This window comes from Candidatus Acetatifactor stercoripullorum (genome assembly GCF_944382095.1).
GTDB lineage: Bacteria > Bacillota > Clostridia > Lachnospirales > Lachnospiraceae > Acetatifactor > Acetatifactor stercoripullorum.
Genome location: NZ_CALWMU010000022.1, coordinates 1 through 54,057 on the forward strand (window position 1 = coordinate 1; position 54,057 = coordinate 54,057).

A 54,057-nucleotide genomic window follows, 5' to 3' on the forward strand; every position below is an offset into this window, starting at 1 on the left:
ATCTCTCAAAAATCGGCAGATTGGCACTTTAGGAGGACATATCTATCTTTTCACTGCAGTTTGCGGAAACTCAAGAATTTCTATTTCAAACCATAAAAAACTTTCCATTAATCCATTCACAAATAGAGCCAAAGTAGAGCCATTTTGTAAAACAAATGCCGGAAACCCGCATATATACAGGCTTTCGGCATTTTAGTCCGTTACTCAAACTCAATCGTCCCAGGCGGCTTGCTGGTGCAGTCATACACCACCCGGTTGACCCCCTTCACCTCATTCACGATCCGGTTCGTCACCTTCCCAAGCACCTCCCATGGCAGCTGCGCCGCCTCAGCAGTCATGAAATCCGAGGTAGTCACCGCACGTAAGGCAACCGCATAATCATAGGTTCTCTCGTCGCCCATGCAGCCCACGCTTCTCATATTGGTGAGCGCTGCAAAGTACTGTCCGAGCCCCTTATCCACACCGGCCTTTGCAATTTCCTCCCGGTAGATGGCGTCGGCCTCCTGTACCATCTTGACCTTCTCAGCCGTCACCTCGCCGATGATACGGATGCCCAGTCCCGGCCCCGGGAAGGGCTGCCTGTAGACAAGGTACTCCGGAATGCCTAGCTCAAGTCCCGCCTTCCGCACCTCATCCTTGAACAAAAGCCGCAAAGGCTCAATGATCTCCTTAAAATCCACGCAGTCAGGAAGCCCTCCCACATTGTGGTGGGACTTGATCACTGCGGATTTTCCAAGACCGCTTTCGATCACATCGGGGTAAATGGTTCCCTGCACCAGATAATCCACAGAACCAATTTTCTTTGCTTCCTCTTCAAACACCCGGATAAATTCCTCGCCTATGATCTTGCGTTTCTCCTCCGGCTCCGTTACTCCCGCCAGTCTTTCATAAAAACGCTCCTGGGCGTTTACCCGGATAAAATTCAAATCGTAAGGGCCTTCGGGGCCGAATACAGCTTCCACCTCGTCGCCCTCGTTTTTGCGCAATAGGCCATGATCCACAAACACGCAGGTGAGCTGTTTTCCCACCGCCTTTGCCAAAAGCACCGCCGCCACAGAGGAGTCCACTCCGCCTGACAGCGCGCACAGCACCTTGCCGTCTCCTACCTTCTCTCTCAGCTCCCGGATGCTGGTTTCCACAAAGGAATCCATCTTCCACTGACCGCTGCACCCGCATATGTTGATCACAAAATTGTGCAGCATTTTCATTCCCTCCTGGGTGTGCATTACCTCAGGATGAAACTGCACCGCATAGAGCTTTCTTTCCTCATTTTCCATAGCCGCCACAGGGCAGACAGGGGTTTTTGCGGTCACGCAGAAGTCCTCCGGCGCCCTCTCAATATAATCCGTATGGCTCATCCAGCAGATCGTAGTTTCTGAAACTCCCTGGAACAAAGCCTTATGGGGGTCCACAGTCACCTCGGTCTTGCCGTATTCGCTCACAGGGGCCGTTGCCACCTTCCCCCCCAGCATGTGCGCCATAAGCTGGGAACCGTAACAGATTCCCAGAATGGGAATCCCAATCTCAAACACCGCCCGATCGCACAGCGGGGAATCCTCACCGTAGACGCTGTTTGGCCCGCCGGTGAAAATAATCCCCTTGGGATTCATTTCCTTCAGCTTCCCCAGGGGAAGATTATAGGGATGTACCTCGCAGTAAACATTGCATTCTCTCACTCTCCTGGCAATCAGCTGGTTGTACTGCCCACCAAAGTCGAGAACTATGATCATTTCTTTCTCCATCTAGCACCTCTTTCATCTGCCGTCCCCGGCAGGTGTCTGGTTGTATCTTCTGCTCCCTATTATAAAGACAATGCTGCTGCTTGTCAAAGCCTTATGGCTTTTCGTCCGAAATATCGTAACTGTTCAGCCCGCGCCATTCGCAAAGCCGCGCCAAGGCGCTTTTTCGCTGCTATGCAGCTGCCTTTGCTCATTATCAGGCGCTCCCCCCGGCTTCCTCCTTTACAAAATCAGAAAGAGGACGGAAGGTATAGCCCATCTCCTCCCATTTTGTCAAGAGCTCATCTATAATTTCCCCGTTTGTCTTGGAGGTATTGTGCAGAAGCACGATTGCCCCCGGGTGAATCCGTGTAAGCAGCTTGGAAAAGGCTTCCTCGTGGGTGGGCTGGTCATCCTGATACCAATCCACATAGGCCAGACTCCAGAAAAAGGTGGTATAGCCCAGCTCCTTTGCCATCTGCAGATTGGAAAGATTATATTTTCCCTGGGGCGGTCTGTAATACATGGAAAGCTCCTGTCCCGTAATCTCCTGAAACAAAGCCTCCACATCCCCTATCTCCTTTTCAAAGGACGCCCGGTCCGACAAAGAGGACATATCGGGATGGTGATATGTATGATTGCCTACGGTGTGCCCCTCCTCCACCATCCGCTTTACCAGCTCCGGTGCCGATTCCAGATAATGGCCTACCACAAAAAAGGTGGCTGGAGCCTGATGCTTTTTCAAGGCGTCCAGGATAGGCTCTGTATTGCCGTTTTCAAATCCGCAGTCAAAGGTCAGGTAAATCACCTTCTCTTCGCCCTGGCCGATATAATAGGTATCGTATTTTGCAAGCTCTGCGGCAGCTGCGTTGCCTGTGGGCTTTTCTCCTTCCTTCCCGAATCCGAGTCCCCAGTTTTCCGAGCTTAAAGCGTTTCCGGAAGTCTCCTTTGTGTCATATACTGCCGCTGCAATGGTTCTTCCCAAAAAGAACATGGCGCACAAAAAAAGCAAGGTGGGTAGAAATTTTTTCATAATTGCAACCATCTATTCTTAGTTTAAAACAATATATGATTGGCTTCTGCCCTTCATACCTGCCCTTTGAGCTCCCCAGCCCATAGAGCAGTTCCCATGGGCCGGGGAACAGGCGCCTTTATTTTATCAGTCAGCACTTTTTGTCTCCTTGGAGACAGCCGGCGCTTGAGAAGCAACAGTCTCCTGAGCTGCCGCCTCCTGAGGCACAGCCGGCTCTAAGCTGGTAACCGTCCCCTGAAGCGCGTTCGTGCCGCCGCCCTCCTTCTGCTCCAGCTTATAAACCTGCAGATAAATCCACCCCTTCAGCCCGTATTCACTGGTGTGCTTCAGACGGCAGGTAAGCTCACAGCTCTTTTTATCCGTCTCCCGCAGCTCTTTTAAGGCGCTTATGATATGGGTTCTGTCATCCTCCTGCAGGGATTCGTAAAATTCCTCCGGAGACACTGTGAATTCCTTCTCCACATCAAAGCCTCCCGTCTTGTAGATGGTGCACAGATGAATATCCGTCCGGTATCTCCACTGCAGAACCTGGGAATTTTCTCTCTGCCAGTACAAAAGTCCTGCATTTGCAAAGGTGGAATTCTTCATCATGCGCAGCTCCGTGGCCTCCACAAAGGTCATAATGATGCCCTCCACCGCATTGTAGTCCGTCCGGTAGGGCCGGATGCGCACCAGCCAGAACCTCCCGCCCGGTTCGGAAATCTCCCTGTCCAGAGGCTTTCTGGTACGGAATACCTCCTGAATGTCCTCCTTCCAGTTGGGATAGGTGTCCATCAGGGACAGATGGGAGATGGGACGTCCCACATCCACGTCCATAATATGGGTAATTCGGGGAATCATTGGGGTTATCTTGCGGATTCTGAACTGATCGTCCAGATACAGGGCGCCTACCTCCACATTATTCAACAGATTATCCATGTCCATATTCACATGGGTCATCTCATCCAGCTTGGACTGGTATTCGGAATTGACCGTGTACAGCTCTTCATTCACGGACTGCAGCTCCTCATTGGTGCTCTGCAGCTCCTCGTTAGCCGCCACCAGCTCCTCGTTGGTGCTCTGCAGCTCCTCGTTGGCCGTCTCCAGCTCCTCAATGGTAGCCTGCAGATTTTCCCTGGTGATTCGAAGCTCCTCCTCCAGGTCCGTGATCCGCTCTCCCGACAAAAGCCGTTCCTCATCGTCCACGCCGGACTCCAGGTCGGACAAATCCTTGATCTCAAAGGTTAACAGATAGAAAACCGCCTTGGCCGTCTCCAGCCGGTAGCCGGATATGATCACATTCTGATTGGGGAATTTGGGGAAGCCTGCGGCGCACACCGCCGACGCCTCCTGCTCACCGCTCTTTAGCTTGCGCAGTATGCCGTTTACGAAAATACCCAGCCCATGAGGCAGGTTGGCAAAAATGTTCTGGGTAAACACGCCCTGGCCGATCTGCAGCACCCGGCTGATATCCTTGCCTGTATACACAATATTGTCCCCTTCATTTACGATGACAAAGAGAGGCATGACCATGGAAAAGGCCTGCTCCACAATTTTCTCGATTCCCAGGCCCCGTTCATCGTTCTTCTCCCGGATGCGGTAGTTATGCACAAAGAAATTCCCGTAATCCCTGCTTAACCGCATGCCCATCAGAGCACTGCTCCCGGGCACCTCCTTTTTCTGGTAAATTTTATATTTCCGGCTTTGGGAGAGAAACACGTCGCTCATTTCCCCAATGGATTCGCTGTTTCCCATAAACAGGTATCCGTTGGGGTTTAAGGAATAATAAAACCGCTGCAAAAGCCCCTGCTGCACCGTGGGCTTTAAGTAGATAAACAAATTCCGGCACACCAAAAGATCCAGCTTGGAAAAGGGCGGATCCACCAAGACATCGTGCACGGAGAAAATAATCCTCTTCCTGATCTGCGAATTTACCTTATAGCCTCCCTCGATTTTGGTAAAATATTTCTGCAGATATTCCGCCGGCACGGCAGAAGCCACACTGTCCGCGTATACGGCAGCGCTGGCCACATTCAAGGCGTCCCTGTCAATATCTGTGGCAAAGATTTTAAAATCTCTGTCAATGTGGTTTTTCTCCATATAATCCGTAAGGAGTATAGCCAGTGTGTACGCCTCCTCCCCTGTGGAGCAGGCCACAGACCAGATCCGGTAGCCTCCCTTTGGGGGCTCAATATCCGGAAATACATGGGTTCTCAAATATTCAAAGGCGTCCTTGTCCCGGAAAAAGCCGGTGACGCCAATGAGAAATTCCTTTAGCAGGCACTCTCTTTCCTCTCTGGAATTTTTGAAAAAATTATAGTAATCGCTTAAGGAACGGAATTGCTTGATGCTTACCCTGCGCTCAAGCCTTCTTCTGATGGTCTGCTCCTTGTAATCAGAAAAATCAATTCCATACTTTTCCTTCAGGGAAACCAGAATGTTTCGGAACAGCTCATTATCCTCCTGAACCTCCTTCTTATTCAGCTCGGGATGAAAGAGATTCTCCATATAAGACACAATAGCCGCTCCCATGGCCGCCGGCTCCAGCACATAATCCGCATGCCCCGTCTGAATGGCGTTCACCGGCATACTGTTGAAGGTGGCGCTGCTGGGCTCCTGCACCATTACCATGCCGCCGTATTCCTTTATATACCTGCTTCCCTGGGTGCCGTCGCTGCCCGCTCCCGAAAGCACTACCCCGATGGCATATTTTCCGCAGTCCTCCGCAAGGGATTTAAAAAAGATATCAATCGCCAGATTCACATGGTTTACCCGCCCCTGGTCGGTGAGCATCAGACTGTTGCCACGGATGGTCATTTCCTTTTTGGGAGGAATCAAGTACACATGATCCGGCAAAACCTCCATCCCGTCCTCCACAACCATTACCGGCATACTGGTGCACTTGCGCAAAAGCTCATCCATAATGCTCTTATAATCAGGAGAGAGATGCTGTATCACTACATAGGCCGCTCCTGAATTTTCGGGCAGCTCCTTGAAAAAATCCTGCAGCGCCTCCAGCCCCCCGGCGCTGGCTCCGATTCCTACGACACAAAAACTATTATTTTCCCTGCTTTCTTCTCTGCTTTCTTCCTTCATTCCTCTGCTCTCCTTTTTTTCTCTACAGTCTGAATCAGTATCACGTATCCAAATGGCTTTTTGTCCTCAAAACCATAGGGCAGAATCTGTACAATAAACCGACTGCCTCCCTTTCCGTCCACAACCCGCATCACCTTCTGCCCTTCTCTGGCAGCTTTTACATCATCCCGCCACCCAAGGTAGCCCTCCATCAGATTGACAGCCGCTATATTCTGGTCCATGTCATATTCCCTGATATTGGTAATCTCCGGTATGCCCTCGGACATCTTCTTAATGCAAAAATCACGATCCAGAAAAACCGTCTGCAGTCCCATCAGCTCAAAAAAGTCTAGTCCTTCCCCGGAAAAATCCGGCATTTCATTGATCTTTCTCTGGTATTCCAGATTCACACGGGTAAGCTTTCTATTGGAGGCCGCAAGCTCCTGATTCGCCATCTGCAGCTCATCGTTCATCAGCGTCAGCTCCTCGTTGGTGCTCTGCAGCTTTTCATTGATCAGCTCGTACTTATCCCTGGTATCATCCAGCTCCTTTAATGCCTGATAAAGGTTCTCCTGGGAAATATCCAGCTCCCGCTCCAGCTTTTCCTCCTTACGGCTGAAAAGCTCATACTCATTGTTTTTCTTTTCTTTATCCTCCTGGGCCTCAAACCAGATCAGATAATAGCAGCGCTCTCTGATCACTCTGCCCAGCACATGAATATTGATGTTTCCGGCGCCCTCTTCTCCTTCCTTCACCACCATAATCTCCCGGCGTTCCCCGGAAGGCTCCAGATATTTTAACGCCATATCGATCAAAACCCGTGTCTTTCTGTCCACATTGTCAAAAAGATTTTTGGAGAATTCCCCGGCCTTGAACTGGAGATACTTTCCGGCTTCCTGTCCGGTATACAAAATCTCATGTCTTTCGTCCACAATAATGCAGGCCGGCATGCTGGCCGTAAGCAGCTCCTCCACTACCTTCCCCACAGACAGTGATTCCTTTACAGATGTCCGTACATTCAGGGAAATAGGGGCATCCTTCTGTTTTTTCCATATTCTCCCCTTATATTTTTCCTCACAGGCAAACCAGCTGCACAGCTCGTCAATATCCTCTCCCCTCCCCAGCACCAGATAGCCGTTTTGATTCAGCGCATAGGCAAAACGGGCGATCATGGTCTTTCTGCTGCGGATTCGGAATTTTTTCATCACATCTCTGCAGATCAGCAAATCCAGCCTGGAAAAAGGGGGATTCGTCAAAATATCATGCACGGAAAAAATAATCATATTTCGGATCACCTGGCTGACCTGAAAACCAGAATCCCTCTTTTGAAAATATTTGCGCTTCCATTTGTCCGGCAGCTCCATTATGTCATCTGGTTCGAAAAATCCTTTGATGGCTGCGGACACCATATCCTCCTCCACGTCTGTGGCAAAAATCTTTACCTTGTCATACCACCTGTGTTCCTCCATATAGTCAGACAGCATCATAGCCACCACATAGGCGTCCAGCCCGCTGCCGCTGCCTGCAACCCATATGCGGATACCGTTAAATTCCGGTTTTATCTCCTCTATAATATCTGAAATCTCTAAAAGATCGCTCCAATTTTTCTTATCTCCCCATACATTTCTCTCAATGCAGCCTGCCAGCTTTTTCTGCTCCTCCACAGAGCTCTCCAGAATCCGTCCATAATAATCCGGGGAGGCCACCCCGTTCTCCTCAAAACGCTCCAGAACGGATCTGATAAAAAATTCCTCCTTAAAGTCCGCGTAGGAGTGCAGCCCCACCTTCTTCAGACATTCCTGCACCCTGTGGTAAAATCTCTCCGATAGAAAGCCCTGGTATTTTTCCGTCCCTTCAAAATATTTTTTTCTCACATGATTGGCAATCCAATAGCCCATGTTCACCGGCTCCAGCACATAATCAAAAAGGCTGCTGTCCGAGGCGTCCCAATATCTTGCCCCCTTCTGCTTTTTCTCGGGCTCGCACAAAACGCAGAGACCCCCTGCTTTTTTCACCTGTCCGGCTCCATCCCTGCCGCTTTTTTCAAAATCAGAAAAGAGAACCGCCACTGCGTTTTCCCCGTACCTTCGCGCCAGCGCTTCAAAAAAATGGTCAAAGCTCCCACCGTAATTTTTCCTGTCCGCCAGATAAATTTCGCCGGAGTCCAGACTTTCCCCCGCCAGTACCGTTTTACAGCGGTGTCCAGTGTATACCTCCACCGTCTCTTCCAGCATCCTTCTTTCCTCTTGATTTTGTCCGCAGGTAAGCACAATGCTGGCTCCGCAGCAATCTATGATATCCAACGGCATTTCCTGAAAAAAGTATTTCAGCTTTCCCAGGTCAAAACGGGTCACGGCCACGCCGATCACCGAGAAATCCTGGGTTTCCTTTGTCTGTGCAGTATCAGTCATAAGCTCCGAAAGCTCACACTGAAAAATCATCGAAAGCTGCGTAAGATTTTTGGTGGAAGGCTCCGACAGGCCAGTCTCCCACTTGGAGATGGATTGTCTGCTGATATCCAGCCGTTCAGCCAGCTCCTCCTGTGAAATATTCTGTTCTGTCCTTTTGCGCCGGATATTCTCTCCTAATGTAATGCTGTTTCTCCTCGCTTTTTTGCCGGCTTCTCCTGTGAATCCATTCCCCATAATATTTCTCCGTAAAAATAACCGCACGCAGAAACTGCAGGTGCATTTCTAAATTCGCAATACTATTATACATCCTATAGTTAAAAATAGAAATAATTTATTCAGAAAATGATGAAAAGATTGTAAAAAAAGGAAACCGGCCCTTAAAACCGGTTTCCTTACATTTAATTTTCCCTGGAGCCTTAAGCCTGGCGCAGCTTGAACTGCTGCACCATCCCCTTCAAAAGCATTGCCTGAGCGGCCAGCTGCTGGCTGGTTGCCGAATTCTCCTGAGCAGCAGCGGAATTGTTTTGAATCACGCTGGTAATCTGCTCTACTCCCTCTTCGATCTCCTTCATGGTCTTTTCCTGGCTGGAGGAGCCTGCCTTGATCTGTTCTGCAGCTACCAGCAGCTCGCCAAGCTCCTGCAGCACCAGCTGCATAGCCTGCGCCGTCTCCTGTGCGATATCGTTTCCCCTCTGGATATCTTCTATGGATCTGGTGAGAAGCTTTCTGGTCATCACTGCGGACGCCGCACTGTTTTCCGCCAGCTTTCTGATCTGGTCGGCCACCACTGCAAAGCCCTTCCCCGCTTCTCCCGCTCTGGCCGCCTCAATGGCGGCGTTTAAGGACAGCAGGTTGGTCTGGGAGGCAATGTCCTCAATATTCCCTATGATTTCCTCGATTTCACTGGACGCATCCTTGATGCTGCCCATTGCGTCCGTCAGCTCATCCATCTTCCGGCAGCTGGCCTCCGCCTGCTCGTTGATTACCTTCACATTATCATTGGCCTGGTTGACAGCTGCAGTATTTTCGCTTACGCTTTCCGTAATCGTGATTACGCTCGCCAGCAGCTGCTCCACTGCTGCTGCCTGATCGGCAGCGCCCCTGGCCAGATCCTGGGAACAGCCCGACAAATCATCCGAGCCCACAGACACCTGCTCCGCCGCCTCATCAATTCCTGCCATCGTGGTGCTGAAGGAAATCGCCAGCGCTCTCAGTTCATCAAGAATAATGGCAAAGCTGCCCTTATATTCCGCCTCACAGGAGGTTCTCTGGTCAAAGTTGCCTTCATTAAACTGCCGTATAATGTGGGTCATATCATTTATGATCAAATTCTCCCCTGCAATCAGGCCCCGGAAGCTGTCCGCCAGATATCCCACCTCATCCTTCGATTCATGGTTGATATCGATGTTCAGATTTCCCGCCGCCAGCTCCATCGCCGCACCATCCATCTCAATCAAAGGAGCCAGCAGCTTCTTTGACAGGACGGTATAGCCAGCCCACACTGCAGTCACATTAATGACCAAAATCACAAGCTGACTGATAATATTCCCTGTCACTGAGCCCAATCCCATAATTTCAATAATGGATAATGTCTGTGACAGGATCAGGAGCAGCGTAATTGTGCCAAATATGACCTTTAAATTCCTTTTAAAGCTCTTCCTTTCTTTCATCATGACACCTCCGCATCTTTCTCGAAGATATGCAAATGGTTGTTGTTGAAGCATTTTGCTGTTTTAATTTATATTCTATTAATTAAAACAGTTGCATTCTATCAACTTCTCGCAACTTTTGGTTGCATTTGCCTCATAATTTGCTGCATATCCTCAAATCAGCTCCTCCATCTCTTTCCTTACCTTTTCAAACACCCTTAAAAGTTTTGGAGAAAAAACCCCGCATTCTCCCGCCATAATCATCATAAAAGCCTGCTCCGGCTCAACAGCCCCCTTGTAAGTGCGCTTCGACAGCAGTGCGTCATAGACGTCCGCCAGGGCTACCGTCTGTGCTCCTATACTAATCTCTTCTCCCTTAAGACCATCCGGGTAGCCTCCACCGTCATACCTTTCGTGATGATGCCTTGCAATATCGCAGCAGACATCATGAATCCCCTCGTCATCCAGGTACATCAGGTTGCGTATCATCTCATCGCCCTGTATTGTGTGCAGCTTTATGATCTCCCACTCCTGCCCCGAAAGCTTCCCCGGCTTTTGTAAGATTTCCTCAGGCACAGCAAGCTTACCGATATCGTGTATGGCAGAAGCATGCACAATAGCTTCCAGCGCTGGAGCAGTCAGACCATATTCCGGACACATCTGCATAATCCCCTTTCCCAGACATTCGGTAAATTTCCGAATCCTGTCCGCATGATGGTCCGGTTCCGGAATACAGAATTCCACCACGTTACTGACCGTATCAATGGTATTCTCATCCGCTTTCCTTTTTCTGCGCTTCACCTGTCTCACCTCTTTTCCAAGACAGCGCCTCATGGCATAGGATTTTGCTGCTTTTTCGGCAGCTTTTATGATAATTGTATTTTAACAGGGCATAAGGTTGCATACTATCAACTATTCAGCAACTTTCGATTGCATTTTTAGATATTTTAGGATGGTATTTTGAGTTGACTGTTTTTTTAACCATAAAACGCAACTTACATAAAAATAGGAGGACAGTCTCCCGTCCTCCCGTGTACTTGTCTAATTGTCAGCCCCCGCTGTCTGGGCCTGTACTTCCACAGGCGCAGACATATGGGCGGTTCTTTCACCCGTTCCTCCCGTTTCCTTGGGACAGCTCACCACTGCCGCAACCTTGTAATAATAGGCCGCTCCCGCTTCTACCGTGGTGTCCCGGTAAATATATTTCAGTTCTGCGTCACTGTCGGAAGCGCTTCCGTAAACAGGCGTAAGCTTTGTGATCACAAGCGCGTTTAAAATGGCCAGCTGGCCGCTGTTTTGGGCCGTTACCACAATATTTCCCGGCTCTTCCAGGGTAACCTGTGCCGTCTTTACCATATCCGCAATCAGCGGGCTCTGGCTTACGGTTCCCAGATTCTGTCCGTTCACGGTAATGCTGTTTCCATTATAGGCGCTGTTGCTGTATCCCGCGCCGGCATAAACCTCCACCTGATAGGTGCCCGCAGGCAGATACACCTCAAAGGTCAGCTCATCGGAGGCTCTGCACAAATCGGAGCATGCGGTTTCCAAAGCGGTTGCGGTCTCTCCGGCAGGTGTGATTCCTACGCCCACCCGGTTATAGTTGATCTCACCTGCGCTGGTAAAGCCATAGCCCGCAGATGCGCTGTAGGCGCCGTTGGTGACAGTAGTAAAGCCGGAGGCTGTGGTTTTGTTTCCAAAATCAAACTGTCCTGCAACATCGCCTTCCTCCCAGCCGATGATCTCCTGAGCATCTTCATCCTCGGCCACATCCAGCTCCTCTATATCCACCGTATCAAGCAGCGTATACCCGCCGTCTCCCTTGGCTCTGTAAATCTCATAGCCGGTGATCTCATGGCCGTACAAATCTCCGTCGCTTCCCGGAGTGAAGGTAAACTCCACATAGCCGTTTCCTGCCTCCACATCCCCAAGTTTTGGCGTTACCAGGCCCTGGGATAACAGATAGCTTACATTTGCAGGCTGATTGTAGCCTACGTTCTGCCATGCCACACCCTCTCTGTAGGCAAGATTTTCCAACAGACAGGGCACCACATAATCTGTCTGGATGGTGGTCATATAAATTCTTACCTTATTCTTATCTGCGGCGGTTCTGGTAATGATTTCCTCACGCCAGTCGCCCAGAATATCCGCAGCCAGGCCCATATTGCCCTTGGTTCCGTTGTTGGACAAAATTTCCGTGGAGGACAGCAGTGTCTCCTGCTCTCCCTCTTCGTAATTCCACTTGGAAAGCACCGTTCCCGTGGATACATAGGCTGTTTCGTTAAAAGTATGGTCCTGAATCTCACTTAACAAATCCCCATCCCAGAAAAGCGTAAAGTTCGACGCGGGAGTGGAATCCGACAAGGTGATCAGGCTGCTTAAGGACGACCAGGTGGAATATACCTCCCCCTCAGTAGAATTCCATGCAGGCTCATAGCTGCCGTCAAAGTCAGCGCCTACAATGGACCACCATTCAGCCCCTTCCCAGGTGGGATCGATGTCTGCGGCCACCCCTCGTCCGGTGTCCTGTCCGGTGTGATAGCCCATGAGAATTTCGCCCGTCTGTGCATCACGAATCTCCACCTGATACTGGGCGTCGCTGTGCTCATGTACGCTCATAATTTCCAGTCCGTCGTTCCAGGATACCCAGTCCGACACGTGCATGGCGTCGCCATGTCCAAGACTGGTGGTATACTTTAAGGAACCGTCATGGTCGATAACCAGGGCCCCATAAATAATCTCATCCTTGCCGTCCTCGTCAACATCGTTTACGCTCAGGCCATGGTTGCCCTGGGCCTCGTACTCCGTTCCCTCAGGGGGAAGCCCAAGAGCGTCCGTGTCAAAGGTCCAATAGGTGTCGATGGTATCCCCGATTCCGTCCTCATCGGTATCCTTCAGATAATAGGCCGTAAGGCAGGTTCTGGTGTAGTAGCCTCTGCAGAACACGGCAAAGGGCGTTTCTCCGTTTAAGTATGCGGTTGCAGACAAGAAGCGGTCCACCCGGTTGCCGTATGCGTCCCCCCATGCGCTCACAGTGCCTCTTCCCGGAAGATAGTCCACCGCGTCGATGAGACTGCCGTCATGGTCAAAAATGGCAAAATACTCCGGTCCCTCCAGTATATAGCCTCCAGAATTTCGGTAGTCGTTTGCGGCGCTGATGGTATTTACAGGCAGTTCCTGGCTGCTGCAGGCTCCCACATAGTCCTCCTGGGTAAGCCCCTGGGCTGTTCCGTCACTGCTTACATAGGAGGTGGTTCCATCTGCTGCCTTCAGGGCGATTTCCGCCTTGCCGTCGCCGTCATAATCCCACACCTGGAATTGTGTGTAATGAGCGCCGGAGCGGATGTTCACGCCCATGTCAATACGCCATAAAAGACTTGCAGCTCCGGTATTAAAATTCACATCATAGGCGTCGATATAGGTCTTTCCGGTATATCCTCCGGAGGAATTATCCTGGGCGTTGCTTGGATACCATTTTACCAAAAGCTCCAGCTTTCCGTCCCCGTCCAGGTCGCCCACGGACATATCGTTTGCGGAATAGCTGCAGGTGCTGCCGTCGGGCATGGTATCGTCCGCCGGACAGTACAGCGTAAGCTCCAGATATTTATTCTGCCATACGGAAACAGCCTCCGAGGCCAGTCCCAATGCGCTGTCGTTGCTTCCCTCCACACGATAGGTATCGGAAGCGCCGCCCCCTTCATCCACCAGGTTTGTCACCTTGATATTCTGGGCGATCAGGGTATTTCCCCTGTACACATTAAAGGTAGTGGTCAGATCATGATCGCTGTCAAAGTCAGCCTCATAGCTTCTCCAGCTTACATAAACACCGCTTGAAAGCTCGTTGCCCTGGGAATCCGTTGCGGATACATAGGTTTCTGCCCCGTCTGCGCCTCCCAGATAGATGGCCGTCACCCCTCTGTCAGAATAGCTCTCTAAGCCCCCTGCAACCAGCGTTCCGGTAACCGGGGTCACGCATACCTCCGACAGCTGTCCCAGACCGGTTCTGGTAAGGGCTGCTACCTTATAATAATAGTGCATATGGGTGGTCACCGTTTCATCCGTATAGGTCACGGCAGCGCTCTCTCCCACCTTCACAAACTCCCGAAAGCCTTTTTCATCCTCCGCCTTATCGGAACGATAGACAATATACTTCACAGCATCCTCTACCGCATCCCACTGTAAGGAAACAAATCTTTGCAGCTGCGTGGTATTTTCCGTGGGAGAGGTGCACACCAGATTCGCAGGCGCCGCAGCCTTTGGCCCTTCCTCCACCAGGGCCACAGTGATGGTCTCGCTGGGTGCGGACTCCGTTCCGTCGGCGGTCACTGCCGTCACATAGTATTCATAGGTCTCCCCCAGGGAGCCTGTCATGGCACGATAATTCAAGTCATTTATGCTTTCCGCAGGAATGGTTTTTACAATGTCAAAGTCCGTATCTGTGCTGTTCTTACAGTAAACATTGTAGGAAACCGCTTCCGCAATCCCATTAAAGCCTATGAGAAAGCTTACCGTTGCATTGGCCTCATTGGTGCTTAATTCCGTGGCCGCCAGACCTGTGGGAGCCAGCAAAATTCCGGTGACGGTCATGCCGTTAATATAAGCATTGGTTCCGCCCACTGTGAGATTCAGCTGTCCGTCCGTCACCCGCACGGTGTTGGTGCAGCTTCCCAGAGCAAGCTTTGTTGAAATGCTCCCCAGGGCATATCCCTCTGCAGTGTAGGAGGGCTTGATGGTGCTTGTGCCCGGCAGAAGGTCCCCCGCATACACAGTGACCTCATAGTCGCCGTTTGGCAGGTCCACTGCAAATTCTCCCGCTCCCAGACAGAAATCATCTGCCATGTCGGAGGAATCCTCATTACCGTTATCTGCACGGTAACGGCCATTGCCAGGAGCCGTAATCCAGCCGTACCCGGCAGAGGCGCTGTACATCTGATTCTGGGTTACCCCCGTCCAGCCTTCCATGGTGGGAGATGTGCCATAGTTGAAATCAAAGCGGTAGCCCGCCTCCTTGGTGGTCACCTCCACCTTGTCCGAAAAATCTCCCAATCCTTTTTCATTGAAGCCGCGCACCGCATATACATAGGTTTCCCCCGCCTCGCAGCTGTTGTCCGTATACTTGTTGGAGGAGGAAACAGAATACTTGGCCGCGTTTGCAAAGCTTACATCTGCCGCCGTCTCATTTTCCCCCAGCTGTTGTCTGTAAATATAATACAGCTCCGCGTCCGAAGCCACATCCCAGATCATGGTTACGCTGGTTGCGCCCACGGACGTAATCTCCAGGTTGTCCACATCCCCGGGAACATTTTCCGGAATGCTGATTACCACCCTGCTTTTTAAATCCGCAAGAGCCGTATCCGTGCTCTCTTGAATTCCCTTCGCCACACACTGGGCAAACTTATATGCCCCATAGTACTGCAGATGGGTGGAATCCGAAGCGCCTCCCGCATAAGCCCCGTCCGGGTATTCTCCTGCTGCCACCCACAAAAACAGGGATTTCGCCCCTTCAATGCCAAAGCTGTTGCACAGGGCAATGGAACGCTGTGTCAGGTCAATCAGGGGAATTGCCTGTTCAGCAGCCATAGACAGCATCACCTGGCGGTATGCCTCAAAATCACTGTGAAAGCTTGTGAGACTGCCGTCGCTGTCCGTGCTGTAGCTGTATCTGGCCACAGGCGTCACAAGCACCGGCGTCGCTCCCCTTTGCAAGGCTCCGTCTATGTAATACTGAAGCCAGTCCCCAAAATCCGAGGAGGCTACATAACGGTTGGGCCTGCTGTAGGTGGCATCATTGTGGCCCCACTGCACAAAGAGATAATCCCCCGGCTTAATATCCTCCAAAAGGTCATCCAGCTTTCCCTCCTCCACAAAGGACTTGGAGGAGCGTCCCCCAATGGCCCTGTTCTCCACAATCACATTCTGGGCCTCATAGACCTGGGCCTGACTGTAATCACAGTCCGCACATTCCCGCTCCGTTACCTCACCGCCAAAAAATAACGCCAAGGTCTCGCCCCAGCCGGTCTGGGGCTCATAGTCCGACTCATAGGTCTGCACCGTGGAATCCGACGCCAGATAAATAGTCGGCTTTGTGCCCGCCTGCTGGGTGGCAAGTCTGGTGACCTTTACCTTTGACACATAAACCGTCTTTGTCTGGGCATCCGTCACATCCGCCGCGCTGCTCTCCGCCAGAAATTTCAGGTCCAGCACACCGTCGATGAGCACCGCCGTAAAGGTAAGGGTTTTGCTCTCTCCCGCCGGAATTTCCGTACTGCTTACCTTTGTAATATCCTCCGCCTCAATATACGCATTGTATGCCGCAGAGGTTGGATTGGTCAACACCACCTCCACGCTGTAGTCCGCATTGGGAAGCTCCATGCCAAAGGCCGAGGTATTCTCATAGGTATACACCCCATAGCCCGTGCTTTCCGTTTCCGTCCAGACCTTGCTTGAGACAGCCAGACAGCCCTCTGCGTTCGTCACATAGGAAGCTCCCGCCTCCTGTTTACTCAGTTCCCGGGGATAATATACATTGTTTACCCAGCCCTGGGCCGTATTGTTGTACTCCACGTCAAGAAAGCCTAAGTTTGCCGTCTCTCCCGTGGAGGCGTCGACCACCCATTGCCCATAGGTATTGCTTTTGGTAACATCCGTGCCGAAATCAAAGGAATAAATCAGTTCATTCTCAGTAAAATCCGTATAATCCTGCTCCACTGCACTAAGGGACATAATGCCGTTATTCCCCGATACCGTATCTCCTCCCGAAACATTGCCCCCGCTGACAGACTGCTGCCACTGCTCCAGACTCATCAATCCGCCAGCCCTTGTGGTCAGTCCGTCAGACAAAAAGAGGCTTCCCGAAAGCAAAGAAGCGCTCACTGTAAACGCCACGCCTCTTTTCAGGGAAGCCCGTCTCCATTTCCATCCTTTCTTTCTGTACCTCATTTGAATTCCACCTTTCTTAAGCATTGTGCGCTCTACAGCCATATGCCGTACACAACATTTACCGAAACCCTTGTGCAGCATCCCCAAACTGCACAAAAGTTTCTCATATTTTTAATCATATCACCGCCATTTTTCTTATTCTACGCATTCAAAAATAAAAACTATGCAAAAATCACCAAATTTTTCGTTCCCTTTACTCTATTAAGACGGTGGACAGAGAATGGGCCGGCACCTCCAGCGTTTTCCACCAGCCGTCTATGCGAATAATCACCGGCAGATCATAATCCCTTCTGTTTAACAGCATAAGCGCCGTGGAGCCATCCGGCCGCCCAAACGCAATATGCTCCAAATCCTCACTGTACCCAGTGGAGGCTGTCCGCACACTGCCAGTGGGAAGAAAACGGCTGAATTGTCCGATATAGTAGTAGCTTAAACGAACGTCCAATTTTCCGGTTTTAGTATTCATCCGAATGGGTGCGTCGCAAAAATTCCCCACATGGTTTGGTCCGCCCTCTTCATCCAGCAGCAGATTCCAGTCTAAAAAGGCCCGGGTTCCGTTTCGCAGATCTCCAATGATCTCATGGGCATAGCGTTCTGCAGCGGCGCTCTGGCTGGGACAGGTCAAGTCCACACAGCATTCCGTCATCATCAGGCTCTTATCAGGCCAATTTTTCCTGATCAGATCCAGCGCCTCAAAATGGTCGCCGCTGTACCAGTGGAAGGCCGTTCCCCAGATATATTTAGAGGCTTCTTTGTCTGCAAATACTTCTTTTACATGCTCAAAAGCACGCTCCTTGTTGTGATCCCAAACCAAAACCTTTACATCATGAAACTGGGATTTTTCCAGGGCCGGGCCCAGATAATCCCGTACAAACTCCCCCTCCTCTTTGGCAGAATAAAGGCAGGAATCCCAGGTCTGCACAGCATATGGCTCATTTTGCACAGAAAGGTAACTGATCGGCACCCCCTCCTTTTGGTACAGCCGCAGAAACCGGATATAATACTCCGCCCACAAAGCTCTGTACTCAGGCAGTAAGGCTCCCCCGTGGTTCATTTCCCCATTGTCCTTCATCCAGCTGTGGACTCTCCTCCTGGCAGCAGGCGTAATTTCCCAGTGAGAAATCACAACTGTTCATATGGATTCTGCCAAAGGAGTATCCGATTCCCAGCTCCTTGTCAAAATACAGCCTTGCAAAGCGCTGCTTTTCTTCTCCGCTCAGTTTAGAAAAGCAGCGCTTTGGCATGGTCTTTGACAGAAGCGTTCAGCCGGATGCTTCCCTTATTGGGGATATCATAGATTATATTACCCCTCCCCTTGCCTCCTGCATCAACAACATTGCCGCACTGCTGGACTGCAGGACTATTGTTTTGGGCGGTATTGTTTCCGATGTGCTGGGGCCCCGGCTTGCAGACCGTATTCAGCAGGAATTGCAGGGTCTCTCCCGCTTTAAATATGTTTTCAGACGCCAGACATCTCCTGAAACAGGGCTTGTGGGCATTTCCTCCTTGATCACCGAGCAGAAAATTTCAGACCTCCTCACCTCCCAGAGCCGGTGAGCAAAGCACGGGTTACAGCCCGATGAGCGCGTCAAAGGTTCCCACCATGTTCAGGCGGCCGTATCCCCACTCCCTGTTGGGGTAGCTTAAATCACTGCTGCGGGAGGCCCCCCTGATCAGGTAATTTTTGATCTCCCGGCTTTCCACCAGCTCGTTGTTCCCCTCCACAATGGCCCACTGCATAAACTGGGCCACTGCGCCTGCGGTGATGGCGGCCGCCAGGCTGCTGCCGGTCTGCTTTCCGTAAATAGTGGAAATATTCACCCCGGGAGCGGCAAAATCAGGACGGATATCTCCCAGTCTGCTAAAGCCTCTTCCCGACTCCGCATAAAAGCTGTTATTGGCTGCATTGTAGGTGGAAACGCTGATAATATCCGCAGCCATGGACGGCTCCGTAAGAGTGGTATAGGGAGTGGATTCCAAAAAATATACCTGGGAGCTCATAAACGCCGTAATGGGCAGCCACATGTGAAAGGTTCCGTTGTGCACCTCTCCCACAGCCTCCACCCTGAAAGTCCAGATACCAGGCGTTGGGTCCTGTACCCGAAACAGAATCAGCTCCTCACCGGATGCGGGTTCCACCAGCACACTGTCCACCGTAACCCGGGTTCTCTCATACACAAAGCCATAGGTAATGCTCTGTCTGACACCCAGACGGCCTGCGGGAATGGTTTCCCCTCCGGGAGACCGGACGGTCACATGAAACACATCAGGCACGCTTCCCCACAGCTCCAGAAAAAATCCCCTCACATCCTCTGCCACCCTGATCTCCACATTTACACCGCTTGGGGCGGCTGTGGTCCGCTTTTCCAGAGCGCCTTGGTAATGATGGGCCGCATTTCCCTCATTGCCGCCGCAGACCACCACCGCCCGGTTTCTCTTCACTCCCACCCAGCGCAGATACCGGGCAAGGGCGGAGTTTCCCGCATGGTCTCCAAAGCTGGTGCCAAGCCCCAGGCAGATGACCACCGGACGGCGGAACAGTCTGGCAAAGCCGTCCGCATACTTTACCGCCAGCATAATGTCATTCTCCTGAAAAGCAGGCACTCCCTGGGGCACCAAATAGAAATCCCGCAGATACTGCTTGGCTTCCTTTAACTTTACCACCAGAATATCCGCATCGGGGGCGGCGCCCACATAGGCGGAGCTGCTTCCATTGACCAGAATGCTGCCTGCCGCCACTCCAGCCATTGCACTGCCGTGTCCGATTTCATCCCTGCTGGGCACAACGCTGTAAGGGTCCTGGGCCGCCAGGGCCCGGTTGATATCCTCTCTTGTGTATTCGGTTCCATACAAAAATCCCTCCGGAGGACTGCCCTCCTGAATGGTCTGATCCCAGATAGCCAAAATACGGCTCTGCCCATTTGCGTCCCGAAATACCGGGTTGGTATAGTCGATGCCCTCTCCTGTCAAGTGCCTGAAAGCATATTTTTTCATTTTTTTCAAGATTTTTACTCTTTTTTTCTTCAAAACAGATACCCGCTGTTAAGTCATTGTCTGAAAATACAGGCTTCCATGTCAAACAACTGCAAAATCAAGACCGACAGCCGCACACCTTTGAATTTTCTTTCCAGAAGATTTCAATACGCTGTTCATCGCAGACTACAATTTTATCTATATAGCGGTCTATCATATCCTTGGTAAGCCTCTCAAGCTCTCCCTCTGTCTCCAGTTTGTCCTGCATCATAAGCAGAATATACTGCTCTAAGAACATTGCATTGGCCTTATCCACACAATGATCCATTGCATTGGAATAGCGGTTTTTACAGGTAAAATATGGGTTAAGACCTGCTCGGTAACTCAGATTTCTGCTGCAGCAGCCGCAGACCAGCTTCCCGGTAAGCGGATGTGTGGGATGACGCTTGGGATTCCTTTTCTTTCCACGCCCCTCCTGCACCTTGTCAAACACTTTCCTGTCAATAATCGGTTCATGGTGGCCGTAACTGACCAGCCATTCTTCACGGGGCTTTATGTGGTTTTTCCCGCCCACAAAGTCCTTTTCGTATTTCTTCTGCACTATGCTGCCGATATATATTTCATTTCTTAATATCTGGCATATAGTGCTGGCAGTCCACATAAACCGGTTCCCTTTGGGAATCCTGCTGGTTTTTCCTTTTTCCATCTTAAATTCAATGGGCGTCTTTACATGGGTCTCATTAAACAGTCTGGCAATCTCCGATGCCGTATATCCCTCTACGGTTAAAGAGTAAATGCGTCTGACAACCTCTGCTTCGTCCCCGGCAATCAGCAAGGCGTGTCTGTCCTTTGGGTCTTTCTCATAGCCAAAAGGGCTGTTTCCGCTTACATACTGCCCCTGTTCCTTCCGCACAGCAAGGGCGGAACGCACCTTCCCTGATAAATCCTTGCTGTAAAGGTCATATACAAGATTTTTAAAATTCACATCAATGTCCGCAATGCTGCCCTGATAATTGTCACTGTCATATTTGTCATTTAAGGAAATGAAACGGACGCCCAAAAAAGGGAATATTTGTTCAAGGTAAGAACCAAGCTCTATATAATCTCTTGCAAATCTGGAAAAATCTTTCACAATGATACAGTTAATTTCATTATTTCTTACCCGCTCAAGCATATCCTGCACACCTGGGCGCTCAAAGTTTGTTCCCGTATAGCCGTCATCACAAAACTCATGCAGGTCATAATCTGCAAAATGATCCTTCACATACCTTTCCAGAAGACTTCTCTGCATTGTGATGCTGTTGCTTTCTTCCTTGCATCTGTCATCTTCTTTTGACAAACGGATATAGATTGCAATCTGATACCTTTTCATTCTAAATGCCCTCCTTTCCAAACTGCATATCCTGCCTCCTGAAAGCAAATATTATCTTTACCCTGTGATCTGGATAGACTTCGATCCTGTGTATCAGAGTACGGACTGCTTCTGATGTCAGATCTGTTTTTTCACTCCCCTTTACCAAAGTGCGCAGAAAATGGTTCTTCTGTGCCGTTTCAAAGTCTATTTTCTTTAATCTTTCTGCAATGTCTGCACTTTTCTTCTGCAGGAGAAGAGTGGTTTTATCGTTGTCTTCCTTTTCCCGCCGGAAGCTTTCCTCGTCCATTTCCCCCATGCGGTACTTCAGGTACTGCTCGCTTCCGAGCTTTTTTACATTTTCAATCCTTTTTTGAATGTGAAGAAGCTGCCTGTTCCATTCCTCCTTTTGGGCCTCTGCCTCCCGCTTATTGCTTTCCACAAGCTCTTTTGGACGCATTGCAGAAAGGGAAAATTCCTGCCGGACCGCTTCCTTTACAATATCGGTAAGTGATGCCAGGGTAATGCTTTTCGTAACGCATTTTTCCCCGTCAATCCGGTCCTTCTTAGGGCAGTTATAGCTGTATGTCCTCACCCTGTCTTTAGAGCTGAACTGTTTTATGGCAGTGATCCTTGTCATTTTCGAGCCGCAGTCACCGCAGAAAAGGACATCCGCAAATATGTCTTCCTCTACCGGAACCGCTTTGGAATATCCTTTCTTGTTGCAGTAAACAGATGATTTTTCAAACCTTGCGGCGGCTTCAAAAAACATATCCTCACTGATGACTGCTTCATGGGTATGCTCCTTTACGGACCAGTCCCCGGAATCAATATCATGCCTGCTGCGCATCATGTAATCTTTTCCGCAGGTCCGCCCTTGCACAAGGCAGCCCATGTAGACCGGATTTGTCAGAATCATTTTTACGGTCCCCTTGGACCACTGCACAGGCTGCTCCCCTTCTTTAAAGTATATATTTCCTGTTTTGTGATATTCCGCAGGTCTGGCCACCCTGTTCTCATAGAGCCACTGTACAATCTCTTTCCTGTTTTTTCCGGAAAGAAACAGCTGAAATATCTTTTTTACAATATCCGATGTGGTTTCCTCAATAAAAAGACACTTTTTATCACCAATCCACTCTGCACGGTATCCATAAGGAGGCACACCGCCTGTATAGCTGCCCTGCTCCCATTTTTCTTTCCTGCTGGCTTTCACTTTAGCAGCAATGTCCTTTGCGTACATTTCATTGACCAGATTTTTCAGGCTGACACCCCATGTCTCATCCCCGCCGGACAGGTTCATGCTGTCAAAATGGTCTGTAACCGCTATGAAGCGGACCCCCATGAATGGAAAAATCTTTTCGATATAGTTTCCCGTTTCGATGTGGTTTCTCCCAAAACGTGACAAATCCTTTACTATGATGCAGTCAATCCTCCGCATCCTTACATCACGCATCATGCGTTCGAAGCCTTCTCTTTTAAAATCCGTTCCGGTCTTTCCTATATCGGTATAGCAGTCAAATACAGTCATGTCATTCTGCCTGCTGATAAAATCCTCTGCAATTTCAATCTGTGTTTCAATGGATTCATTTTTCCGTGCCCGCAGGCAGGCATCCCTTCCGCCTGCCTTGCTTCCATCTACGGAAAGCCTTGCATAAATACCCACAGAATACATTTTTTTCGGCTTATCTGCTGCATCAGAAAATGCCTTCCGCTTTTTAGAGGTTCTTGCCATCTGCTCCAGCCGGCAGAGCCGGCTTTCCCCCCTTTCCATGCTGCTTATCCGCATCTATATAATCCGCCAGCATAATCACCTTTGAAAACAGCTCCTTAAATCTCATTTCCAGGTACACACGCTTATCTTCATACACAAGAATCCGTTTCACAAAGGTAACCAGTGTGGTACGGTCAAGCTCTGTAACCTGCATTGCCGTTTTCATCCGCTCCAGGTTCATGCCTGCGGATACGCCCGACTGAAAGAGTCTTTTTATCGTCTCTTCCTGGCTGCGGACCGCCTGCTGAAGCTCCTGGTAGCGTTTTTCATAAATTTCCCTGAAATTCTTAAAATCTTCCTCCGTAATGATTCCTTTTTTTAAATCCTCATACAAGCCGGCCCTGAGCGTCAGATATTTATCCTGTTCGCTGTACAGCCTTTCAATCTCCTTGTCAAAAGCTGCTACTTCTTCAAAATGAATCTCCATCTGCCCGATTGCCTCAAGCACCTTGCTTTTATCTAAGAACAATGATACCTGCTGTTTCAGGCCATTCAGTACAAGACGGTTCAAATCTTCCTCTGGGATTTTATGTCCGCTGCATCCCCCGCCCCTGTTCTTTGTGGAGCAGATAAAAGAAACTGTTTCCGTTCCCTTGTAACGGTTTACTCTGCGTGTCATTGGTTCCATGCAGTCCCCGCAGAATAGCAGTCCCGCATAGATGTGCGACTTTTTTTCTCCTCTTCCCGCACGGGTGTCTACCTTTAACAAATCCTGTACGATTTCAAAATCCTCTTTTGAAATAATGGCTTCGTGGGCTTCCTTAACCTTCGTCCACTCTTCCTCCGGCTTCCTGATAGACTTTTTCACTTTATAATTTACTTTTTCATCCTTGCCCTGCACCAGCGTCCCAATGTAGGCTTCATTTGTAAGAATCCTCTTGACCGCAACTGATGACCACCTTGTTTTTACTCCGGTCACAAAGCCGGTATGGTATTTCTCCCCATTCATCTTTTTATATTCCATCGGAGAAAGAATCCCCATTCCATCCAGCAGCTGTGCAATGGCAAAGCTGCTGTAACCGTCAATCTTCCATGCAAAGATTTTCCGTACAATACCAGCAGCATAGTCATCCGGCACAAGAAGATTTTTGTTTTTATCGCTTTTCCGGTATCCGTAGACAGCAAATGCGCCGATAAAGTCTCCCTTTTCCCTTTTTGCCTGCTGATGGCTTCTCACTTTGCCGGATATGTCCCTGGAATAAGAATCATTGACAAAGTTTTTCACGGGAACCACCAGCGACGTCTCATGATAATCCGCTGTGAGTGAATCAAAATGGTCTGTAAGGGCGATAAAACGCACAGAAAAAGCCGGGAAGGTCTTCTGAATCAACCGCCCGGCTTCTATATAATCTCGTCCTAATCTGGATAAGTCCTTTACTATGACACAGTCAACATTCCCCGCCTCTATATCCTGCATCATCCGCTTGAATTCCGGTCTGTCAAAATTGGCTCCGGAAAAACCATCGTCTACATAAATATCGTAGATTTCCATGTTATCCTGTGTGCGGATATAAGAACGGATCATGTCCCTTTGTGAACGGATGCTGTTGCTTTCTGCTTTTCTGCTTCCTGCGTCAATGCTGCCAATATCCCCTCCGCCTGCGGTGGAAAGATCATCACGGCTTAAACGGAGATAAATGGCTACATTATAAAATTCTTTTGCTTTCATCTGCGTTCCTCCTGATTTAATATTGTTAGCAAAACCCGTCCTACGGGGCTGTGTAACCTGCAATCAGGATTCCCACTGAAATAATCCTGCCTTTAGGTTAACATAATTTTATTTGATTGTAAAGCGCTTTCCGTTTTTTCAAACCATAATCTGCGTTTTCCTCTTAGTCAGCAGAATCATGCGGTCATCTATCGTATCATTTGTTCCCTCCATAAAGCCAATCTGCAAAATATATTCCCCCACATTCTGGGCGAATGGATTGCCTGTCTGTTCCATGTAGGACTGAATGCGGCTTTCCACACACCGCCCCGTGTCAATCACGATCTCCTCTGCACTGATAAGCTCCTCCCGCTTTAAGTCCATGATATTCATTGACTGCATACGCTTCAATTCTTCTATTGAAAAATCCATACTGCTCCCTCTTTATGCCTGTTCTTTCCTATTGTATTCGTACGGCAGATTGTCCCATAACATAAATTTCTGCCTGTTCCTTCCATATGCTGCGGCATGAAAGGCACATCCTGCCTTTTTTGGGCAGATATGTAGACGCCGGGCAATCCGCCCGGCTTCGCTGTGGTTCTTTTTTCTTCTATCTGCTTCTTTCCTTTTGCCCATTCCTTCCTGCGGCCTGGTCATGCTCCTGCATATCCGGAGCTTCCTCAGCCGCCTTTCTTTCAGTTTTTTCACAGGCTTTCACATTGGAATGATCCAAAGTAAAATAGCCTGCCATGGCTTTTGCATACTCCTCCCCAGCCATTTTATAATTTGCCCCAACCTTTCTTGCCTCGTCATCACTCAGAGGCTTGTTCAGCTTTTCCAGTATTCTTTCAGTTTCATCTGCCTTCATCTCCGGATCGAAATCCTTCAGGCGGAAATCCAGCTCTGCCGCGATATACTTCTCAATCATGTCAGACGTAACCTTCCGGGCCGCTTCCTCCATCGTGATTACACAGTCTTCCTCGCGCAGGTAATATGACTGTATTTCCTCCAGGACTGCCTGCGGAACATCAGCCGAATACCGGTTCGCAGCGTCAAGCATCCATTGATAAACAGCATTTTTGCTTTCATTGATCTGTGTCTCCCCATCCCTGGTTTCAGACTCATACGCTAAATTTGTCCCATACTTTTCTCTTTCCATGCTTCCTCCTGTCATCCCGGCAGGAAAGCTTCTGTTTCCCGCTGTTGTTTTATCAGTTATATTTATTAAATACTCCTACCTGCACCTGCACCGCCTCGGTAATCCTCGCAAGAGTTTCCCCATCCACCCTTCCCATGTTCTCAATAATTCTGCCATAGTCAAGGGCTGTCACCTGCTCGCATAGGGCGATGCTGTGCTGCTCCAGTCCCTCCGCTCGGTACGCTGACACGAACACATGGGTGGGAAGGTTTTTCTTTTTAAAGATTTTGCTGGAAAGCGGAACCACCGTAATTACGGTGCTGTGCCTGTTCGCCATGTTGTTGCTGACGACCACCACAGGACGCATTCCCCCTTGCATGCTCCCCTGGTACTGGCCGCCGAAATCCACATACAGAATGTCTCCTCTCCGAATCTTCACCAGCAGCCGCCACCCCCGTCCCATATCCAGATGATACTGTCAGCGGCAGGCTTTTCTTTCTGGTACATATAAAAATTCATCGTGGATAATTCCAGAAAACCTGCACCTATATTTCCGACATCTTTCATAAATTCTTCCAGGTCGTCCCCATCCTCTGCCAGATCTGCCAACTTGTCCACTGCCACCAGGTCATACTGCCCGGTCAGCAGAAAGGAAATGATCAGATTGACTGCATCACGGTCAATATCCCTGTCCGGTCCCTTATTTACGACCACGTCATTCCCTAACATAATTCCATGAGAGAGACATTTTTCTCTGGCCTTTGCAGCCTTCTTACGGATATTTTCCTCAGATTTATTGGAATTCAAAAATAAAACAGCCGCAGGAAGATTTTCCCTGGCAGCATCTGGCATAATACCTGTCTTGCACATATCTCTGCACCTGCTCTTTCTTTGATTATTACAGAAAGATACGCCGGCTGTTTTTTTTCCCTTTCATATACAGCCTCCCCTGATAATTTAAAACCCATTTTGATAAACAGCATATTCCTCTTCCCTTCTCACTTTTAGCCCAGGATTCCGATCAACATATGCTTGTGCTTCCTGCTCATTTCCTTCATAGAGGTATTGATAAGCGTAGTTATAATCAAAATTCTCCAATAAACTCCATACTTCTTCATCATCCCTCGCTGACATTGCATCTACCACCTGTTTTGTCAGTGCATTGGAATTTCTATTATAATATAAATCTATCGCTGCATCATAGGCATTCTGATCCAGTTCTTGATTCGTTATATCCAAATATTCATTTAACTGCTTCTTTGACTGATCTAATATAATTCTGAGCAGTCGTTCTCCTTCTTCTTCACTCACCGTACCGTCTGAATTGTAATTTATTTCTATATCAGGATAGAGATACATATCAAATCCATATGCAATTGTTTTTCCGCCATTATATGGTGTTGCACAAAATCCCTCTTTTTGTTTTATGAATTCCACTATTTTATCTGTATAATCTCTGGCAGAAGGTTCTGAAAAAGTATCTTCTTCATCCTTAATTATATTTTCAAACGCTGTTCCATGCACAGCTCCACTGGTTCCCTCTTTAAACCTTGCATGCAGTAAATCATCACAATCTGCTTCTTCCCAGTCTATATCTTCTGAACACTCCCCTTTGACACGATCAAGGGCAGCTTTTTTTTCATCTTCCGTTGCATAGTCAAATTCATCTTCACTTACCTCCCTGTCCTGCCCGGAATTAATGGGCATGATAATGCCTCCGTGTTTACAGACCAGAAAGGAATCCATTGTTAATGTATTGCAGCCTTCTGGATGTTCTGGATCTTTCTCTACTTTTTTTGAATTATCTACAATCCTGGTCTTATCATAAGACTCCAGCCACGTCCCTATAATATGCGGCTTGCACTTTTTCCCATGGCATTCTTTCCCGTCGTCCCCCACCAGCTGTATCTGTTCCGTATCTAAATCTTCCCCGGGAGTGCAGACGCCAAACCATGTGATGTTTTCCTCTTCTCCTTGAATGCAGTCTAACTCATGTACAACGGCATGAACCTTAATATAGACCCCATGGCAAGGACTCAGGTTCATTTTCCGCTTATTGCTTCCCTGGCTGCACATCAGCTCTGCACCCCGTACCAGATATGCTGGTTTTTCCTTATTTGCATTGTGCTGCATCAGATGTTCCTTTATGACTGCCGCCGATTCTTCTTCATCCGTGTCTTCCAATTCTAATTCTTCATGCTTGTCATACGCTTCCTGCTGTTCTTCTTCCCCAAATGCATCCCATTCTTCCTGCTGGCATTGAATCTGATCAATGTCTTTTTTCAGTCCTTTTTCCTGATTGCCTTGCTCACTCATCGTTTTCCTCCTATGTTACCCGCAGCTCTGTTACGCCGATGCCCCGAAACCCTCTTTTTAGCATACTTTCTACAATATCAAGGTTTCCTACAATATACTGCTTTTCTATATTCCCTATCCTGAAAATAGCACAATCCTTTATTTTTTCCCTGTCTAGTACAATTTCTTTCAAAAGGCTGTGGTTCAGATTAAAAACCGTCTCCGGGGCAAGGCAGTCCACTTCTTCAAAAATCGGCAGAAAATACCGGGATACCTTCTCCGCATCCTGATCTAATAATACAGTTTCTTTCCATATTGTCCTGGGTTCATACATAGTTACCACCTTCTTCGCCTCCTGGGACATTAAGAAAAGCGGCGTAGAGATAATATCCGGATAAAAAGTATCCTCATCCCCCTTCACAAACAGCAGCTGCCGGGAAGATATTTTATAGGCACTTTCTAAATGGATATTCCGGATGTCTATTTTTTCATACCAACGGACTAACTGTGGCAGCTGGGAAATTTTTTTATCTGTTTCAAGAAGAAAATACTTCATCTGTTTGCCCTTTCTGATATATCAGGATACCCTTCTCCATATACCTGCCAAGTATAACCTTGACCTTTTCATCCAGCACATTAAACTTCTGACATATCTCCTCAACCGATGCAGGTATTAATTCCCTCAAAAGCAGCATTACCAAGAAATAATGGTTCCAAATATATGTATTGCGTATGCCCTCCAGCTCATACTCTTTTATCCTGGGTATTTTCCTTGCCGCCATCCGCTTAAAAAATTCCATATCTTCTTCTATAAACTCAAAAATAAATGCCGGACTCCAGTATTCACATACAGGCGCATCGTCCAGCTGAAGTCTATCATCATAAAAACCTATCTGGATTTCGTAGCTCTTTGTCAGACTGCTGCTGAATAAAATGGATAGGATAATATAATTTACTTTTTTCCCCATATCACTACATACCGCAGCTCCCCGATATACAGTCTGTGCAAACTCCCGGTGAATACTCTCCCAATTTTTCCAGTAATAATCCTTTATTTTCTCTTTACTCTTTGTATACCTTTCCTCATAGTAATCGCTGATAATGTCATTTATCTGCTCTGTTCTATCCATAATGTACCTTCTATTAAATCAATTCAATCGAACCTTTGTTCCTGTCATCATCATGCTTTCCGATAATACCATGCTGGTATTCCCTTGCTTTAAAGAAATTTTCTTGGGGGATACTAAGTCTATATTTGCTTTTACACTCGTAATTTCAATTGCCTCTTCTGATTGGATGGTAATCTTTTTATCACTGATAATGGAAATCCCATCTTGATCCGCCAACTCGACAGACATGCCATTATTGTTTGTCACCAAAATGGAATCCGGCTTCAGCAGAATTTCTTTTCCTTGTTTGTTCATAATAGATTTGTAATCAGGATTCGTCCTTTGTGCGCTGTTGCTTGAAGGCAGATGTACTGAACTTAGCACATAAGCTTCATTCTCATCCTCGGAAGGAAAATACAGCCTTACGCTATCCCCTGTTTCCGGCATGCAGTACCAGCCGCTTCCATCCGGTGACGAATACACTGTTGCATATGGAAACCATCTGCCAGGACCAGGATATTCATTTTTATGTATCTGGAGTGTTACAGAAGTGCCTTTCACCCCCATCACTGTTGCCTCCAGCGATATCCCGGCTAAGCGGCTGGCATGGAATAGCTGCTGCTCAAGAACCTGGCTGCTGAATGTATATGTATGGTATAGCTCTCCTTTTTGCATTTCTGTTTGTCTTTTTATTATAGACAAGGTATTTCCATGGAAACTTACGCTGTCCCCAAGATCATAAATTTCCCTTAATGTCCCTTCATAAAAAACGCCCATATTTGTCTGCCGGACACCAAACTCTGTCAGCAGTATCTGTCCCCTGTAAGCACCTGCAGGTCTGCCAAAATAAAACTTTATGCCGCTTCCAATGTAATTCGGATAAACAGCTGTTCCGCACAAGTCTGCGATGAACTTTGCAAATTCCCAGTCTGTTTCCTCATATTGGCATAAAAACCGGTTGATGCTTTTCCTATTGCCTGTTTCCATAATGTAGTCATATTCCTGATAGGAACTTCCAAAGGAAGCAAGTATTTGATCATAAGTGCAGCCGGAATCCTGGAATGCTCTGATATGGAAATCTAAATCCATCAAAAAACTGCCGGTCTGGAGTATGACTTCTAATGTTTTTAGGCCGTTTTCAACACCGATAGCTCCATATGTCACGATTCCCGTAAATAAAATTTCACTCTTTTCATTCTCATCATATACTTTTACGGATGACCATACGGGCTCAGTTAATAGTTGAAGATACTCATCTTCTTTACTGCTTTCCATATATCCTTTGACTGCCATAAAACCGTGTTGATTTGCACAAACCGTGCCGCTGCATTGCAACACTTCTAATAATTCAAATGGCTCCAATGTGATTCTCTGCGCTCTCATACCCGTTTTTCCTCCTTCGAAAGATCCAGAATCGAAAACATCATCTGCTTCGCCGGTTCTCTCCATTCCAGTGTGTCTGCGTAATCACAATTAAAAGTACCGTGCAGCATTTTACCTCCTATGATTGTAATAAACATAAGGTTGTATACATCTGTGTCCAATCCATAACTTTTAAATTCAAACCATCCAATTGGAACATTTTTCTTTTCAACCTTGCTTTCATAAAAAACGAAAGCCGGGTTTAATCGTTTCAGCGCTTCCTGCGATTGATCCCTTAATTTTTTGATATTCTCTTCATAAATTTCAACATCGGTCAGGCTCATGCCCAAATTGACAGTGGTATCACGGCTTGTTTTAATAATCTGCGGTCTTTGCTGGGAAGAATATTTAACCTTTGCCATTTTTTGTGGCAGCGTGACAAATGATGTGGGAAGCATAATGCTCAGTTTGTCCTGAAACATTTTTTTCTTTCAAACTGAACCAATTCATTTTTTATATACATTCCAGTTTCCAAGGAATTATATTTCTCCTCCCTGGCTCTTCTCCTGTATTCCAATATTTTTTCATCCAAAAATTCTTCCATTCCCCTTGCCCCCTTCTCTCTCACTCCACAATTATTTTTTTTTCGGCTGTCCGGTTTTTTTCTGGCCCTACCCTGTTGTCTACAATTCGTACAAGCTTTTCATAAAGGCTCTTTTTGCTGTGCTGCCGCATTTGTTCTATCGTTTCTTTCCCGCTTTTTTCACTTAAATACGCCGCAATCACCCTACGCTCCACCATTCCTTGCGCATTCCATATGAGAAAACAAAAATTTATATCTACTATGTCCTTCCCCTCTTTTTCCCACAATTCCTCTGCAAATTTAAGCAGAAGCGCAGGATGCAGTGTAGTTTCCCCCACGCCCGCTACAGCCGCATATATTAGGTTAACCGTATCGTATTCTGTCGCCATATCAGAAAAACTTTTATAGCTGTATCGCAGTGCTGCCCCCTCCCTAAGATAGAACCGGCACATTTCCAACTGATTTTCACTGCACTGGAGAGTTTCATCTAAGAAGAAACGGACATGGTAAGTCTTACTGTCTGGATTGCACTCTTCCTCTGAAAATTCTGCTTTCAACGACCTCCACGCATTTTCCGGCTGGTAAGGCACGATTTCTTCCTCCTGCAGCAGATAGATAAAACCACGAAATTTTAATATTCCCTTTTCAATGGCAAGAGCTCCTTCCTCCGCCCGAATGCCGCATCCACCCAAAATACCATCCGTATAATCAGCATAATAGAGCTGCCATCCTGCATAGGTGTAATCTCTTAGCATCCATAAGCTTTCTTTTTTCAATATGCGCCTTCCCGCAAACAAAGGATAATCATGTTCCATATAACTTTACACTCCTATTTCCTGCCGTCAAAAAAACTGTTGACCCAGTTATCGTTTTCAAAACCAAAAAACTCTTCCTTTCCCAGATAGAGTTCATCTGCGTCACAATAGACAGGGATTACCTGGAACCCCCACTCCTCCTGCTTTGCCCAGACAAAAAACTTTACATCCCCATTTTCAATGCTGTCTGTTTCCTTCTGCAAAATGTGTTCCCCGTAAATAGAAGCTATCTCCTCATAGCTCCTTTTACTGAAGTCTTCCAGCCTGCATATGTATTGAAACCTGCAGTGTTCTTCTCCTGATGCGTCTTTCAAATGGAGCTGCAGTATCAAATCCTCCATATGCCTCAGTACGCTTCCCGACTGATTCCAATCCCGGAATCCATCCACAAGCACCACTTCCCTCCCATTATGCGTATAAGCGGTAATACGGTATGGAAGGACGGCCTTCCCATTATCCAGATGAATATCTGCCAGGCCATATTTCCTATCACGCAGATATTCCAATGCTCCATTCACACAGGTCATTTTCAACTCAAAGTCAGCAGCATCAATGCTTGCACGTTTCCGAAACTGTATCATGCGCCCGGGAACAAATTCTTTTAGGGCATCCTTAAACAGATTAATTTTACAGGACTGCCCAGTAAGCTTAATAAAAGAAAAACCCTGAATCCTTCCCGTCTGATATAATTCTTCCATGAATTTAAGTACAATCCCATAGATTTCTCCTGACAGCAAAAGCTCTATCTCAAAATAATTCAGGGTAACTTCCGGGATTTTCTTTTTTACAGATAGTTCCTGACCATTTCGGAACGACAATTTCCATTTATCCAAATGGATTGTTTTGTTGTCCTTTGTTCCGCCATCCGCTGTTACCCTGACCTCTAAAGTCCCAACTGTCCCATACAACGCTTTTTTAATCTGCTCTGCTGTTTGAAACAGCGTGTAAAAATTATTTTTTACCTGGTAATATTCGTTGCGGTTATGGTGTTCAAAATCCGCAAATCTGGTTGGCAGGATTGCCTCGGCTTTTTTGTACTCCTGTTCCAAATATCCATAAAATTCTTTTACGCCATGTGCATCTACAAAGCGATAGACATCTGTATCCATATGCTCCAAGATTTCTTTTATTCCCTGGACATCCGAAGTACCTTCCGCATATACTAACGCTATTTTCAAAAGCTGCACAATACGGTAGGTCAGATTGTTTCCTCCAAAATCAGTATCGCCATTCTCATAGGTCGTTTCCATATAAATTTTGTAGGCAGCCCTTCGGTTCTGTATGCGGAATCGGTAGGAGCACAGATCCGTTGTCCCTCCTCCACAATCTATAATTAATGCCTCATAGAGCTCGTCATCCTCCAAGGAGTCCTTCTGCTGTGCTATTGTATGGTAAAGTACCGCCATACCCTCATCAAGCATTTCTCCTGTATTAATCTGGTAATCCGGAAGAATTGCCTGAAACATTTTCTGGAAATAGTACTTCTGCTTTACCGGACTTGAAATATGCACCTGCGAAATACGGCACTTAAACCGATTTTCCGTTCTATGAATAATATAAAGAAAAAAACGGCGCAAAAGCTCCGCACGTTTAACGAATCGACGCCTGCCTTGCCTGTCAACAATTTCCTCTTCCTTGTCATATTCCCCTATCCAGCGTTTGATGTCATAAAAGATGCAAAAGCCCTCGTCAATATAGCTGGCATCTGCAAGCCGGAGTGCATCATAGCCATATAGAAGCTTATAGTCGTTTTCTTCTACTGCTGCTACGCTGATGACGCTCGGTAAAAGTATGCTCTCTTTATCTCCATCCTCAAACACCGTATAGCTGATTGCATTTTCCCGGCAGCTTTCCACTGCCGCTTGATTTCCGATACTGTTAAAATAAACAGTGTCTAAATACACCCCAGCCGCAGTATTCACTGAGCCAAAATCAATGGCCAGCGGAAGTGTCAGCGCCACGGGCTGTTTTACCACAAAATCAATTAGAGGAATATTGTATATTTCAATATGCTCTGGCAGTATTGTATTCTCTCCATAATAAAGCTTGTACAGGCACTCGGACAAACGGCGGTCCATACAGAAAATACGGTAATCCTTTCTTTGCGTTTCCTGTGCCCGCATCGCCGCAGGCTTTGTGATATACAGATTTTCCCGATCTCCCTCACGCTCTTTCATATTTAAAATAGTGCAGATTTTCCTGTCGCTTCCTATTAATAATGCGTTAGTTCCCGCTAGCTCCTTGCGGTAGGGAATGGTATATCCGTCATAATACTCTATGGAAAGACTGTCATAAGCCACAATTTTCCCACTACAAGATAAGCCTGTATCTTCCAAGAAAGTAATTCTGCTCTTTGCCAAAAACCCCTCTAACCTGTCCCTTCCTTCTTCCAGGTCTTCGCATATAAAGAAATCCATTCTTTTTCCCTTAGAACGCATAATCGTACGGATTAATTCTTCTCTGTCAAGAGGGTCAATGATTCCGTTTATGATTTTTTCACGGAAACAGATTTCCCTCAACTGATATGTTGTCATTAACTCCAGCTCTGCTTTTTCATAACCTGCCGTTCTATCTGCCATCAGTTCGTACTCTCCTTGCTCGGTTTTCCCGCTATATCAAAAGTAGCCTGTCTAAAATCATAGTTTCCTCTTCGTCCAAAATCCCAAAATGTTCTAAATAAAATATTTCAGTCTGTGTCCCAACTGGCAGAAATGTATCTAGCAAAAATTCCACCCGAGTCTCTTCCTCTTTGGTCTGCTCTTCCCCTACATAAATATAAAGCTCATTTGCCACATCCCGACTCACATAAATGATAGACCGCCCATATATTTCTCTGAACAGCTTCTCAAAAACCGCAGTCTGGTTTCCTGAACGGCTGACATCCAATAGTGCCAGCATAATATATTTCCTCTCGTAATGTGAAAACAGGTCAATTGCCTTTTTTGCCTTAGTGCCAAAACTCCCGCTCTCCATCTCTTTGTTTAAAAATCCAAGATAGTATTCCGTTTTTGTCATTCCCATCCTAAGATCTGTATGCGCCAGGTAATGGAAAACTGCATCCAGAAGAAGCGCTTTCGTATTCTCGCATCCTTGATTGTTGATATTCAGGATGTTTTCAAAAATCTGATAAAATCGGTAAAAAGGATTTACTTCTATGATATTTTGTTCCACGGAAACTGTATTCAAATCATAAAAGGAAACTTCCAGATAAGGGCTGTATTCCCTCGCCTGCCGATACCGTAAATGTTCTTCTTCTATTCCGTTTTCTTTCGCTGACAATACAACTTCCCATACATAATTCATAAATCCTGAACAGCCGCCTCCTATCTATTCCACTAAAATTCCAACGCATTTGTATTCGCAAAATGACATCTGTATCTGTGAAGTAAAAAAACGTACCATATCTTCACAAAAATCAGCATCCGGCCTCTTCCGCCGGAAAGACAATACCAATATTTTTCTTGTTTCCATCAGGAAAACTGTTCCATCGGAAAACGGATTCATATCCCCCTCAAGATAAACCGGCGGCTCCTTGGAGGTCACTGCACAGTCTATCAGCTCCACGTGGGAATTATCTTCAAAACTTTCTACCATCCAAAAAAGCTCTGTCTTACTCCCTGACCTTCTTTCACGATATTCTGTATAATTTTGGAAAAAGCTTTTCTTCCTCGCATTTCCCAAAATCTCATTTCTGTATCCTGGAGAGCTTATATCCACGTTACCTGCAAATCGGTATGCAACCCAATTCTGGAAAGATTCTTTATAGGAAGTCATGATAATCCTATCCTTTTCATGTCGGATTTTCAATATATCTTCATTAAGGCCAATCATATAGCCGCTCTCCGAATCATAATTTCTTAAATTCAGTTCGTGCTCGTAATATTTTGCGTCTATACAGGGGACCATAAATTTCCGGCAGTCGAAGGTAAATTTTTCAATATTCCACAAAGGCAACATTCCCGTTTTAATGTCTGCCTCCCAGCCTTTGAAATCAATCTTCCAATCTCTAATATCACTTTTCTCATCGCAATATACTTCATAAAAGCGATCCAGATATGCAGTATTCACAGTCACCCACCCTATCTGGTTCGTGACAAACATCTGATGCAAATCTTTGATTGCTTTCTGGAAACATTCTGCCTTGCAGATATGAAGTACATGCTCCTTCCCACTGGAATCTATGCCGGACAAAACCCCTGTTTTTTCAAATTCCATCCTCCTGCGAAAGCTCCCGTTAAAATAAACAAGATATGGTGCCAGTTTCTCATCATTCTCTTGGTTTTCTTCCCTTCCTTCCATAAATTCAGGGCAAATGGGAAAAAGAGTGCTGTTAATCGGATCATAGTCATCCTTTTTTATTACTGTCATAAATACGGCATATTTTTCATTGTGAATCTCAATTTCCTGCCAGATACGCTTTTCCAAATCCTCATATCTTTTTTCCAGCAAATCAAAAATCGGTATCAGTCCTTCCAGCAATAACTCCTTTGCAAATCTCCGCTCGTCCAAATTATCTATCTCTGCCAGCCGTTTCCGTACATACTGTTCCAGTTCTATCCTGTTCTCCATACCTGCTCCCATCAGCCTGCTGTCTGCGCAATCTGTACATCTATCTCTGCAAGGATGTCTGTAATTCTCTGTACGTCCTCATCACTGCCCAGTTCCTGATAGATTGATTTTGCCGACATATATTGTGATTTCGCGCCCCACAGATCCCCCGACTGTCTGCCTGCCAGTCCTTGGGCTTCATAAGTCTCCGCCCTTTTTCTCTTATCGTCCTGCTCTGCAAGCTTTTCTTCCACAGCAGAAAGTTTTTCCTCTGCCATGCCACTTAAAACGTTGTCCTCCAATTCCTGATACTTGGTTGCCGCCATTGTGTAATATACCTTTGCCCCGGTATAATCCTGTTCTAAGCAGGCTGAATCTCCAGCCGCCATCATCTCTGCAGCTGCCACTTCTTTCTCCGCCTGGCTGTCCGCCGCCTCCTGTGCCTCGCTTTCCGCGCTTGCTTTTTCCTGATAAAGTTTTTCCAATGCGTCCATTGCATTCTGCTTTCCTTCGACATCATGCACGGAAAGCGCTGCCTGTTTTGCGAGCAGGTATTTCTCCTCAGCTCCCTCGTAGTCCCCCTGTTCCATCAAGGCGTCCCCCAAGGCAATCTCATCCTCCACAGACAGGAATATGCTAATCTTATCCAGCTTTTTTTCCATATAGTCCGTTCCCACATTATCGGCATACCGAGCACGGTCAATCGCCGACAGATAATAACCATTCGCCTCCTCATAGTCCCCGTCGGCATAGCTTTCATCTGCCAGCAGCACAGTTTCAATCACGATCAGATATTCCTGAAGCCTGTTTTTCATAGAATCGTCCCGCAACTTTTGCGCCAGTTCTTGTGCCTGTGTACATTCCTCCTGTGCCCGGACATAGTTGTCTGTATTAATATATTCAATCGTACTAGTAAAATAATAGTTCATGTCCTCTCTCTGCTGCTGTTTCTTTCGGTAAAGAAGCCAAACCACTACACAAATCACGGCAAGGATAACTAGAGCTATCACACTGATAAGAATAATCTTTTTTGATGCGCTTTCTTTTCTGTGGATTTTGATATACCTTATTTATAAAAATAACGGCAAGCGTGTAGTTATCCAAGTTTTCCGGCTGTCTGGAAAGCAGAATATCCTCTATGCTGTCAATGGTTCCCTGTGCTTCGTTGTCCGCTTCCTCAAACACATCGTCCAACTCTGCTTCATGTACATTTTCCCAGATGCCTCTCGTATAAAGGGCGATGATATCCGTTTCTAACAGCTTTATTTTTTTTGAAATTACAGGCCGAAAATTTTTCATGCCTAGATAAGAATAGAGGTTGTTCCTTTCCTCGTGGCGCATGACCTCATCCTTTGGAATTTCCTCCCTCTCCACCATGCCTTGGGAAAGGGACATATCCGTTGTCTGTTCATAAACCGTCCCACCCCGATAGATACGCAACCGGGTATTCCCCGCATAGCCATAACGCATCTTTTGATAATCTGTGACTACAACCGTGACAGATGCCTTTAGCTGCTTGTAACTTTCCTTTCCTAGCAAAACGCGGTTTGCCAGCTTTAAAAGCCTTTTTACAGAATGCCTGGATATGGACGGTGCAGACTGAAAATTCACAATAATTGTTTCGATTGCCAGCTTAGCTCCTTCGTTGTCCGGCAGTTCCGTAATGCCATCTGCTATCACATAACAGGCAAACTCATCCAGCTCCACATATCCAAAGTAATCATTGTTCTTTATTTTGCTTCCTTCTTCAGAAATAAATTTCGCCTCAAAATTGCTGTTCTGTTTTCTCATTTGGGTTCTCCAACTCTGATTAAAATAACGCTGGCATTATCCTTATCTTCTTTTTTCCGGTTAATTGCCTCTACAAGCTCAAAAGCAATCTTTTTACAACTTTTCTTCTGTGCAAGAGCATCCTCTATCTGTTTCCAAGCAAGCCCCCGGTACATTCCCTCACTGAAAAGCACAATGATATCATCTTTTTTTAAACGTATCGGTTCATCATAAAACTCAATCTGCCGAAAACCGTCCCTACCGAGATAGTTATAAGTTCTCTTTTCATGCAGCATGGAAAGCGCATCTTCTCTTGTAATATTTCCCTGGTAATACTTTTCTTCCGCCAGTACATCCACCGTATGCCCGCTTCCGATGGATACCATTTCATTGTTTCGGTAAACGGCTGCCTTTACGTTTCCCACAATTCCATAAAACAAAAAACCGTCCTGAACCATAACCGCACTTGCAGAGGCCATGCCCCTTCCTTCGTCCATCTGCTTTAGGATTTCCCTATTTGCTGTCTGAAAGCCCTTTTGGAAAAAGTAGGAAGGGTGATCCAACATATTATATGTATCAAAGATTTCCCTGAATACCTGTATGACTGTTTTGGCCGCAATCCTGCCCCCGGATTCTTTTCCTCTGCCATCTGCCAGCACCGCAAGGAGGCCGTTTTCATTTTCTTCCACCATAAAATAATCCATTTGGATTTCCCGGCTTCCGATTGTTTTGCAGGTTCCAATTTCATAACCCTTCTTTCCCTTTACAAACATCAAAACAGCACGGTAGAAAAGGCATAAAAGCAAAGCTGTTGTCAAAACACATATTGTTATTTGCGGGGCATTCATTTGGAATCCTCCCACATATAATGCTCCCCACAAAATGGGATAAACAAAAACTGGCTGTCCCCCATTTCAATTAAATCATATGCATTTAAAGGCTGCGGAAGATAAACTGCCTGTCCATTCAAATATACTAACCCATTGCTGTCACCTGGCAGAATCATGTTTTCCCTCTTTTTAGCGTCAAACACAATGACCGCATGGTTTCTCCTGGATATTTTATTGTCCCCAAGTATCTGAATATCCATATCGTCCGCCCTACCCACAAAGTTCTTACCATCCATAATCCGGTAATCTTTTCCTCTTCTCGGGCCTTTTACACACACAATCCAGCCACAGACAGGATGTTCTTCCTCAAGGAATAAAATATCTTCTATCTCCTCCTGACTCCTTTCAACCGCTTTTTTCTCCTTTGTGGCCGTTTCAATGTTGCAATACGGACATACCGTCCCATACCTTCTGCTTGAAAACAAATGCCCGTTTTGACAGCGAATCAAATTACCGCTCATGATCTTCTCTCCTCTACAATGCTTTTAGTCTGGTATTTCCAATATAAAGAATATCTCCTGTATTTACCCTACACAAATGTTCCCCTGATACTTGATACAGTTTTCCATCCTCTTTCTTTTCGATTCTAATTCCATTCCTGCTTCCCAAATCCTCAACGAACCATTGTCCGCCCGCATAATTAAGGACTGCATGCTGACGATCTACCATACCGCCATATGACGGCATTCTCGAATTGCTGCGCGGCCTTAAGAAGGACGGTTATGCCCTTGCGATCGTATCCAATAAGCTGGATTCCGCTGTAAAGGAACTGAACGAGCTATATTTTGAGGGAATCGTGGAAGTTGCCATCGGGGAGAGAACGGGAGTTGCAAGGAAGCCCGCCCCGGACACCGTGTTTGCGGCATTGCGGGAGCTTGGCAGGACGCCGGAGACGGCGGTATATGTCGGTGATTCCGATGTTGATATCATGACGGCAAAGAACGCGGGACTGCCCTGCATTTCCGTGCTCTGGGGCTTTCGGGACCGGCCGTTTTTGGAGGCGCACGGAGCGGAGCATTTTGCCGCGACACCGGACGACGTGAGAAAATTTTTGGAATATATATAAGGGAAAGGAAATCTGAGAGAATGAAAAAGAGAGTGACAGTATGTATGCTTGCGGCGCTGGTGCTTGCCGCGGGCTGCGGAAATAGCGGACAGCCGTCCGAGCCTGTTTCGGAGTCTTCCACGGAGAACGTGCAGGAGACTGAGACGGAGGAGCAGCCTTATCAGGTGGAGATGGTGAATTACGCCAAGAGTGATCTGGTGGATATTAATTATCCGCAGATTACCGGATGGAGCAATGAGGAGAAGCAGCAGGAGTGGAATGAAATATTTGAGGACGCGGCGATCCAGATGGCAGGCGGAATGACCGGAGATACGGAGGAAAGCCCGCTCGGGGAAAACGATTCGGTAAGCATGACCTTTACCGTGGAGGAGCAGAGTGACGAGCTTCTTTCGCTGACCTGCCACGCCTATTATGCCTATGAGGGGGCGGCGTATCCGTCGGCGGCGCTCACTTCCTACAATATTAATATGCAGACCGGAGAGAAGGTTACTTTTGCGGATATGGCCGATCCCGGGCAAACCGCCGCGCTGCTGTTTGACGGGACCAAGGGGTACACGCTGCTGGATGCGGAGGGTTCCCCGTCCAGTGAAATTACCATGCGGGATGTTCTGGAATATAATTTTATCTGGATGGAGCCTACGCAGGAGGCGCTTGCCGCAAGCCTGTCCCATTTTGACGGGAGTGTGGAGGATTACGGCGAAAATGAGACGATGGGATATTCCTATCGCAGGGACGGAACCGTTTGTCTTATTTTTTATGTCAACCATGCCATGGGCGACTATGTGATCGTGGAACTGGAGTAGCGTGCCGTCGGAGGGCGGGTGTTTTCGCCCCGGCATCAGAGCAGGCCGTCGCTCATCTTAGCTTTGACCGAATAAGCATACTGGGACGGCGTCATGCCCGAAAATTTCTTGAATTGCCGGGAAAAATAATGCACAGAGCTATAGCCGAGCGCTTCCGAAATCTGAGTGAAATTCAGGTTATCCGCCCGGATATACTGCTTGGCGGCATCAATTTTGAGCCTGGAAAAATAGTGAATGACGCCGCAGCCGTCATGCGCGGAAAAAAGCTTTTGAAGTTGGGAGCTTCCGACGGAAAGCTCCTGGCAGATTTGCTCCATGGTAAGCTGACGGCCGATATTTTCCCGCAGATAAGCCACCGCGCGGCGGTAAAGCAGCAGGTCGTTTTTCTGCCGTATGGTTTTTTGCGGTAATTCAAAGTTTTCAAAATAGCCCATGGGATTTGAAATCTTAGGGAGATTGCCTTCCCGGCGGATCAGGCCGAGCAAAAATGCTTCCAGGTATAATTTTATCATCTGAAGACTGCCGAAGGGCGGCCTTTCTTTTAATTCCAGAGCGGCCAGAAAGGGATCATCCAGACGGGAGGAAAAGGTCAGGAGCGCTTCGTTGACCAGCCTCGCAAGGAGCGTGCGCTCCCGTTCGCCCGCTTTTAGTATCCGTTTACGGAAAAAATCCATAGCGGGAGAAGCGCAGGAAAAGGCGATCACAACCAGATTCGGGGCGACTACGCCGTTTGCGCGCACATTGTGAAATTCGTTTGGCTCATGGAAAATAATGTCTCCGGTTGTGAGCGTGTGCTCCGCTTCGTTTGTCATGACAAGGACCTCTCCCTTGTCTACAAAAAGAAACTCCCAGAAATCATGACGTTCCCCTGCAAAATAAAAGTCGCTGCGGTATTCAAAATAGTGAACCGTGACCACGTCGGTGACAGTTATCTCCGAATGCAGCGGAGTAAATAGAAAATCCGGCATTATGCACCTCTTTGTTCTTTGATGGATTGTATTTTTTCTGTATTTATTATAATACACAGACGGGAAAAAATCAAAAATGCACAGAGGCAACAGGCAAAAACCAAATACAATTGTGCACATTTCATGAGGGATCGTGCAAAGCATTTTTGGAAAATGGTGTTAAGATAAAGATAAAAGCAGCAGAACAATGTGACGAACGGCAGGCAGACGCAGTGCCGTATCAAAGGAGAAGGGGTGGACGTATGAAAAAACCGATTTTGGTCATTATGGCAGCCGGAATGGGAAGCCGTTACGGCGGACTCAAGCAGATCGACCCGGTAGACGGGGAAGGGCATCTGATCATTGATTTTTCTCTGTACGACGCAAAGCTGGCGGGATTTGAGAAGGTCATATTCATTATTAAAAAAGAAAATGAAGCCGATTTTCGGGCAATGATCGGCGACCGCATGGAAAAGCAGATGCAGGTGGAATATGTCTATCAGGAGCTTGCAAAGCTGCCCGCAGGCTATGACGTGCCGGAGGGGCGGATAAAGCCGTTTGGGACGGGGCATGCCGTTTTGTGCTGCAAGGATGTGGTGGATGCGCCGTTTGCGGTCATCAATGCAGATGACTTTTATGGCAGGCACGCCTTTTGTGCAATTTACGATTATCTGGCGGGACAGGGGGAGGATGTGCAATACCGCTACGCGATGGTAGGCTACACGCTGGAAAATACGCTGACGGAAAACGGCCATGTGGCGCGCGGCGTGTGCGCGACAGATGCGCAGATGCATCTGCTTTCGATTACTGAGAGAACCCATATAGAAAGACGGGGAGACATCACCGCATATACGGAGGATGACGGGGAAAGCTGGACGGAAATCCCGGCTGGCAGCACGGTTTCGATGAATCTGTGGGGCTTTACGCCGGAATTTTTGCAGGAGCTGGAAACAAGATTTCCGAAGTTTCTGGATGAGAATCTGAAGAAAAATCCGTTAAAATGTGAATTTTTCCTGCCTGCGGTGGTAGGTGAGCTGCTGACAGAGAAAAAGGCGGTCGTTTCGGTGCTAAAGTCGGAGGACCGCTGGTATGGCGTTACCTATCACGAGGATAAGGCTGCGGTTACGGCGGCAATCGCGCAGATGAAGCAAAGCGGGCTTTATCCGCAGAAATTGTGGGAATAGGGGGAGAAAAGCATGAGAGCAGAGGAAATAATTACCCGGTTTTCGGTACAGGGGAAGGTGGTTTCCCTGGAGCCTTACGGCAGCGGGCATATTAATGAAACCTATCGTGTTGTGATGGAAGACGGGAAAAAGTACATATTGCAGCGCATTAATACCTCCATTTTTACAAAGCCGGCAGAGCTGATGGAAAATATATGTGGTGTGACCGAATATCTGAGAAAGAAAATCATAGCAAGAGGCGGGGAACCCGAGCGGGAGACCTTAAACATCGTTCCGACGAAGGAAGGCAAAAGCTATCTTGAGGCGGAGGATGAAACATGCTGGCGTGTGTACCGATTTATCGAGGGGGCGACCTGCTATGACGAGGTGAAAACGCCGCAGGATTTTTATCACAGCGCGCTTGCTTTCGGGAAATTCCAGGCGGAGCTGGCGGATTATCCGGCACATACGCTCCATGAGACGATACCCGATTTCCACAATACGGCAAAGCGGTTCCGGGATTTTGAGAGGGCTGTTGGGGAAGATAAAATGGGGCTTGCGGCTGGCGTGCAGGAGGAAATTTCGTTCGCGCGTGAAAGGGCCGGCGAGACGGATGTGCTCGGAGAAATGTTACGGCGGGGAGAACTGCCGCTGCGGGTAACGCATAACGACACCAAGCTCAACAATATTATGATTGACGACGCGACGGGCGAAGGGATCTGCGTGATTGACCTCGATACGGTCATGCCGGGGCTGGCGGTGCATGATTTTGGAGATTCCATCCGATTCGGCGCGAATACGGCTGCCGAGGATGAACCGGACGTTTCAAAGGTCTCTCTGGATCTGGGATTATATGAAATTTACGTAAAGGGCTTTACGGAGGGCTGTGCCGGAAGACTGACAGAAAAGGAACTTGAAATGCTGCCGATGGGCGCGAAAATGATGACCTATGAATGCGGCATCCGTTTCCTGGCGGATTATCTGGAGGGCGACGTCTATTTTAAGGTACATCGCCCCGGACATAATCTCGACCGCTGCCGGACCCAGTTTGCCCTGATTGCGGATATGGAGCGGAAATGGGACAGAATGCATGAAATTGTAAAGAAATACAGCTAGGCCTGCTCCCGGAAGGATTTGCGGTAGGCGCTGGCACTCATGTGGCAGTGCTTCTGGAAGCACTGGGCGAAGTAGCTCTGGGAAGAAAAGCCGGAGGACTGGGCTACTTCGCTGATGCTGTAATTGGTGGAGGTCAGCAGCTCTTTGCTGGCCTTTATCCTTACACTGCACAGATAGTTAATCGGGGAGCAGCCGAAATATTTCGCAAACGAGTGTACCAGATAGTATTTATTCAGATGCGAAATTTCCGACAGCGTATCCAGCGTGATATCGGAGGTGTAATTTGCGTCGATATACTGCTTGATGCGGAAACAGTCGCGGCTGATTTTTTCAGAGGAAATGACCTCAAATGCAAAGTTAGTCCTCCGCAGCAATTTTACGATCATCACCTCCAGAAGATTCTGGCAGACAAGCTCGTAATTGCGTTTTTTCTCCTCCATTTCTTTTAGCATGGAGTTCATATAAAACATGAGGTCGGACTGGTCGTTGCGGCAGTTGAAAATAATATGATCCCTGTTGTCTTCAAAGGAAAAGCTTAAGCCCTCCACACCAAGAATAATGTACTCCAGAGGAGTGTCTTTTTCTGATATCTCCGTGTGGGAAACATTTGCGTTTACAATTACAAAATCGTCTTCTTTGATGGGATAAAGCCGGTCGTCGACCAGAAATTTCCCATGTCCCTTTTTCACATAGAACAGTTCGGTAAAATAATGTGTGTGCGGCAGGCTTGACCAGTCGTTTTCGTATTTTGAATAGGTCACATATAAAAGCTTTGCGCTGACGGACTGTGCGTCGGCGGCGTTGAGCTGGTATCTGGTAATCCCCATGCGTACCTCCCTGAAATTTTAGTAATACTGCTCCGCAAAAATGACGGATTTCATTAAAAAAATAATGCACAAAAAATTAATTGGATAAAATAACTAAAAATATAATTGTAAAAATGTGCTGATTATACAAAGTGATTATAATAAAAATAAAATAAAATACTTTTACACGTTAAAACAACTATATAAATATTAACAGAAATACATGAAAAAAGCAATATATATAAAATTAAAAGCAACATATGAATTGAATGGGACAGGAGGAAGGGATATACTATAGACATCAAGAGAACAACTGAAGAAATATAGGAGGGAATTGTATGAAGCTGAAAAAAGTTTTATGTGTAGCGATGGCAGCGCTGACCGCTTTTGGGGCAGCAGCCTGCGGCAGCAATACGACCGGCAATACCGGAGCGGATACGGGTTCTGTTACGACAGACGGTACGGAAACGTCAGACGCAGCGGATGAGGGAACTTCGGGGGACAATCAGGTACTTAAGGTGGCAGCGGTAGAGACAGCGTACGGTGCGCAGATCTGGCAGGACGTATGCGCGGCCTTTGAGGCGTCTCATCCCGGCGTGACGGTAGAGTTGACCATCGACAAGAAGCTTGAAGATGTGATCACGCCCGAGATGAAGTCCGGCGTATATCCCGATGTCATTATGAGAGCGGTTGGCGGAGAGCAGGCTCTGACCGAGACCTTTGTGAAGGATAATAATGTAGAAGATTTGACGGACGTTTTATCGATGACGGTTCCGGGAGAGGATGTGACTGTCGGCGATAAGATTTTACCGGGCTTTGTAGATAACTCCATCACGAATCCGTATGGTGACGGCAAGACTTATCTGATGCCGATGTTCTACGGACCGTGCGGATTGTTCTATAATCAGGGCCTGTTGGATGAGAAGGGCTGGACTGTTCCGACAACCTGGGATGAGATGTGGGAGCTTGGCGACAAGGCAAAAGCGGAGGGGATCGCGCTGTTTACCTATCCGACCACAGGTTATTTTGACGCTTTCTTCTATGCGTTGCTGCATGAGGCAATGGGAAGCGAGCAGTTTACCCAGGCCATGAATTATGGCGAGGGCATCTGGGAGACAGAGGAAGCTCAGACCGTATTTGACATTATTGAGAAGCTTGCAACCTATACTGAGCCGACAACTCCGGCAAATGCCAATGACAATGATTTCCAGAAGAATCAGCAGCTTATTCTGGATAACAAAGCAATCTTCATGCCGAACGGCACATGGGTAGTAGGCGAGATGGCTGAGGCTCCGAGAGCGGAAGGTTTTGAGTGGGGCTTTACCGCGCTTCCTGCAATCGTAGAGGATGGCGAGAGGGCTTCCTACACTTTCTTCGAGCAGGTTTGGATGCCGAAGGGTGCAGAAAATAAAGACCTCGGAAAAGAATTTATCGCTTACTTATACTCCGATGAGGCAGCAGAGATTTTTGCCTCCGGCGATTCTCCGGCGGTTCAGCCGATTGTCGGAATGTCCGAGAAGCTGTCAGGCGACAACAAGCTGTTCTACTCTATCTATGATAACGATGCGGTAGCAGTTATGGATGCATTCGCGACGACGGATCCGGTAGAGGGGATCACGGTCCGCGGCACTTTCTTTGACCCGGTAAACTCTCTGGTAACCGGAGATAAGACGAAGGATGACTGGGTGAGCCAGATTATATCTGACAGTGATGCACTCAGGGCAGCATTGAAACAGTAAAGGTGATGGATGGTCGGCGGGCGGTTGCCTGCCGGCCATTTTCCGTTTTTTAAATGGAGATGGGGCAATGAAAAATAAAAGAAGAAGAAGCGGGTTTATCGCTGCCTGCGTGACGCCTGCGATCGTATTATTTATTATTTTTATGATTATTCCGACAATCGACGTTTTCCGTATGTCCCTGTACCGCTGGGGCGGGTACACGGCGGAAAAGACGTTTGTGGGATTACAGAATTTTTCCACACTGTTTGCGAGCAATAAATTTTACCGGGCATTTCAGAACAGCATTCTGTTGATTGTGATCGTTACCATTGTAACCTTTTTCTTTGCCATTATATTTGCGGCAATCCTGACCCGTGAAAAAATAAAGGGGCAGAATTTTTTCAGAGTCATTTTTTACATACCGAATATTTTATCCATCGTTGTGATCAGCGCAATCTTTTCCGCGATTTATGACCCGAACAACGGACTGCTCAATAGCTTTATCGCACTGTTTAAGGGCGGCAGCAATGACAATCCGATTCTCTGGCTCGGCAGTCCGAAAATCGTAATTTACAGTATTGCAATCGCTATGGTATGGCAGGCGATCGGGTATTATATGGTTATGTATATGGCGAGTATGGCAAATATTCCCGAAAGTCTTTATGAATCTGCGGCTCTCGAAGGCGCCGGCAGAATCAAACAGTTTACGTCAATCACGCTGCCGTTAATCTGGACGAATATCAGGACGACGCTGACATTCTTTATCATCAGTAATATCAACATGAGCTTCCTGTTCGTTAAGGCGATGACAAACAGCGGGCCGGACGGCGCTTCCAGCGTATTCTTAAGCTATATGTACCAGGAGGCCTACACGAACTCCTCCTATGGCTACGGTATGGCAATCGGCGTTATGGTATTCCTGTTCTCGTTTGCGCTTGCTGCGATTTTAAATGCGGTAACAAAACGGGAAGAAATCGAATTTTAATGTTGCCGTTTGCAGAAAGGAAGGCAGGGTAAAAGAATGGGAAAGAAAGAAGAAACGAGGCTCCATGGGAGCCCGAAGCTGGTCAAATTTTTTATTTATCTGATGCTGGCGCTTTTGGCGGTTACGATTATCGTGCCGGTGGCATGGGTATTCGTGGCTTCCATTAAAGAAAATTCAGAATTTTACGGCAGCCCGTGGGTGCTGCCCAAGGGGATTCATTATCAAAACTTTATAGACGCATGGCAGAAGGCCGATATGGGTTCTTATATGCTCAATTCGGTGCTCGTCACGGCACTGGCGCTGGCGCTTCTTATCATTATCGCGCTTCCGGCAGCCTATGTGCTTGCAAGATTTAAATTTCTCGGCAGAGGCTTTTGGAATACGATGTTTATGGCGGGACTGTTTATCAATGTAAACTACATCGTTGTTCCGATTTTCCTGATGCTCAATAATGGGGATATCTGGTTAAGGCAGACATTTGGGGGAACGTTTTTCCTGAATAATCTTTTTATCCTCGCGCTGGTATATGCATCCACGGCACTGCCGTTTACCATCTATCTGCTGTCCGGATACTTTAAGTCTCTGGCAAAGGATTATGAGGAAGCGGCCTATGTGGACGGGGCTGGTTATTTTTACACGATGGTAAGGATTATCATGCCAATGGCAAAGCCGAGCATCGTTACGGTCATTTTGTTTAATTTCCTTTCCTTCTGGAATGAGTATATTATATCCATGACGCTGCTCACAAAGGCAGAGCTTAAAACACTTCCGGTGGGACTGATGAATCTGATGGCGGCTCAGAGGTCGGCGGTACAGTATGGCCAGATGTATGCCGGTCTGGTGATCGTAATGCTTCCGACACTCATTTTGTATATGTGTGTACAGAAAAAGCTGACGCAGGGCATGACAATCGGCGGTTTAAAGGGTTAGCTGGCGCTTTTGGCTGCGCGGAAATGAGGGAATTATGAGTGAAAAAATGAAGAAAATAGTGACGATGACAGTTCTCATTGTGATTTTTATCATAAGCATTGTACTTACGGTTGTCGGACAGCAGAATATAGGTCCGGCAGGACTGCTCACGATGCTGGTGGGCCTGGTGGGCTTGGTGTTTTTACTCTGGTTTTATAACAGGCAATATAAATAAATCGAAACGAAGGAGGTTCGTATGAAGCAGAATAAAGGGCGGGTCACAATTCCAACAGACACTGACGTCGTGAAAGAAACTTTAAGCCTGGCGGAACGATGGGGTGCGGACGCGGTGCGTGACTGCGACGGCACGGATTTTCCGGTCGAGCTTAAGGATGTGGGGTTAAAGGTATATTCTACCTATTATACGACGAGAAAGGATAACGAGTGGGCGAGGAAGAATCCCGATGAAATTCAGCAGATGTATCTGATGACTCCTATCTATACGGCGGCGGGGGAAACGCTTCGCGTCCGTTTGATGGAAGGACTTTATCCCGATATGCTCACGCCGAACAGCAGGGATGATATTGCCCGCTGGTGGGAGGTGATTGACCGGAGTACTGGAGAGGTGGTTCCGGTCTCGGACTGGTCCTATGAGGAGGAAACAGGAGAGGTCATTATCAGAAGCATCCCGTTTCATGATTATACCGTAAGCTTTCTTGCATATATTATGTGGGATCCGGTACATATGTACAATGCGGTGGTCAATGACTGGAAGGATGTGGAGCACCAGATTACGTTTGATGTGAGGCAGCCAAAGACTCATGTATATACCATGGAGCGTCTGAGAAAATTTATCGAAGCGCATCCGTATGTGAATGTGCTGCGGTTCACCACCTTTTTTCACCAGTTTACGCTGGTGTTTGACGAGCTGGCAAGGGAGAAATACGTGGACTGGTACGGCTATTCCGCATCGGTAAGTCCTTATACCTTAGAGCAGTTTGAAAAGGAAGTTGGCTACCGCTTCCGCCCCGAATTTATCATTGACCAGGGCTATTACAACAACCAATATCGGATCCCCGGCAGGGAATACCGTGATTTTATGGCGTTCCAGCGCAGGGAGGTCGCAAAAATCGCAAAAGAAATGGTGGATATTACCCATGAGTATGGGAAGGAAGCCATGATGTTTTTAGGCGACCACTGGATTGGCATGGAGCCGTTCATGGAGGAATTTCAGAGCATTGGCCTGGATGCTGTGGTCGGAAGTGTGGGAAACGGTTCTACCCTGCGGTTGATCAGTGACATTGAAGGCGTGAAGTATACGGAAGGAAGATTGCTGCCATACTTTTTCCCGGATACCTTCCATGAGGGCGGAGATCCCGTGAAGGAAGCAAAGATCAACTGGGTGACAGCGAGGCGTGCAATTTTAAGAAAACCGATTGACCGTATCGGCTATGGCGGATACCTGAAATTGGCGATGGAATTTCCGGAGTTTGTGGAGTATGTGGAGTCGGTATGTGAGGAGTTCCGCGTGCTGTACGAAAATATTAAAGGGACAACGCCGTACTGTGTAAAGCGGGTAGCAGTATTAAACTGCTGGGGCAAAATGCGCGCATGGGGCAACCACATGGTGCATCACGCCATCTATTTTAAAAAGAATTACTCCTATGCGGGAATCATTGAAGCGCTGGCGGGAGCGCCGTTTGACGTGTCGTTTATCAGCTTTGACGATATTCTGCAAAATCCGCAGATATTAAAGGATATTGATGTTATTTTAAACATCGGCGACGCGGATACCGCACAGACCGGCGGGGAATGGTGGTGCGATCCCGTGATTTCCGCTGCGGTGAAAGAGTTTGTTTATAACGGAGGCGGGATCATCGGCGTCGGGGAGCCGAGCGGTCATCAGGCCAACGGTCATTTTATCCAGCTTTCCACCGTCTTCGGTGTAGAGGAGGAGCGGGATTTTACACTGGGCTATGACAAGTATAACTGGGAGAATCACGCACACTTTATCACGGAGGACGCCTCGGAAAAGATTGATTTCGGAGAGGCACAGAAGAATATGTATGCGCTCCCCGGAACAACGGTGATCGTTTCGGAAAATGAAAATGTCCATCTTGCCGTTCACGAATTCGGCGAGGGCAGGGCGGTTTATATCAGCGGCCTTCCTTACAGCTTTGAAAACAGCAGGCTGCTCTACCGTGCGATTCTTTGGAGCGCAGGGGACGAGTCGTCGATTCACCGCTGGTTTTCGACAAATTACAATGTGGAGGTACACGCCTATATCAAAAACGGAAAGTTCTGCGTGGTAAACAATACTTATGAGCCGCAGACAACAACCGTTTATAAGGGAGACGGTTCCAGCTTTCCACTTGATTTGAAGGCGAATGAGATAGTATGGTATGAAATATAAACTGACATTTGACAAAAATATTTCCAGGTGGGATGAAGGCATCCCACTTGGAAACGGCCGAATGGGAGGTTTGATATGGGGGGACGGAGAGGAGTTGTATGTGAGCCTGGATCGCGTGGATATCTGGGACAGGACAACTCCTTTCGGCATAGAACGGCCGGAATTTACCTATCAGACACTCGTCGCGCTGGCAAAGGAAAAAAATACTGCGAAAATCAGGGAAATATTCGACGCACCCTATGATTATCCCGTTCCCACGAAGCTTCCGGTAGGAAGGATCGTGCTTTCTTTCGGGCAGCAGATAAAAACAAAATCCGAGCTCTGTATGGAGGACGCACAGGCAAAAATGCAGGTGGAAAGCGGAGGCCGGGCGCTTGTGGTGCACGCGTTTTTCTGCGCCGCGGAAAATATCGGCGTGATGAGCATAAATGAGCGCGAGGAAGAGAAGGAGACGAAGTCCGGGGCCAGCGTAAGAAGGAAAAATGACACATTTCCCGAAGTGAGCCTAAAGCCGCCGGGCTTTGGCGCGGCAAAGGATGGCGCACTGTATCGCCTGCACAAAGAGATTTCCAAGGGGGAGTTGTCGGAGCTGAATTATGAGCCGGCAGTTTTGGGAGAGCATGTGATTTCCCGGGAACGAAAGCTTTTATTTTTTTCGCAGAAAGCGGAGGGAGATTTTTCGTACGGCGTTGTACTCGGAATCCGGGAGGAAGGAGAGCGGAAGCTTTTGTATTTTCGTGTCGCCGCGTCAACGGACGCGCGGGATTGGCTTTCCGTCGCCTGCCGTGAGGTTGAGGCGTATATGGAGCAGGAGCCTGAGGTACTGTTTGCCGCGCACAGGCAATGGTGGGAGCGCTATTGGTCAAAAAGCAGTCTCACCCTGCCGGATAAACAGTTTGAGTTACAGTGGTATCTGACAAATTATCTGTTTGCCTCCTGCTCGCGGGAAGGCAGTTATCCGATGCCGCTGCAGGGGGTATGGACAGCGGCGGAGGATAAGCTTCCGCCCTGGAAAGGCGATTATCACAATGATTTGAATACGCAGATGAGTTATTACCATTATCTGAAAGCGAACCATTTGGAAGAGGGACGGTGCTTCATTGATTTCCTGTGGAACTGCCGGAAAGAGGGACGGGTGTTTGCTGCGCACTTTTACGGGACACGGGGCCAGTGCCTTCCGGCGGTCATGACGATTGACGCAAAGCCGCTTGGCGGATGGCCGATGTACTCGCTGTCCCCGACAAATCAAATCTGGCTCTGTCATGCCTTCGCGGAGTATTTCCGTTACACGGGGGATATGGAGTTTTTAAGCGGACGGGCTTATCCCTACTTAAAGGAGACAGCGGAGTGTATCGCAGACTTATTGACAGAGGGAGAGGATGGCAAGCTTTATCTTCCCATTTCCAGCTCACCCGAAATCCATGATGATACGGCAGAAGCTTTTGTGAAGCCGAACAGCAATTATGATTTGGCGCTGATGCATTTTCTGTTTGAGACACTTGCGGAGTACGCGGATCTGCTCGGAAACGGGGAAGCGCCGGGCTGGAGGAAAATCCGTGCGGCGCTTCCCGAGCTTTCCGTCAGCGAGGGTCATGTACTGATGATTTCGCCGGAGGAGATGCTCACGGAGTCGCATCGCCATTTTTCCAACGCAATGGCGATCCATCCCCTGCGTCTGTTCCCATACAGCGGGGACGAAAATCGCCGTATCATCGACGCAACGATCGCGGATTTTGAGCGCCTTGGGACTTCCCAGTGGGTGGGCTTTAGCTTTTGCTGGATGGCGGAGCTTTATGCGGTTCAGAAAAACGGTGAAAAGGCGTGGAAAATGCTTTCCATTTTCTGGAATTATTTTTGCTCTCCGAATGGTTTTCATTTAAACGGAGATTATAAAAAGGGAGGCTATTCGGACTTTACCTACCGTCCGTTTACGTTAGAGGCGAATATGTGCGCTGCAGACGCGCTTCAGGAAATGCTCCTTTTTATGAAAAATCATACAATAGAGCCATTTCCTGCCATTCCGGCAGCATGGGAAAAAGAACAGGCATCGTTTGAACGCCTGCGCGGTGAAAACGGGATTCTCATCAGCGCGGAATTGGCCGATGGAAGGTTAAAAAGCCTGTACATTGAAACGGACACACAGGATGTCTTTTGGATCAGGGGCTGGACGAAAGAGGGAATCCGCAGCAGCGGGTCTTCGTTTTGCGTTAAACGGGGATTAACGCTGTTTGGTCCACAGACGGAATGAGAAAATCAATGTTCCGGCGTGCAAAATTGTGAATAATAATCCACCATTTACAAATACTAGCAGTACAGCACTTGTAAATGGAGGAATAGACATGAAGGCAACAGGTATTGTTAGACGGATAGACGATTTGGGACGCATTGTCGTGCCGAAGGAAATCAGAAGAACGCTTAGAATCCGCGAGGGCGATCCGCTGGAAATTTTTACGGACCGCGAGGGTGAGATCATATTAAAAAAATATTCTCCGATCGGAGAACTGAGTCAGTTTGCCGGCGAATATGCGGAGAGCCTTGCGCAGACGACCGGACATCTGGTCCTTGTCACGGACTGCGACCATGTGGTGGCCGCATCCGGAAGCGGGAAGAAGGATTTTGAGGGAAAACCCATCAGCCGGCAGCTCGAAATCGCCATCAGCGAGCGGAAAAATTATCAGGCTGAGGCGGGCGGCAATGATTTTATCAAGGTAACGCTGGATGACAGCGGAGATTTTACCGAGCAGGCGGTGAGTACGATCATCTGTGAGGGAGACGCCATCAGGGCGGTCGTTCTTTACAATAAAGACGAAAAAAGTAAAATGGGAGAGACGGAGGGCAAGCTTGCCGCGGCGGCCGCGTCTTTTCTCGGAAGACAGATGGAGCAGTAATCCAATGGATGGGGGCATGTAATAAAAAGATACGGTATTTTGCCGGGATGGCTTAGCAGGCTGTCCCGGTTTTTTTTGTGTGACCGGCGGTTTGAAATATATGCGGTTTTAAGCTATAACCCGAGTTTGCCACTTGTAAATGAAAAATGGAGCCATACAGGCTCCAATTTTTTCAGTAAATATGCGAGT

Annotated in this window: 47 protein-coding genes; 13 read left to right on the top strand and 34 right to left on the bottom strand. The window is 47.6% G+C overall.

Going from position 1 to position 54,057, the window contains the following annotated elements; genetic code table 11:
• Nucleotides 1–196, top strand: a 196-nt coding sequence (locus SHK35_RS08040) for a hypothetical protein (RefSeq protein WP_318709372.1), incomplete at its 5' end; no start/stop codon positions are given.
• Nucleotides 197–200: 4 nt separating this feature from the next.
• Here the strand turns inward: SHK35_RS08040 and guaA are convergent.
• The 9 genes from guaA to SHK35_RS08085 form a co-directional block, all read right to left on the bottom strand.
• Nucleotides 201–1,742, bottom strand: a complete 1,542-nt coding sequence (gene guaA / locus SHK35_RS08045; RefSeq protein ID WP_318709373.1) for a glutamine-hydrolyzing GMP synthase — start codon at nucleotides 1,740–1,742, stop codon at nucleotides 201–203.
• A gap of 193 nt (nucleotides 1,743–1,935) precedes the next feature.
• A complete protein-coding gene (locus SHK35_RS08050) occupies nucleotides 1,936–2,751 on the bottom strand; it encodes a polysaccharide deacetylase family protein (RefSeq protein WP_318709374.1) in 816 nt (271 codons plus the stop codon).
• 126 nt (nucleotides 2,752–2,877) lie between these two features.
• Nucleotides 2,878–5,826 carry a chemotaxis protein CheB gene (locus tag SHK35_RS08055; protein WP_318709375.1) on the bottom strand — a complete coding sequence of 983 codons (2,949 nt, stop codon included), beginning with the start codon at nucleotides 5,824–5,826 and terminating at the stop codon, nucleotides 2,878–2,880.
• The gene (locus SHK35_RS08060) at nucleotides 5,823–8,450 is read right to left on the bottom strand and encodes a CheR family methyltransferase (RefSeq protein WP_318709377.1); all 2,628 of its coding nucleotides are present in this window, start codon (nucleotides 8,448–8,450) and stop codon (nucleotides 5,823–5,825) included. Before SHK35_RS08060 ends, SHK35_RS08055 begins: the two co-directional genes overlap by 4 nt.
• A 182-nt stretch (nucleotides 8,451–8,632) precedes the next feature.
• Entirely contained in the window at nucleotides 8,633–9,889 is a 1,257-nt protein-coding gene (locus SHK35_RS08065; RefSeq protein ID WP_318709378.1) for a methyl-accepting chemotaxis protein, read from the bottom strand.
• Between the two features lie 150 nt (nucleotides 9,890–10,039).
• Nucleotides 10,040–10,666: an HD-GYP domain-containing protein gene (locus tag SHK35_RS08070; protein ID WP_318709379.1), complete on the bottom strand. Its 627-nt coding sequence runs from the start codon at nucleotides 10,664–10,666 to the stop codon at nucleotides 10,040–10,042.
• A gap of 240 nt (nucleotides 10,667–10,906) precedes the next feature.
• Nucleotides 10,907–16,801 carry a rhamnogalacturonan lyase family protein gene (locus tag SHK35_RS08075; RefSeq protein WP_318709380.1) on the bottom strand — a complete coding sequence of 1,965 codons (5,895 nt, stop codon included), beginning with the start codon at nucleotides 16,799–16,801 and terminating at the stop codon, nucleotides 10,907–10,909.
• Nucleotides 16,802–16,994: 193 nt separating this feature from the next.
• Nucleotides 16,995–17,873: a glycoside hydrolase family 30 protein gene (locus SHK35_RS08080; protein ID WP_318709381.1), complete on the bottom strand. Its 879-nt coding sequence runs from the start codon at nucleotides 17,871–17,873 to the stop codon at nucleotides 16,995–16,997.
• Nucleotides 17,827–18,045 (bottom strand): hypothetical protein, encoded by a 219-nt coding sequence (locus SHK35_RS08085; RefSeq protein WP_318703074.1) that lies wholly within the window; start codon nucleotides 18,043–18,045, stop codon nucleotides 17,827–17,829. The genes SHK35_RS08080 and SHK35_RS08085 overlap by 47 nt, the downstream gene beginning before the upstream one ends.
• Here SHK35_RS08085 and SHK35_RS08090 point away from each other — a divergent pair.
• Nucleotides 18,044–18,358, top strand: coding sequence for a hypothetical protein (locus SHK35_RS08090; protein ID WP_318709382.1), 315 nt, complete (start codon nucleotides 18,044–18,046; stop codon nucleotides 18,356–18,358). The two genes, SHK35_RS08085 and SHK35_RS08090, sit on opposite strands and share 2 nt — an antisense overlap.
• A 12-nt stretch (nucleotides 18,359–18,370) precedes the next feature.
• Here the strand turns inward: SHK35_RS08090 and SHK35_RS08095 are convergent, their stop codons facing one another.
• The 23 genes from SHK35_RS08095 to SHK35_RS14285 all read right to left on the bottom strand — a co-directional run bounded on the left by SHK35_RS08095 (nucleotide 18,371) and on the right by SHK35_RS14285 (nucleotide 39,741).
• Entirely contained in the window at nucleotides 18,371–19,795 is a 1,425-nt protein-coding gene (locus SHK35_RS08095; RefSeq protein WP_318703087.1) for a S8 family peptidase, read from the bottom strand.
• Between the two features lie 97 nt (nucleotides 19,796–19,892).
• Entirely contained in the window at nucleotides 19,893–21,146 is a 1,254-nt protein-coding gene (locus SHK35_RS08100; protein WP_318709383.1) for a recombinase family protein, read from the bottom strand.
• A 1-nt stretch (nucleotide 21,147) separates the two neighbouring features.
• Complete coding sequence (locus SHK35_RS08105; RefSeq protein ID WP_318709384.1) at nucleotides 21,148–22,896, bottom strand: recombinase family protein; 1,749 nt, start codon at nucleotides 22,894–22,896, stop codon at nucleotides 21,148–21,150.
• Nucleotides 22,841–24,565 (bottom strand): recombinase family protein, encoded by a 1,725-nt coding sequence (locus SHK35_RS08110; protein ID WP_318709385.1) that lies wholly within the window; start codon nucleotides 24,563–24,565, stop codon nucleotides 22,841–22,843. Before SHK35_RS08110 ends, SHK35_RS08105 begins: the two co-directional genes overlap by 56 nt.
• 138 nt (nucleotides 24,566–24,703) lie before the next feature.
• Complete coding sequence (locus tag SHK35_RS08115) at nucleotides 24,704–24,976, bottom strand: DUF6870 family protein (protein ID WP_318709387.1); 273 nt, start codon at nucleotides 24,974–24,976, stop codon at nucleotides 24,704–24,706.
• A gap of 178 nt (nucleotides 24,977–25,154) precedes the next feature.
• On the bottom strand, nucleotides 25,155–25,703 hold the full coding sequence (locus SHK35_RS08120) for a hypothetical protein (protein WP_318709388.1): 549 nt from the start codon (nucleotides 25,701–25,703) through the stop codon (nucleotides 25,155–25,157).
• A gap of 52 nt (nucleotides 25,704–25,755) precedes the next feature.
• Nucleotides 25,756–26,121 (bottom strand): type II toxin-antitoxin system PemK/MazF family toxin, encoded by a 366-nt coding sequence (locus tag SHK35_RS08125; protein WP_318709389.1) that lies wholly within the window; start codon nucleotides 26,119–26,121, stop codon nucleotides 25,756–25,758.
• Complete coding sequence (locus tag SHK35_RS08130) at nucleotides 26,118–26,552, bottom strand: hypothetical protein (RefSeq protein WP_318709390.1); 435 nt, start codon at nucleotides 26,550–26,552, stop codon at nucleotides 26,118–26,120. The genes SHK35_RS08125 and SHK35_RS08130 overlap by 4 nt, the downstream gene beginning before the upstream one ends.
• 87 nt (nucleotides 26,553–26,639) lie before the next feature.
• Nucleotides 26,640–27,998, bottom strand: coding sequence for a PAAR-like protein (locus tag SHK35_RS08135; RefSeq protein WP_318709391.1), 1,359 nt, complete (start codon nucleotides 27,996–27,998; stop codon nucleotides 26,640–26,642).
• A 10-nt stretch (nucleotides 27,999–28,008) separates the two neighbouring features.
• Nucleotides 28,009–28,533 (bottom strand): hypothetical protein, encoded by a 525-nt coding sequence (locus tag SHK35_RS08140; protein ID WP_318709392.1) that lies wholly within the window; start codon nucleotides 28,531–28,533, stop codon nucleotides 28,009–28,011.
• On the bottom strand, nucleotides 28,514–29,107 hold the full coding sequence (locus tag SHK35_RS08145) for a hypothetical protein (RefSeq protein WP_318709393.1): 594 nt from the start codon (nucleotides 29,105–29,107) through the stop codon (nucleotides 28,514–28,516). The genes SHK35_RS08140 and SHK35_RS08145 overlap by 20 nt, the downstream gene beginning before the upstream one ends.
• A gap of 18 nt (nucleotides 29,108–29,125) precedes the next feature.
• Entirely contained in the window at nucleotides 29,126–30,469 is a 1,344-nt protein-coding gene (locus SHK35_RS08150; protein WP_318709394.1) for a phage baseplate assembly protein V, read from the bottom strand.
• Nucleotides 30,466–30,930 (bottom strand): hypothetical protein, encoded by a 465-nt coding sequence (locus tag SHK35_RS08155; protein ID WP_318709395.1) that lies wholly within the window; start codon nucleotides 30,928–30,930, stop codon nucleotides 30,466–30,468. The genes SHK35_RS08150 and SHK35_RS08155 overlap by 4 nt, the downstream gene beginning before the upstream one ends.
• Complete coding sequence (locus tag SHK35_RS08160; RefSeq protein ID WP_318709396.1) at nucleotides 30,912–31,052, bottom strand: hypothetical protein; 141 nt, start codon at nucleotides 31,050–31,052, stop codon at nucleotides 30,912–30,914. Before SHK35_RS08160 ends, SHK35_RS08155 begins: the two co-directional genes overlap by 19 nt.
• Nucleotides 31,053–31,072: 20 nt before the next feature.
• Complete coding sequence (locus SHK35_RS08165) at nucleotides 31,073–31,846, bottom strand: hypothetical protein (RefSeq protein WP_318709397.1); 774 nt, start codon at nucleotides 31,844–31,846, stop codon at nucleotides 31,073–31,075.
• A gap of 14 nt (nucleotides 31,847–31,860) precedes the next feature.
• The gene (locus SHK35_RS08170) at nucleotides 31,861–34,425 is read right to left on the bottom strand and encodes a molecular chaperone (protein WP_318709398.1); all 2,565 of its coding nucleotides are present in this window, start codon (nucleotides 34,423–34,425) and stop codon (nucleotides 31,861–31,863) included.
• A 31-nt stretch (nucleotides 34,426–34,456) separates the two neighbouring features.
• Nucleotides 34,457–35,149, bottom strand: a complete 693-nt coding sequence (locus SHK35_RS08175; RefSeq protein WP_318709399.1) for a hypothetical protein — start codon at nucleotides 35,147–35,149, stop codon at nucleotides 34,457–34,459.
• A 24-nt stretch (nucleotides 35,150–35,173) separates the two neighbouring features.
• Nucleotides 35,174–36,271 (bottom strand): hypothetical protein, encoded by a 1,098-nt coding sequence (locus SHK35_RS08180; protein WP_318709400.1) that lies wholly within the window; start codon nucleotides 36,269–36,271, stop codon nucleotides 35,174–35,176.
• A gap of 155 nt (nucleotides 36,272–36,426) precedes the next feature.
• Nucleotides 36,427–37,323, bottom strand: a complete 897-nt coding sequence (locus tag SHK35_RS08185; RefSeq protein ID WP_318709401.1) for a hypothetical protein — start codon at nucleotides 37,321–37,323, stop codon at nucleotides 36,427–36,429.
• Nucleotides 37,304–38,185, bottom strand: a complete 882-nt coding sequence (locus SHK35_RS08190) for a PP2C family protein-serine/threonine phosphatase (RefSeq protein WP_318709402.1) — start codon at nucleotides 38,183–38,185, stop codon at nucleotides 37,304–37,306. The genes SHK35_RS08185 and SHK35_RS08190 overlap by 20 nt, the downstream gene beginning before the upstream one ends.
• Complete coding sequence (locus tag SHK35_RS08195) at nucleotides 38,182–39,012, bottom strand: PP2C family protein-serine/threonine phosphatase (protein WP_318709403.1); 831 nt, start codon at nucleotides 39,010–39,012, stop codon at nucleotides 38,182–38,184. Before SHK35_RS08195 ends, SHK35_RS08190 begins: the two co-directional genes overlap by 4 nt.
• Complete coding sequence (locus SHK35_RS08200; RefSeq protein ID WP_318709404.1) at nucleotides 39,009–39,515, bottom strand: FHA domain-containing protein; 507 nt, start codon at nucleotides 39,513–39,515, stop codon at nucleotides 39,009–39,011. The genes SHK35_RS08195 and SHK35_RS08200 overlap by 4 nt, the downstream gene beginning before the upstream one ends.
• A 13-nt stretch (nucleotides 39,516–39,528) precedes the next feature.
• On the bottom strand, nucleotides 39,529–39,741 hold the full coding sequence (locus SHK35_RS14285; RefSeq protein ID WP_442867433.1) for an FHA domain-containing protein: 213 nt from the start codon (nucleotides 39,739–39,741) through the stop codon (nucleotides 39,529–39,531).
• Nucleotides 39,742–39,748: 7 nt separating this feature from the next.
• Here SHK35_RS14285 and SHK35_RS08205 point away from each other — a divergent pair, with 7 nt between their 5' ends.
• On the top strand, nucleotides 39,749–40,120 hold the full coding sequence (locus SHK35_RS08205; protein WP_442867434.1) for an HAD family hydrolase: 372 nt from the start codon (nucleotides 39,749–39,751) through the stop codon (nucleotides 40,118–40,120).
• A 20-nt stretch (nucleotides 40,121–40,140) separates the two neighbouring features.
• Nucleotides 40,141–40,923 (top strand): hypothetical protein, encoded by a 783-nt coding sequence (locus SHK35_RS08210; RefSeq protein WP_318709405.1) that lies wholly within the window; start codon nucleotides 40,141–40,143, stop codon nucleotides 40,921–40,923.
• 35 nt (nucleotides 40,924–40,958) lie between these two features.
• On the opposite strand, the gene SHK35_RS08215 is transcribed toward SHK35_RS08210, so the two are convergent.
• Complete coding sequence (locus SHK35_RS08215; protein WP_318709406.1) at nucleotides 40,959–41,891, bottom strand: AraC family transcriptional regulator; 933 nt, start codon at nucleotides 41,889–41,891, stop codon at nucleotides 40,959–40,961.
• A 242-nt stretch (nucleotides 41,892–42,133) separates the two neighbouring features.
• Between SHK35_RS08215 and SHK35_RS08220 the strand changes: the two genes are divergently transcribed.
• Together SHK35_RS08220 and SHK35_RS08225 are read left to right on the top strand one after the other, a co-directional pair.
• Nucleotides 42,134–43,054, top strand: a complete 921-nt coding sequence (locus SHK35_RS08220) for a nucleotidyltransferase family protein (protein WP_318709407.1) — start codon at nucleotides 42,134–42,136, stop codon at nucleotides 43,052–43,054.
• Nucleotides 43,055–43,066: 12 nt separating this feature from the next.
• On the top strand, nucleotides 43,067–44,149 hold the full coding sequence (locus SHK35_RS08225) for a phosphotransferase enzyme family protein (protein ID WP_318709408.1): 1,083 nt from the start codon (nucleotides 43,067–43,069) through the stop codon (nucleotides 44,147–44,149).
• Here the strand turns inward: SHK35_RS08225 and SHK35_RS08230 are convergent.
• On the bottom strand, nucleotides 44,146–44,976 hold the full coding sequence (locus SHK35_RS08230) for an AraC family transcriptional regulator (RefSeq protein WP_318709409.1): 831 nt from the start codon (nucleotides 44,974–44,976) through the stop codon (nucleotides 44,146–44,148). The genes SHK35_RS08225 and SHK35_RS08230 overlap by 4 nt on opposite strands.
• Before the next feature lie 317 nt (nucleotides 44,977–45,293).
• Here SHK35_RS08230 and SHK35_RS08235 point away from each other — a divergent pair, with 317 nt between their 5' ends.
• The 7 genes from SHK35_RS08235 (at nucleotide 45,294) to spoVT (ending at nucleotide 53,868) form a co-directional block, all read left to right on the top strand.
• Complete coding sequence (locus tag SHK35_RS08235; protein WP_318709410.1) at nucleotides 45,294–46,694, top strand: carbohydrate ABC transporter substrate-binding protein; 1,401 nt, start codon at nucleotides 45,294–45,296, stop codon at nucleotides 46,692–46,694.
• 67 nt (nucleotides 46,695–46,761) lie between these two features.
• Entirely contained in the window at nucleotides 46,762–47,658 is an 897-nt protein-coding gene (locus SHK35_RS08240; RefSeq protein ID WP_318709411.1) for a carbohydrate ABC transporter permease, read from the top strand.
• 36 nt (nucleotides 47,659–47,694) lie between these two features.
• Entirely contained in the window at nucleotides 47,695–48,588 is an 894-nt protein-coding gene (locus SHK35_RS08245; protein WP_318709412.1) for a carbohydrate ABC transporter permease, read from the top strand.
• Between the two features lie 34 nt (nucleotides 48,589–48,622).
• The gene (locus SHK35_RS08250) at nucleotides 48,623–48,802 is read left to right on the top strand and encodes a DUF6903 family protein (protein ID WP_318709413.1); all 180 of its coding nucleotides are present in this window, start codon (nucleotides 48,623–48,625) and stop codon (nucleotides 48,800–48,802) included.
• Between the two features lie 21 nt (nucleotides 48,803–48,823).
• On the top strand, nucleotides 48,824–50,980 hold the full coding sequence (gene gnpA, locus SHK35_RS08255) for a 1,3-beta-galactosyl-N-acetylhexosamine phosphorylase (protein WP_318709414.1): 2,157 nt from the start codon (nucleotides 48,824–48,826) through the stop codon (nucleotides 50,978–50,980).
• Between the two features lie 61 nt (nucleotides 50,981–51,041).
• Nucleotides 51,042–53,228: a glycosyl hydrolase family 95 catalytic domain-containing protein gene (locus SHK35_RS08260; RefSeq protein ID WP_318709415.1), complete on the top strand. Its 2,187-nt coding sequence runs from the start codon at nucleotides 51,042–51,044 to the stop codon at nucleotides 53,226–53,228.
• 91 nt (nucleotides 53,229–53,319) lie between these two features.
• The gene (gene spoVT, locus SHK35_RS08265; RefSeq protein ID WP_318709416.1) at nucleotides 53,320–53,868 is read left to right on the top strand and encodes a stage V sporulation protein T; all 549 of its coding nucleotides are present in this window, start codon (nucleotides 53,320–53,322) and stop codon (nucleotides 53,866–53,868) included.
• Nucleotides 53,869–54,057 lie beyond the last annotated feature (189 nt).

Coding starts and splice junctions, on each gene's coding strand:
- guaA (WP_318709373.1), bottom strand. CDS start 1,742: ATGGAGAAAGAAATGATCATAGTTCTCGACTTTGGTGGGCAGTACAAC.
- SHK35_RS08050 (WP_318709374.1), bottom strand. CDS start 2,751: ATGAAAAAATTTCTACCCACCTTGCTTTTTTTGTGCGCCATGTTCTTT.
- SHK35_RS08055 (WP_318709375.1), bottom strand. CDS start 5,826: ATGAAGGAAGAAAGCAGAGAAGAAAGCAGGGAAAATAATAGTTTTTGT.
- SHK35_RS08060 (WP_318709377.1), bottom strand. CDS start 8,450: ATGGGGAATGGATTCACAGGAGAAGCCGGCAAAAAAGCGAGGAGAAAC.
- SHK35_RS08065 (WP_318709378.1), bottom strand. CDS start 9,889: ATGATGAAAGAAAGGAAGAGCTTTAAAAGGAATTTAAAGGTCATATTT.
- SHK35_RS08075 (WP_318709380.1), bottom strand. CDS start 16,801: ATGAGGTACAGAAAGAAAGGATGGAAATGGAGACGGGCTTCCCTGAAA.
- SHK35_RS08080 (WP_318709381.1), bottom strand. CDS start 17,873: ATGAAGGACAATGGGGAAATGAACCACGGGGGAGCCTTACTGCCTGAG.
- SHK35_RS08090 (WP_318709382.1), top strand. CDS start 18,044: ATGGTCTTTGACAGAAGCGTTCAGCCGGATGCTTCCCTTATTGGGGAT.
- SHK35_RS08085 (WP_318703074.1), bottom strand. CDS start 18,045: ATGCCAAAGCGCTGCTTTTCTAAACTGAGCGGAGAAGAAAAGCAGCGC.
- SHK35_RS08095 (WP_318703087.1), bottom strand. CDS start 19,795: ATGAAAAAATATGCTTTCAGGCACTTGACAGGAGAGGGCATCGACTAT.
- SHK35_RS08100 (WP_318709383.1), bottom strand. CDS start 21,146: ATGAAAAGGTATCAGATTGCAATCTATATCCGTTTGTCAAAAGAAGAT.
- SHK35_RS08105 (WP_318709384.1), bottom strand. CDS start 22,896: ATGGAAAGGGGGGAAAGCCGGCTCTGCCGGCTGGAGCAGATGGCAAGA.
- SHK35_RS08110 (WP_318709385.1), bottom strand. CDS start 24,565: ATGAAAGCAAAAGAATTTTATAATGTAGCCATTTATCTCCGTTTAAGC.
- SHK35_RS08115 (WP_318709387.1), bottom strand. CDS start 24,976: ATGGATTTTTCAATAGAAGAATTGAAGCGTATGCAGTCAATGAATATC.
- SHK35_RS08120 (WP_318709388.1), bottom strand. CDS start 25,703: ATGGAAAGAGAAAAGTATGGGACAAATTTAGCGTATGAGTCTGAAACC.
- SHK35_RS08130 (WP_318709390.1), bottom strand. CDS start 26,552: ATGTGCAAGACAGGTATTATGCCAGATGCTGCCAGGGAAAATCTTCCT.
- SHK35_RS08135 (WP_318709391.1), bottom strand. CDS start 27,998: ATGAGTGAGCAAGGCAATCAGGAAAAAGGACTGAAAAAAGACATTGAT.
- SHK35_RS08140 (WP_318709392.1), bottom strand. CDS start 28,533: ATGAAGTATTTTCTTCTTGAAACAGATAAAAAAATTTCCCAGCTGCCA.
- SHK35_RS08145 (WP_318709393.1), bottom strand. CDS start 29,107: ATGGATAGAACAGAGCAGATAAATGACATTATCAGCGATTACTATGAG.
- SHK35_RS08150 (WP_318709394.1), bottom strand. CDS start 30,469: ATGAGAGCGCAGAGAATCACATTGGAGCCATTTGAATTATTAGAAGTG.
- SHK35_RS08155 (WP_318709395.1), bottom strand. CDS start 30,930: ATGTTTCAGGACAAACTGAGCATTATGCTTCCCACATCATTTGTCACG.
- SHK35_RS08160 (WP_318709396.1), bottom strand. CDS start 31,052: ATGGAAGAATTTTTGGATGAAAAAATATTGGAATACAGGAGAAGAGCC.
- SHK35_RS08165 (WP_318709397.1), bottom strand. CDS start 31,846: ATGGAACATGATTATCCTTTGTTTGCGGGAAGGCGCATATTGAAAAAA.
- SHK35_RS08170 (WP_318709398.1), bottom strand. CDS start 34,425: ATGGCAGATAGAACGGCAGGTTATGAAAAAGCAGAGCTGGAGTTAATG.
- SHK35_RS08175 (WP_318709399.1), bottom strand. CDS start 35,149: ATGAATTATGTATGGGAAGTTGTATTGTCAGCGAAAGAAAACGGAATA.
- SHK35_RS08185 (WP_318709401.1), bottom strand. CDS start 37,323: ATGAACTATTATTTTACTAGTACGATTGAATATATTAATACAGACAAC.
- SHK35_RS08190 (WP_318709402.1), bottom strand. CDS start 38,185: ATGAGAAAACAGAACAGCAATTTTGAGGCGAAATTTATTTCTGAAGAA.
- SHK35_RS08195 (WP_318709403.1), bottom strand. CDS start 39,012: ATGAATGCCCCGCAAATAACAATATGTGTTTTGACAACAGCTTTGCTT.
- SHK35_RS08200 (WP_318709404.1), bottom strand. CDS start 39,515: ATGAGCGGTAATTTGATTCGCTGTCAAAACGGGCATTTGTTTTCAAGC.
- SHK35_RS14285 (WP_442867433.1), bottom strand. CDS start 39,741: ATGCCGTCATATGGCGGTATGGTAGATCGTCAGCATGCAGTCCTTAAT.
- SHK35_RS08210 (WP_318709405.1), top strand. CDS start 40,141: ATGAAAAAGAGAGTGACAGTATGTATGCTTGCGGCGCTGGTGCTTGCC.
- SHK35_RS08215 (WP_318709406.1), bottom strand. CDS start 41,891: ATGCCGGATTTTCTATTTACTCCGCTGCATTCGGAGATAACTGTCACC.
- SHK35_RS08220 (WP_318709407.1), top strand. CDS start 42,134: ATGAAAAAACCGATTTTGGTCATTATGGCAGCCGGAATGGGAAGCCGT.
- SHK35_RS08225 (WP_318709408.1), top strand. CDS start 43,067: ATGAGAGCAGAGGAAATAATTACCCGGTTTTCGGTACAGGGGAAGGTG.
- SHK35_RS08230 (WP_318709409.1), bottom strand. CDS start 44,976: ATGGGGATTACCAGATACCAGCTCAACGCCGCCGACGCACAGTCCGTC.
- SHK35_RS08235 (WP_318709410.1), top strand. CDS start 45,294: ATGAAGCTGAAAAAAGTTTTATGTGTAGCGATGGCAGCGCTGACCGCT.
- SHK35_RS08240 (WP_318709411.1), top strand. CDS start 46,762: ATGAAAAATAAAAGAAGAAGAAGCGGGTTTATCGCTGCCTGCGTGACG.
- SHK35_RS08245 (WP_318709412.1), top strand. CDS start 47,695: ATGGGAAAGAAAGAAGAAACGAGGCTCCATGGGAGCCCGAAGCTGGTC.
- SHK35_RS08250 (WP_318709413.1), top strand. CDS start 48,623: ATGAGTGAAAAAATGAAGAAAATAGTGACGATGACAGTTCTCATTGTG.
- gnpA (WP_318709414.1), top strand. CDS start 48,824: ATGAAGCAGAATAAAGGGCGGGTCACAATTCCAACAGACACTGACGTC.
- SHK35_RS08260 (WP_318709415.1), top strand. CDS start 51,042: ATGGGAGGTTTGATATGGGGGGACGGAGAGGAGTTGTATGTGAGCCTG.
- spoVT (WP_318709416.1), top strand. CDS start 53,320: ATGAAGGCAACAGGTATTGTTAGACGGATAGACGATTTGGGACGCATT.